This is a genomic window from Alkanindiges hydrocarboniclasticus (genome assembly GCF_001982605.1).
In the GTDB taxonomy this organism is placed as follows: domain Bacteria; phylum Pseudomonadota; class Gammaproteobacteria; order Pseudomonadales; family Moraxellaceae; genus Alkanindiges; species Alkanindiges hydrocarboniclasticus.
In genome coordinates, this window is record NZ_MLCN01000028.1 from 1 (window position 1) to 57,671 (window position 57,671).

Below are 57,671 nucleotides of genomic sequence, written 5' to 3' on the forward strand. Positions count from 1 at the left end.
TTCCAATAAATTAATCTCTGTTGCACTTCATTTGAGAATCTAAGATATCAATTTCATAATATGCACAGAGCAATAATAGTTTTTTTACCCCTAATTAAGTTAAAACGGTAAAGTGAATAACAAATCAACAGGATACTGCGATTATGTCAACTGTGAACAAGTCCGATATGGAATGGAAGCGCCAGTTAAGCGCAGATGAATACCGTATTACCCGTGAAAAAGGTACAGAACCGCCATTTACCGGAATTTACTGGGATAGCCATGCCAGTGGTGTTTACCGGTGTAAATGCTGTAACAAGCCGCTGTTTAGCTCGGAAACCAAATATGATTCCGGTAGTGGCTGGCCCAGTTTTTACAAAGCGATTGAAACAGGGGCAATTGATGAACACCGTGATATGTCGCATGGCATGATCCGCACCGAAATTACCTGCCATCATTGTGGTGCGCATTTAGGCCATGTATTTGAAGATGGGCCTGCACCTACAGGCCTGCGCTATTGTGTAAACTCAGCGTCACTTAAACTTGAAACTGATAATTACCAGCGTGAAGATAACTCACCATGGATGGATGAATACAACAATGAAGATCATTTATAATAGTTGACAATTTGTATTGTCAAATTTGAAAACTATTATTAAACTGAAATTTCTGATCGCAGTATGACAAAAGCAAGAGATGAGGATAAACCGATGACAACAATTTATGACTTTTCAGCCGAAAAACTGGAAGGGGGTACGCAAACATTAAGTGATTACGCTGGTAAGGTAGTGCTTATTGTCAACACAGCCAGCAAGTGCGGTTTTACCCCGCAATTTGAAGGCCTGGAAAAAGTCTATGAAAAATACAAGGATCAGGGCTTTGTAGTATTGGGTTTTCCCTGCAACCAGTTTGCTAGTCAGGATCCGGGCAGCAATACGGATATTGGTGAATTTTGTCAGCGCAATTATGGCGTTAGTTTTCCAATGTTTGCCAAAATTGATGTAAATGGTAGTGACGCGCATCCACTGTATAAGTACCTGACCAAGGAAGCAAAAGGCCTGCTGGGTACTGAGGCCGTAAAATGGAACTTTACCAAGTTTCTGGTGGGTCGCGATGGTAATGTTATTGACCGTTATGCAACGGCCACCAAGCCAGAAGCAATGGTCAAAGATATTGAAAAGGCGTTGGCCAAGTAAAAAATCCTCGCACCTTAACCAGTAACTTCCTGCTCGTTATCTTTAAAATAACGGGCAGGAGGTGTTAAATCTTAAAATAGGGCAAAGCTTTTTTTTATTAAGATAGTGTATAAGTCTTTTTTCATTGTCCAGCTACAGGCTGAGGGAATAGGCCGCATTTTGGTTGGTGTCCTTCGTCAAGCTTGGGAACCGCGCCGAACCATGGCAAAACCAGAATATTATAAGAAATCTATTTAATTACGAATTAATCGCCGGTAAGCCAGCGTGGCAAACACCACTGTAATCATTATCAGGATAAGTAAGTTCATGCCAATATCCGACAGGCTGGCATGCATCTGGTTGAGCTGAATAAACTGCCGCACGCCTGCGGTAGAGGGAATAATCCATGCACTTAAGGACATCCATTGGGGCATGGCTTCTAGTGGCCAAGAGGCCCCGGTTAAAAAGAAAAAGGGTACAGAGGTAAAGGTAAGCACTTGCGCCGGACGTTCTGGTCGGTCAAAAATACTGCCTAGCCACAGGCTTATACTGACTACGGCCATTACAAAAACAGGAGTCGCTAGCAATAGCGCCGGCAGGTTGGCATCCCGCGGATAGTCCTGATACCAGTATACAAAGCCAAAATAATACAGGCAGCTTAAAATGCCAATCAGGCTACAGGCCAGTGTAATACCAGTCAGGTTGGTGAGATTAAACCTAAACTGCTTTTGCTTAAGGCTGACAATTAAAAAACTAACCCCTAGCAGCAGGGTTTGCTGCACAATCAGGGCGGCGACGGCTGGAAAAATATAACTGCCATAACCACCCAGCGGGTTATATAGTGGATATTCATACAAGTTCAGGCTGGGTTCAATGTGTGTGGTCTGCAATAGCGGTTTGAGTTGCTCGGCAATGGATGCCTTGATGCTGCTGGCCAGTCCACTACCAATTTCCCGCGTGCGTATTAGGTAAGCCCCACTTAAATACAATGCCAGTCCGCTGTTTTGTCCGCGCAAAACATTGCTTTCCAGATGGGAGGGAATCAGGAAAATAGCATCGGCCTGTTGACGCTTGATCATTTGCTCGGCTTCTGCAAAGTTGCTGGTTTGCTGCACAATATTAACCGCACGGAGCAGGCTAATTTTGGCAATGATATTACGGCTAAGCGGGCTTTGATCCTGATCCACCACCACAATGGGTAATTGGCTGGCCACTTCACTGTGATAGGCAGCCGGATAGAAAAAGCCATACAGTACCACGGCCAGAATCAGCGTGCTGGCAATAGGCCGTGTGGTAAGAATGGTTCTTAAAGTGAAAATAAAAGCCTGTAATATGGTCATGCTTTAGCACTCATGACAGGCTGGCGCTTGAGAAGCAATAGGCTAAGCAGCAAAAATCCAGCCACAAAGCTAACCAGAATCAGCAGGGGCGTTAGGGAGGTTTGCCATGGTGAGCCAATAATCCATTGCTGGGTTTGTAGCTTGGCATAGGCCGTAAATGGCAAACTATTGCTCCAGATCCGGGTAAACAATGGTGCGCCAATGGTTGGCAGGGTAACCCCGGCATAACTTAAGGAAGAACCTGCATAAATAGCCACCATTGACAGGCCGGTATTAATATCCTTAGCCAGCAATACAATGGTGGTGGCAAATAGCGCATAAGCCGTAAACAGTAGCACTTGGCCTGCCAGCAATAGCAGCACATTGCCCTGAATGACCCAGCCACGGAATCCAGTCATCCAGACAGTCCACAAAAAACACCACAAGCTAAAAATGATGATATAGGGCAACAGTTTGCCAAAAAGTAAATTAAGGGCTGCCCCACTTTTTTTTGTACTAGAAAACTCTCTATCTGATCCTGTTATAAAGTCGCGCCCAATACTGGCAGCCACACAGCAGGCCAGCAACAAATGCAAAATGGCAGTAACTGCAAAAGGCTCTAAAAATAGCTCATAGCTCAGTTGTGGATTATACAGGGCAGTAACCTGAATGGTGGGCAGGTTAAATTCAATTGGTGGCACACCAAGCTGGCGTATCAAGGTATGTTGCTGTTCGCGGGTTGCTGCACTAACGGCACTGTTGACGCCACCAGCGACAGTGCTGGCAATGGAAAAAAACGCTTCATTAAAGTAGCTGGCAATCTCGGGGCTGCGGCCATGCAATACGTTGGCCTGTGCCTGTGCAGGAATATGAACGACTCCCCATGCCTTAAGCTGCTTTAAATGCTGTTCTGCCAATGGCATGGTTGGTTCATAGGCATAAACAGACAATGCTGGGGTGGCTTGCAGGTTGCGGATAATCTGGCGGCTATAAGCAGAGTGATCCTGATCTACCACCACAATGGGCAAATGACGTGGTGAACCCTGTGCCAGCATGCTGGCCAGAAAAATGATCACCAGTAGCGGGGCAAGCGTAACCAGCGCTAAATCCCAGTAGCTGTGCTTGAGAAAATTCAGTTCACGCCAGAAGGCTGCCCACATAATGGTCATCTGCTTTTTAATAATACATTAATGTGAACTGGCAATCTGGGATTGAACCTGATGCTGTGGCCAGTCAAATAGCACACTCATGCCCGGGCGTAAACCCGCCAGCGGTTGCAGGCTTTTTAACTTTACTTCAAAGGTGCGTACATCGTAGCCACTGGACTGACGCGTGGCTTTCCATGAGGCAAAGGTGCCTTGCGCTGCAATATGTATGACACGAAAAGCCACATTATGCTGGCTAAGAGCCGGGATATCACCATGCAAAATGCTGCCATGCTTAAGCTGGTTAAACTGGTCTTCACGCAGGTTGATACTGACCCACTGATTGCGCAGGTCAATCAGCGTATACAGAGGAATTCCGGCAGGGACCAGTTCACCCACATTGGCAAATTTCTGGCTGACTTCGCCGTCTTCCGGCGCTACAAGCTGCATCTCCTGATTCAGTGATTTGGCTTCAAACACAGCCGCTTCGGCAATTTTAACCTGTGCCTGTGCAGAGGATAGCTGCTCTGGCGTACTGCCCCGTTCGGCACGCAAATACTGTTGTCGCGCGGCTTCTGCGATTTGTGCCGATGAATTTTTGGCGGCCTGTGCTTCATCGCGGCGCTGGCGTGAGATAACACCCTCATTAAAGAGGTTCTGCGAGCGCTGATAAGTTACCCGTGCCAGTTCAGCTTGTGCCTGTGCGCTTTGCCAGTTGGCTTTTAGGCTGGCAATGTTTTCTTGTTGCGAACCTCTTACTGCGGTTTGCTCCAGCGCCCGGGCCGACTGTAATGCACCTTCTGCTTGCTGTTGTTTGGCCTGTAACTCTGGACTGGTGAGAACACCTAGAACCTGACCTTTTTTAACCTGATCACCTTCATCTGCGATGAGTTGCTCAACACGACTAGGCACCTTGGTAGATACATTAAGCGTGGTTGCTTCAACCATACCCTGAATTTGCTGGGGTGCGGGTTTATAGGCCAGCCACAGGCCCAGTGCAACCAGGGTAATTAAAAATACAATGATCAGGCTGTGAAGGATACGGGATTTTTTGGCAGTTGGATTATTGGTCGTTGTATCAGTTAGGGGATCAGGTTGTTTGCCCGTTATAGATTCCTGCTGCTCTATATCTCTAGCATTTTCGTCTCTAAGGTTTTCTTCATTAGGGTTTTCGTCATTAGGATTTTCTGACGTTTGACTATCTTGGGATGGGCGCTGATTATTGTTCATTTTTCATCCTGTGGCTTTGATCCAGCGGCAAGGTATTGCCAGTCGTATGATTCAATGCAGAAATTGGCTGGACTTGCTGTACCGAGGTATCGTTGGCCATAGCCGAAAACTGCGCTGCCTGACCGCTAGCTGTTAAGAGTGTCACCAGCGCCATATCATAACGATAAGCAGCAGTTGCCTGATCGGTATAGGCCAGCGTCAGGGCATTAACGGCATCATTAACAAAAGTTGCAGTGGTTTCGCCTTCCCGAAAAGATAGCTGCTGCACGCGCAGGTTTTCCTGTGCTGCAATAATACTGGTTTGCATGCTCATAAATGCCTTGCGCGCATGTTCAGCTTCATAATAGGCACGGCGTACCAGTTGTTGTATGTCCTGTTGTGCCTGTTTCTGCAATGCTTGAGTGGCCTCCTGACGTGCCTGTGCTGCATTAACCAGTTTCTTGCGGTCGGTATTTGCCAATAAGGTGTAGTGCGCCCCAACACCAACCAGCCAGTCATTTTTATTTAACGTTTGCTGGCCAAACACATAAGCACTGGGCAATAAACTGGCTTTGGCTAACTGTAGGGCTTCGGCGGCTAACTGCTGGTCTTTTTGCAATTGTGCCAGTTGCGGTGATTGCTGGCCTAACTGGGCCAGATAAAAGTCTAGTGGTTGCAGTGGGGCAGGCTGTACAAAAAGTGGGGTGGTTAAGCGCGGCAGTTCAGGCTGTTGCAACAATTGTTGCAGATACTGGCGTGACGCATTTTCATTGCTGCTGGCCTGGTCATATTGGCGCTGGGCGGCCTGCGTTGCCACTTCAACCTGCAAGCGCTGTGAACGGCTAATCATGCCTTGTTGTTCAAGCTGGCAGGCATTATACAGGTGCTGCTGGAGTGCCTTCAGGTTTTGTGCGCCTGCTTGTGCCAGATAGTTTGCCAGTTGCTGACCAAAATAGGCTTCGGCCAGCTTGAAGGTTTGCTGATCCTGTACCTGTTGATGATTAAGCTGTGCTTTTTCATAACCAATGCGGGCAATATTTTGTGCCGCCTGAATACTACCACCAGCATAAATTGGCATAACGGCTGAAATCGTTGGGCGAAACAGCTTGTCATTAATTACTACATTGCTTGAATTGGGAATCTGGTCAAACAGGCCCGACACTGTACTGGAAAAACGGTTGCTTAAAAAATTGCTGACATTATCCGGTAAAGGCACTGGCAGATTATTTAAGGATTGTGCAAAGGCCTGATTGGCTGCATTTTCACCGGTAGCCTTAATATCACTTAGCGGAATATCAACTTCAGTACGGTATTTAATGGCATTGGCATCAAGGCTAACCACTGGTCGCCATAACCGGGAATTAGCTTCGGCATGATTTTGTGCTGCAACCAGATTTGCAGTGCTGGCCTGCACGGTATAGGCATTTTGTTGAAGGAACTGTTCAGCCTGACTAAAACTTAATGCAGCACTGGATACACCTGCTGTAACAGAAACCGGCCATGTAAGTGCGGCAGCATTGTCTATGCCGGGGTCTGCCCACACTGTTAGCTGCAACTGACTGGCCATCAGCAGCGCAAGGATCACGGGGTGGCGTACCAAAAGGGTCGTTCTAGTAAATATAGGCATAATAATGCAATCTGTTTTAGGGCTTAAGTGAATGCTGGGTATTGCTTCACCATTTACTTAAGCACATGTTGCTTTTAAGAATTAAAGCCTATTTTAGCGACCAAACCATAGTGGTGGATTGTAAAAGTTAATCGAACGGGCGACTTGGCAGTCACCAATGAATTTTGCAAATCAGAGTGTTACTGCCAATGAGTCAGCCTGATCGTAAAAAATCCTGCGATTCAAGGCAGGATTTTCAATAGTTGGAAGAAATTTTAAAAGTTGTACTAAAAAAACAGTACATTGTCATTACAAAATATGTTTTAGGCGCTTAATGACCTGTTCACATTGGTTCATGTCTGCGACCAACGCCATGCGCACATGATTTTGCCCCGGATTGCCTTGTGCATGATCTTGTAAAACGTTCCGTGATAAATAACGGCCCGGCAATACAGTAATGTTGGCTTTTTCATATAAATGTCGGACAAAACGTTCATCGTCATCGACATTCAGCCAGAAGTAAAAGCCCGCATCCGGTTTTTGGAATGGCAGCAACTGGCCCAGTTCACTGAGAAACAGGTCAAATTTCTGGCGGTAAAGCTGGCGGTTTTGTTCCACATGTGCTTCATCCTGCCAAGCCACAATGGATGCAAGCTGATGCTGTACCGGCATGGCAGCACCATGATAAGTGCGATATTTTAAGTAACTGTCCAGAATTTTGGCATCACCCGCCACAAAACCGGAACGCAGGCCCGGCAGGTTGGAGCGTTTGGACAGTGAATGAAATACCACGCAATTTTTATAATCGTGGCGGCCCAGTTCAGCACAGGCTTGCAGTAGGCCGGTTGGCGCTTTATCAAAATACAGTTCGGAATAACATTCATCCGAAGCAATAATAAAATCATGCTGGTCAGACAGGGCAATCAGTTTTTTAAGCTGATGCATGGGAATAACGGCACCGGTTGGATTGCCCGGCGTGCATAAAAATAACAGCTGGGTTTGCTGCCATACGCTAGCCGGAATGTCATCCAGATTGCCCAGGTAATTATTTTCGGGGGTGCAGTTATAAAAATAAGGTGTCGCACCTGCCAGAATGCTGGCGCCTTCGTAAATCTGGTAAAACGGATTAGGCATCACCACATACGGATTTTGGTTGCGGTCAATGGTGGCTTGGACAAAGGAAAACAGGGCTTCACGCGTACCACTGACAGGCAAAACCTGCGTTTCTGTATCCACGGCCTGCAACTGAAAACGCTGCTTTAACCAGTTGGCAATACTGTTGCGCAACGCCGGCAACCCTTTACTGGTAGGATAGGTCGACAGATGTTGCAGTGATTCAATCAGCTTCTGGTTGACAAACTCAGGAGCCTGATGCTTTGGCTCCCCAATAGAAAGTGAAATATTGGGTAAGTCTGCGGGTTTAAGGTCTGCAAAAAGTTTGGCCAGCTTTTCAAAAGGATAGGGATGCAGGTGGTTAATGGCAGGATTCATCTGGCTGTTCTCTTTGCTGTGCTTAAAAATTCAAACAAAAATTTTAAAAATGGGCTGTTACACGACTAAACCATAGTGCCCATTCATCTGGGCACTATGGTTGGAAATCAGTAGTTTCCATGATTGAGACGGCTTATTGCACTACTGAAACCACTTGAGATGCTTCGTCCAGTGCCAGTTGTAACTTATGGGCAAAGGCCTTGGATTCGTCAGGGGTCATGGGTATACCGTCGCGTTTGGTGACATAAAAGCTGTCTTCAGCCCGTTCACCCAGTGTGGCAATGCGGGCCGAATGAATATCCAAACCCTGCATCATGAATAGGCCCCCAATCTTGGCCAGTAGTCCTGGCTGATCCAGTGTCATGATTTCTACAATATTTTGCTGCAAGGCCGTATTAAGGTGAATGCTGACTTCGGTTTGTACGGCAAAATGACGCAACTGGCGTGGAATGCGACGCTCCAGCAAGGTGGGGAATTCTTCTGGTCTGGATAAGGCATTGGTGAGTGCATAAATCACTTCGCCTTGCCGGTCAGTATCAGAAAGCAAGGTACCAAAACGATCCAGCACAATATAGGTATCCAGCGAAAAAGCCTTGGCTGCGGTAATAATGCGTGCATCCTGTACGTTGAGATCCATTTGGTCCAGTACGGCAACGCTGGCGGCAAACAGGTTGGGCAGGTCGCGGGTATACACAAAGATTTCAGCAGTGTCCTTGGCCAGCTTGCGGTGCTCGCGAATTAGCACCAGTGGATCAGGATTATCCCCATGTTCAATCATGGCCTGTGTATGCCAGACCACTTCATCTGCCCGTTCTTTCAAAAAGTAATCATCGCCCATTTCACACCAGATTTTTTCAATATCTTCATAGGCGTATTGATTGCTTAAGGTTTGCATGGCTTCAAACTTGGTGTCATCAATAATCAGTTGATGATCTACCGGACGATCCAGACCACTACGGATAATGTCACGCGCCTGCGTATACAACTGGCGCATCAGCGAAGCACGCCATGAATTCCACAGCTTGGGATTGGTGGCATTAATGTCGGCAACAGTCAGGCTATACAGGTAATCCAGATGCACCATATCGCCCATGTGGTCGGCAAAATCCTTAACTATATCCGGGTCGGAAATGTCTTTCTTTTGTGAGGTAATCGACATGACCAGATGATTACGCGTAAGCCATGCCACAATTTTGCCTTCACGTTCAGTCAGGCCATGATTGCGGCAAAATTCAATGGCATCTTCAGCACCCAGCTCACTATGGTCGCCGCCACGGCCTTTGGCAATATCATGGAAAATGGCTGCCAGATACACAATTTCCTTACGGTCAAGGCGCTGGAATACCGAGCTAACCACCGGGTAGTCCTTGGCAAATTCTGGTTTGCCAAAACGGCGCAGGTTGCGGATAAGCAGCAGGGTATGCGCATCCACGGTATAAATATGGAACAAGTCATACTGCATCAGGCCAATAATCTGGCCAAAAGCAGGAATGTACTTGCCCAGAACGCCATAGCGTTTCATTGCATGCAGGGTTTCATACAGGTTATGCGGCGCACGCAGGATGGCCATAAACATGGCCCGGTGCACCGGATTGGCCCGGAAATTATCATCAATGGTTTTGGCAGCCAGCATCAGCAGGCGCAAGGTCTTGGCGCGAATACCAGTAATTTCCGGCTGGCTTGCCATAATGTAAAATAGTTCCAGCAGTGCGCTGGGAGTCTGGGAAAAAACCCGGTGATGGGTGACGGCAATTTTGCCGCCAATCATGTCAAACCGTTCATTAATACTGCTTCTGTGCGGTTTTTCTTCATCGGTCAGGCGGGGTTCAATCACCGATTCAAAGAAATAGGCCAGCAGCATTTCATTTAAGGTGGAAACTTTCATGGCCACCCGGTAATAGGTTTTCATAAACTGCTCGACGGCATGATTTGGCGCATCGTCTTCCTGCTGGACATAGCCCAGCCGTGCGGCAACATCACGCTGATAATCGAACAGCAGCCGGTTTTCATCGCGGCCTGCAATACGGTGCAACTGGTAACGAACCTGCCATAAAAAGTCTTCAGCGTCTTCCAGTTCGCGCAGTTCAAACTCACTGATAAACCCGAGATGAACAAGGTCATAAACCCGCACTACCCGAAAATGCCGCTTGGCAATCCAGCCAATCTGGTTAAGGTCGCGCAGGCCGCCCGGCGCATTTTTAACATCCGGCTCAAGGTTACTTTCAGTATTGTTGTGCTGGGCATAACGGCGTTGCTGTTCCAGCATTTTTTCTTGGAAAAAAGTTTTATCAGTCCATGCGGTAGACACAATCTGGCGTGGTTTTTTGGCCAGTTGCTCATCACCTGCCACCAGCCGTGATTCTACCAGTGTAGTGGCAACAGTAATGTCCTGGGCAGCTTCCAGGCATTCGGTCAGGGAACGCACACTAATGCCCGGTTTAAAGCCGGTATCCCACAAGCTGGACACAAAGCCTGAAATTTTTTCACCCAGCTCGGGTTCAATGTCATGGCGGCTTAAAATCAGGATATCGACATCAGAATAGGGCAGCATTTCACTGCGGCCATAACCACCCACTGCCAGCAATGCCAGATTATGGTGAGGCAATTCATGCTGCTCCCAGAGTAGCCTGAGCATGTCGTCAATGGCCTGGGCACGGGCATGCACCACATCGCGAATCTTTTCCCCGCCTGCCAGTAGCTCATCAAGCTGCTGGTCCAGCGTTTTGCGCCATTCAATCAGGCCACGTGCCTGACTCTGTTCCTTGATGGAAGGTTGCTCAATAAACGCTTGCGGAGAAGTTGTTGCGAGCATATCAGATCCCTGTATTAAGCCAGAAAGGCCATTAAATTACACTGTAAAAACCAGTAGCAACAATCAAACAGCAAAAATCACGCCAGTACTAGCCTTGGCTGGATGCATCGCTATTGGCAACAGCAGGATTAGAAATAACAGTCACGCTAGAGGCCACTTCGCTGGCCAGTCTGCGGGCAGTGTCGGTATCTTCTGCATAAACGGTAGCAACCCCCATACGGCGGCGGGCAAAGCCTTCCGGTTTGCCAAACAGGCGCAAATCCGAACCTTTAATGCTCAGTGCTTTTTCAAGGTTACTAAAGGACAGGTTAGATTCATCACGGCCTGCATAAATCACGGCACTGGCGGCGGCACTATGGCGGGTAGTATCTACCGGCAAGCCCAAAATGGCGCGTGCATGCAGTTCAAATTCGCTTTGGCACTGACTGGCGAGTGTAACTAAACCGGTATCATGCGGGCGTGGCGATACTTCACTAAACCAGACCTTATCCCCTTTAATAAACAGCTCCACGCCAAAAAGCCCACAACCGCCCAGATTGCGGGTAACTGTGTCTGCAATATGACGGGCATTGCTGAGCGCTTTGTCAGTCATCAGTTGCGGCTGCCAGCTTTCTACATAATCACCAGCTTCCTGGCGATGGCCTATCGGGTCGCAAAAATGGGTTTCAATAGTACCAGTCTCGGCATTTTTGGCGCGTACTGTCAGCAGGGTAATTTCAAAGTCAAAATTAATTTGTCCTTCTACAATGACTTTGCCCTGATTTACGCGACCACCCTGCATGGCATATTCCCATGCTGCATCCACCTGATCATAACTGGTCACGCGCGACTGGCCCTTGCCACTGGAAGACATCACGGGCTTGACAAAGCACGGATAGCCAATGTCATCACAGGCAGCACGAAAGCTATCCAGACTATCGGCAAACCGGTAGGACGACGTTGGCAGGCCAAGAGTTTCGGCAGCAAGTCGGCGGATGCCTTCGCGGTTCATGGTCAGGTTGGCTGCCTTGGCTGAAGGAATAACCACGGCCTGACCTTTTTCCTCAACTTCCAGCAGCAGATCAGTGGCAATGGCTTCAATTTCCGGCACAATCAGGTGCGGTTTAACCTCGTCAATCAGGGCTTGCAGTTCATCCCGATCAGCCATATTCAGCACGCGGCTGTGGTGGGCAACCTGCATGGCTGGCGCATTGGCATAACGGTCGGCAGCAAATACTTCGACACCAAAGCGTTGCAGGGCAATGGCCACTTCTTTCCCAAGTTCACCAGAACCCAGCATTAACACACGAAACGCTGAAGATTGTAACGGGGTGCCAAGGGTAACAGTCATTGCATGCTCCAGAACAGCAGAAGAAATAAGAAGAAGATGATCAGGCAAAAATCATAGCATAGCAGATTAGCGTTAAAACCGTCTTTCACTGTAAAAAAAGTATTGGCGTTGATGCCAAAAAAATGCTTTCAATTCAATGTCTGCACAATACAACATAGAATCCTTTAAAGTTTTACTGGTTTTTTCGTACAATATGTCCAGTTCTTTTGGCAGTGCAGGCGACAAACACAGTGATTGAAAACAGCAAGGTGATAAAAAACAGGTTACAGGCTGGGCTAGCACTTACTTTAGCAGCTCTTTTAAACCTCACCCTGACAGCCTGTAACCAGTCTGGGCAGGACGGGCAGCACAAACGTGACATCAAGCCCGCCGTTAAGCTTTCAACCGATGCCTCGCATATTGCCCAGCAAACCTATCAGTTTCTAGTAAGCGCCGAGCCTTTACTAACGACCCAGCCAGTTAACCTGAACCAGCTAGAGCAGGAAATTTTTCAACCGGTACGCCAATTGCTCTTGCGCTGGAATACTGAAGTCAAGCAATCGGACAGCGTGGTGGGTGATCAATATACCATTTGCCGTGGCGCACTCATTTCACTAGATAGCTGGGCCAGAAGCATTCAAAAACAAATTCCCGGTCAGGCTGATAAGCAAGCCATTTTTGAGAAACAAAAAAACCTGTGCCAACATGTAATACACAATCCGGCACAGCAGTCTTAATACATGCGTTGTGCTATTTTTTGCAACATTATTGATAATTTTGGCGACATTGGTGTTTGCTGGCGACTGGCCCGGCAACTGGCCGCAGAATACCAACTGACTGTAAGCCTGTTTGTTGATGACCTCACTAGCTTTGCTATGCTTGCACCGCAACTGCAACCGGATTTACCCATTCAGCAGCTCGAGCAGATTACGGTGCATCATTGGCATGACACCATCTGTTTTGATCAGTCTTATGATTTAATCATTGAAGGTTTTGGTTGCCGGCTAGAGGCGCAACTAATTGAGCAAATGCAGCAACAGGCTCAGGCAGGAAAGCCTCCGGCATGGATTAATCTGGAATACATGAGCGCGGAAGATTGGGTAATGGATTGCCATGGCATGGTTTCCATTCATCCGGCAACGGGTTTAAAGCAGACCTTCTGGTTTCCTAGTACCACTGAACAAAGTGGTGGCCTGATTCGGGAGCAATATTTGCTTGCCCGGCGTGATCAGTTCCAGCAGGACAGCCAGCAGCAGGCCGAATTCTGGCAGAGTCTTGGTCTGCCGCATGCCATGCAGTTTTCCAGAAAAATATCTCTGTTTTCCTATGAGAATAACGCGATTGCAGACTTGATGACAGCACTGGCAGAAGATTCTACGGCAACCCTGCTGCTGGTGCCCTACAGTAAATCCATTCCCGATGTTGAGCTTTGGCTGCAACAACAGGCAGTCTTTCGGCAGGTTAGGCAACCACTACAGGTTGGCGATCAGGTGAATTACAACAAGCTCACAATTGCTGTGCTCCCATTTCTATCCCATAGGCAGTATGACCAGTTGCTCTGGGCCTGTAACCTTAATTTTATTCGGGGAGAGGACTCCTGCGTGCGGGCGCAATGGGCGGGCCGGCCTTTTATCTGGCATGTTTACCCACAGGACGATAATGCTCACCTGATCAAGTTGCAGGCGTGGATGGATCAGGTTGATCAGCATGGCACTATGGCATCGTCCTGGCATGTGGCTATGCAGGCATGGAATGACAATGCCTCTTCTAGCCCGGCAGTATGGCAGCAACTAATGGCTGACCTGACATTATGCACAACTCAACTGGCTGGCTGGCTTAACTATCTGGCAGATCAATCCGACCTCGCTGCACGCCTGATGCATTGGATGGCTCAAAACAAGCCGCACTAATCAGCGATGCAGCATTCAGTTTAGCCGGACAAGTTTTATATTTTCGTGTCCATTTCTGCCCAACCCGGAGAAAAGGCTGCAAGAGTTTGGCAAAACCAGACTGAAATCGGGTAGAATCTCGCACCAACACAAAAGCGCTTAAGTTAGGATACACTCCATGAAAACCGCACAAGAAGTTAAATCTGGCAACGTCATTATGGTTAACGGTCAACCAATGGTTGTTCTGAAAACTGAATTCAACAAATCTGGCCGTAACGCTGCCGTTGTTAAAATGAAAATGAAAAACCTGCTGAATGAGCAGGCGATGGAATCAGTGTTCAAGGCGGATGAAAAGTTTGACCAGATTATTCTGGAAACCCGCGAAGCGACTTATTCTTACTTTGCTGATCCAATGTATGTATTCATGGACACTGAATACAATCAGCTGGAAGTTGAAGAAGAAAATCTGGGCGACGTTAAAAACTTCATTGAAGACGGCATGACAGATGTTTGTGAAGTGACCCTGTACGAAGGTAAGCCTATTGCTGTTGAACTGCCAACCGTGATTGTCCGTGAAGTTGCGTATACCGAACCTGCGGCTAAAGGTGACACATCAGGTAAAGTCACCAAAGTTGCCAAGCTGAACAATGGTTATGAATTACAGGTTGCGTCTTTTATTGAAATTGGCGAGCGTATTGAAATTGATTCCCGTGATGGCTCTTTCCGTGCCCGTGCGAAAAACTAATACACAGTTTCAAGCCTGATAACTGTTGCATACTTAAGAGTCTCTATTGAGGCTCTTTTTATTTGAATTTTATAAAAATTAGTCGATGACTTTCCTATAAAAAAGCCCTGCCTGAACGCTTGGCACAGGCTTTGGAAAAGGTTCAAATACACGCTTGTGTTAAAATAACGGTTCTTTCTGCCTGCTGCTTTTATCTATGTCAACACCTGCTGTTCCAACAGCCCAGCCTATATCCAACCCTGCACCACAGATTTTTTTAATGATTCTGGCCTTAATGTGCATCGCCCTTAATTTAAGACCCATTATGGCAGCGGTAAGCCCGATTCTGCATTTGATTCAGGCAACGACGGGCCTGAGCGATGCCAATGTTTCATTGCTCACTACATTTCCTGTATTTGTTATGGGTTTATTTGCGCTGCTCGGTGCTTATATCCAGCGCATTATTAGTGAAAAAAACGGTATTTTATTGAGCGTGGGTTTGGTTATGCTGGCCTGCCTTAGTCGCTACTGGTTCCACTCGGGAGTTGCGCTGCTTTTAACTGCAGTGGTTGGCGGCATGGGCATTGCCCTTGCACAGGTTTTAATACCTGCTTTTATCAAAACCCATGCGCCGGAACGAGCAGGCACACTCATGGGCTTTTATACCACCGCAATTATGGCTGGTGCAGCAATGACGGCTGCGGTTTCATCGCCGCTGTCACATTTATGGGGCTGGCACAACTTTCTGGCCATGCTGGCTATCCCAGCATTTCTGGCAGCCCTATTGTGGTTCATGGCCACCCGAAAACTTTCAGGGATAAAGCCACAGCAAACAATCCGGTTACCGTTAAAATCGCCTCGCGCCTGGTTGCTGATGTTATTTTTTGGTATAGGTACTGCGGCTTATACTCTGGTGCTGGCCTGGTTGCCGCCTTATTTTAACCAATTGGGCTGGAATACCACGCAAAGTGGTTTATTGCTGAGTGCAGTCACAGTCTGTGAGGTATTAACCGGCCTGACTTTATCGTCAATCATTCATCGTTTTCCAGATCGGCGGCCTTTGTTGTGGTTCGTGCTGACTATACTGTTGATTGGCCTGTTTTTACTGATCTATATACCCAATCAGTTCATCATATTAACTATCATGATGCTGGGTATTGGCATTGGAGCGCTGTTTCCTTTAACACTTATTGTTGCCATGGATCATGTGCGCAATGCAGCACAGGCTGGGTCATTACTAGGCTTTGTGCAGGGTGGCGGCTACATGCTGGCCAGTTTTATGCCTTTACTGGCAGGGCTGGTCAGGCAGCACTCCAGTCAGTTAACACAGGCTTGGCAAATTATGTTGGTGGGGGTAGTGGTGTTATGGTTAATGACCTTTCGCTTAAAGCCCAATAGCCCGCTTTGATCTATTAGCCATATCACTTGTAATTTACTAAAACAGTTTCGTTTGAACATTAAAAAACCGGATAAAATTTTGCTTATCCGGTTTTATTTTTTAATCTAGCCGTTAGTCAATGCTATGATTTAAAAATAATATTTAAAAAGGGATTCGACCTAGACATTGAAGCGGAAGTGCATTACGTCACCATCCTGCACCACATAGGTTTTACCTTCCAGACGCCATTTACCCGCTTCCTTGGCGCCAGATTCACCATTGTATTGAATAAAGTCGTTGTAACCGACCACTTCAGCACGGATAAAGCCTTTTTCAAAATCAGTATGAATTACACCAGCCGCCTGTGGTGCGGTTGCACCGACTTTAACCGTCCACGCCCGTACTTCTTTTACACCAGCTGTAAAATAAGTTTGCAGGCCAAGCAGGGCATAACCGGCACGAATGACCTGATTTAACCCCGGTTCTTCCATGCCCATGGCTTCTAAAAACTCGGCGCGGTCTTCATCTTCCAGCAGGGAAATTTCAGCTTCAATCTGGTTGCACAGGGCCACCACTTGCGCATTTTCACTGGCGGCCAGTTGCTTGACAGCTTCCAGATGCGGATTATTGTCAAAGCCATCTTCAGCCACGTTAGCAATATACATGGTTGGTTTTAGCGTCATCAGGCCAAAACCACGAATCAGCTTGCGTTCATCATCAGACAGGTCAGCAGCACGGGCAGGGCGGCCTTCATTTAAAACGGGTTCAATTTTTTCCAGTACGGCTTTGGTCGCCAGCGCATCCTTGTCACCACCACGGGCTACCTTGGTCAGACGTAACAGTGCTTTTGCCACCGTATCAAGGTCAGCCAGTGCCAGCTCGGTATTAATGGTAGCAATATCATCTAATGGGTCAATTTTGCCATTCACATGAATCACATTTTCATCTTCAAAACAGCGTACTACATGAGCAATTGCATCGGTTTCACGGATATTGGCCAGAAACTGGTTACCCAGTCCTTCACCTTTGCTGGCACCTGCAACCAGACCAGCAATATCCACAAACTCCATGGTGGTGGGAATAACACGTTCCGGTTTTACAATGGCCGCCAGCTTGTCAAGACGCGTATCCGGCATGGGAACAATACCGGTATTAGGCTCAATGGTACAAAATGGAAAGTTCTCTGCTGCAATGGCGGCTTTGGTCAAGGCATTAAAAAGTGTTGATTTTCCAACATTGGGCAGGCCCACGATACCGCAATTAAAACCCATGAAAGTGCTCATCTATTTAATATAAAAACTGGCGCATATCTTAGCATGAGCGAGGAAGGCATAGCCACTTCGTCTTACAAAGCGTTGCTTCTCATCTGCCTAAGTGCAGGAAATGAGCACCAGCGTAGCGCAAGTATGATTGTTTAGAAGTTATGATCACCATTTTGCCTTGCCAAAAAATATTCCATTCCACATGCGCAAAGGAGAAACAGGCTAAGGCCGGATTAGTCTGCTATCATAGCTAAACACAAGCTTTTTATATTAATTTAAAACCTATAAATGGAGCAGGCATGCGTACCTTGTATCAATTTCCATTATCACATTATTGTGAAAAAGCCCGCTGGTTACTGGATCATAAAGAACTGGATTATGCAGCCAAAAACCTGATTCCGGGTTTGCATCGTCCTTTGGCGCGCTTTAAAACCAGTAAAAATACATTGCCGATGCTGCATGATGGTAAAAACTGGATTGCTGATTCCACAGAAATTGCTTTTTATCTGGATGGCATCTATCCCGAGCAGCCTTATTTGCGCCGTGAGCCGGAATTCCGGGCGCAGGCTATCGAGCTTGACCAGATTGCCAGCCAGATTGGCGTGCATGTGCGACGCTGGATGTACCTGTATCTGCTGGATGAGCCAGATACCATGGAAATCATGCTGGGTGAAAAAGGCTTTTTGCGCATGACTGAACGTTTTTCCAAGCCTTTTATTAAAAAAGGGGTAATTCGTCTATATGGCATTTATCCCAAAAAAGCCGAAGCATCCAAGCAAAAACTTGATGCACTGATCAATCAGGTTGAACAAAAACTCATTGCCAATGGTGGCCGCTATCTGGTAAGTGACCGTCTGGGCTTGGCAGACATCGCAGTCTGTGCCTTGTCTGCGCCGCTGTTTGGCCCTCAAGGAACGCCATGGGAAATTGATGAGCCGGCACGTTTACCTGAACCAATCCGTATCTATCGGCAGGAACTGCTGGATCGCCCGTTTGGCCAGTATGTGATGCGTATTTATCAAAATGAACGGCATGCAAGGGTAGACTGGCGCGGTATTTAAATTTTTCTCTATCAAGCCAGTATCACTTAATGCTGGCTTTTTAATAAAAAGAAACATGCTGTTAAAAAAGACTTGTAAAAATACACAGCATTGTCATTTGTCGGTCATATAAAACCCATTAAATTAATTGGCGCAGTAATTGCATCGCTGATTGTTTATATCAGCATATTTATATTAAGACAGCAGTGCTGATCGATAACATCAATTTGATGAATAAGGAGAATATGATGAAAAGCTTATTAATTTCTGTACATTCAGCGATTGAACTTGAATTCGACGAACAGGATTTTGAGTTTGAACTGGATGATGCAACCGAACTGTAAATTATGGCTTTGTTTTTTCGATGTAAAATGTGAGGGCTACTATACTGTTTAAGCATCTTGCTGTGATAGTATAAGTGCTTTATCGCATTTGCATTGAAACGAATATGTTCAGTTTGCACCCACAGCTGGCTCAGGATACATTCTGGGTAGGTGACTTTCCACTATCGACATGTCGTCTGATGAATGACATGCAGTTTCCCTGGTTAATTCTGGTTCCCCGTGTTCCTGGGGTAAGTGAGCTTTATGAGCTAAGCCAGGCTGATCAGGAACAATTTCTGCGTGAATCCAGTTGGCTATCCAGCCAATTGTCACGCGTATTCCGTGCCGATAAAATGAATGTTGCTGCATTGGGTAATATGGTGCCGCAGCTTCATTTCCATCATATTGTACGTTACCAGAATGATGCGATATGGCCAAAACCGGTATGGGGCACACCAGCAGCTCCCTATACCAGTGATGTACTGGCCCATATGCGCCAAACGCTGATGCTGGCCTTACGTGGCCAAGGCGAAATGCCTTTTGACTGGCGCATGGAATAATCGGGTTTTAACATCACGTTCTGCCAGACAGGACGTGATGGTTTCAATATGCCTGGTTATATATAGGCTAAAAGCTTTAGGGTTAGGGAATACGGGCCAGATACAGGGATTTGTGTGCTAAGCTTTGATATCTTAAATAAAGATCCTATGCAGTTTGCGCGATATCATCGTTATGTCGCCTACTTTCTAATACTGATTATTTTTCTGGCTGCCCTTTATAGCAATGCAGTGCATCCTGCTCATCCGTTCATTATTATTGCCATTATTTTTCTAATACCGTTTATTCAGAATTACAGTTCAAACCGCCTGATACGCCGCTTTGGCTATCCACTGGCCAAAAATATTATATTGCTGATTGATGCCCTGTTTGTGGCTTTCTGGCTGATCAGTATTGAATTTGCTGTTATTCCAAGTCTTTTGGTAATTATTGGCCTGATTTATGGCGCTATCTGGGTGCGTGTTAGCTGGCTAGGGCTGTTAACCATTGTGCTGTTTTCGGTCAGTATGTTGTACTTGCTCTGCTATTTGCTGGGTATCAATAATATTGATTTTAAAACCAGCCCTATGGTGGTTTCAGTAATTAGTATTATGTGCCTCACAATTTATCTGAGTGTAGGACTTATTTATTTCAATCATCGGTTGCACCATATTGAAACTGAAAAAAAACAAGTAGATGAGCAAGTTACCAAGTACTTGACACTGGCCAATAAACTGGCACGTTATGCACCTTCCCAAATCTGGCAGTCCATTATTCGGGGTGAGCATGAAGCCAAGATTGATAACAAACGCAAAAAACTAACCATTTTCTTTTCCGATATTCAGGGTTTTACCGAGCTTTCTGAAAAGCTGCTGCCTGATGATCTGGCGTTTATCCTCAATGATTATTTTGAACACATGACCGATATTGCCCGGCGGCATGGTGGTACTGTAGATAAATACATGGGTGATGCCATCCTGATTTTCTTTGGTGACCCGGAATCCAAAGGCTATAAGGAAGATGCCAAAGCCTGTATTTATATGGCAATGGCGATGCTTAATGAAATGAAGATACTGCGCGAACGCTGGAAGCGGCTAGGCTATAATGGCTTACATATCCGTATTGGCATTAATACTGGTTATTGCCACGTGGGTAATTTTGGCACCAGTTCACGCATGAGCTATACCATTGTAGGGCGGGATGCCAATTTGGCAGCACGTTTGCAAACTGCTGCTGAAATTGACCAGATTCTGATTTCTGAGTCGACCTATCAGCTGGTTAAGGACAGCTTTACCTGTCTGGAAAAAGGCGAACTCCAGCTTAAGGGTTTAAGTGAGCCAGTGCTGACTTGGCAAATTGTAGGGCGGCAGGACAGTGAAAAAGCAGCGACCAATCGCTGGATTGATTATGAGCTGCAAGGTTTTCATCTACAACTGGACTTGAATGAACTCAAACCCTATGAGGGTGCTAAAGCAATTCAAATACTGGAGCAAGTCACCAAGCGCCTAAAAATGGAAGAAACCCGTTATCAGCCACATGATAAATATAAGCGTTAACCAATAACTTAATTAGCAGTGCTTAATCAGCCACATTAAAATAAAGAAAAATTATCTTAGGATTTTCATATTTACTAGTCCAATTCCAAAACTAATTTTTTATCCTAGTGTAATTTTAATGAAAGAATAATCAAATTGTCTCAACTAAATTAAAAATCAAACAGTAACAGTTAAAACCACATTGCAAAATAGCGATTATCTAAACAGGGCACAATAAGAGGTTTTTTTATAAAAATGCTTGTCGAAAAGTATTTTCTACATTCAATGTGGATTCGACAAGCATAGAGCTGCTTAACTCAAACTAGCTATTTAACGATCATGACAAAAACTATAAACCAGCATCAGAAAAGAATTAGTGGCGTTCTGACGCATGGTTAATAGTATATTTTGGAATCTCAATTTCAAGGTCTTTATCTATAATCTGAACCTGACAGGATAGACGAGAATCCGGTTCCAGACCCCAAGCACGGTCTAGCAGGTCAGCTTCAACATCATCCATTTCATCCAGCGAGTTAAAACCCTGCCGTACTACCACATGACAGGTAGTACAGGCTGCTGACATATCACAGGCATGCTCAATGCAAACATTATTATCCAGCAGGCTTTGACATAAATTGGCATTGGGTTCAACCTCAAAGGTTTTACCTTCAGGGCAAAACTGTGGGTGAGGCAGTACAGTAATACGAGGCATGGTGATTCTCTGTGTGATTCTCTGTCTATCTAAAACTTGACTGGCTTAAGTGTTCAAACAACCCATTTAAGCCAGTTATTTTAAAACATCTGGATGAAGCCTAATGCTACGAGTTCCAGTCATTGAGGGTAGTGCCTTTCAAGGCGTCGTCAACATGCTGGTTCATGCGAATTGCTGCAAAGTTGTTGCTATGACCTTTCAAACGCGCAATGGCCATGTCAATCCGGTTGAGCTGGTTGGTTTCCAGTGCTTCGCGTACAGCCTGCATGGTACGCTTCAAGGCATCCAGATCAATCTCATCCACTAAATGGCCATCCACTGCAATCGCCTGATCCAGCGCTTCCAGCTCACGTTCAGCTTCCACCTTGGTTTCCTGTAGCTGACGCAAGTTTTTATCTTCTTCAGCAAACTGGAAGCCTTCGGTGAGCAGACGGGTAGTATCCTGTTCAGATAAACCATAAGAAGGCTTAATGTTAATCTGGCTATTTACACCGCTCGTGGCTTCACGTGCAGAAACTGATAAAAGGCCATCTGCATCAATCTGGAATTTTACTTCAATCCGGGCAGCACCCGCAGTCATGGGTGGAATACCCTGTAACTCAAACTTGCCCAGTGAGCGACAATGTTCTACCAGATCACGCTCACCCTGTACCACATGGATCAGCATGGCAGTCTGGCCATCTTTGTAGGTGGTAAATTCTTGCTGGCGTGCTACGGGAATAGGCGTATTACGGGGAATAACCCGTTCAACCAGTCCCCCCATAGTTTCCAGACCAAGCGACAACGGTGTTACATCCAGCAGCAATGCGCCATTGGCTTGATTACCCACCAGTTGATCCGCAGAAATGGCAGCACCAAGCGCGACTACCTGGTCAGGGTCTAAAGAGCAGAGTGGAGTTTGCTCAAAAAATGCAGCAACGCTGTCCTGAATTGCTGGCGAACGGGTGGAACCACCCACCAGTACCACAGCATCAATCTGATCTACTTTAATTTTGGCATCACGCAGCACACGCTTGCAAACGGCAAGGGTACGCTCAATAACTGGCGCAATCAGGCTGTTAAACTGGGAACGATCCAGCTGATAGGCCATTCCTTTAAACTCAAAGGTAAATGAATTCTGAGTGGTCAGCTGTTCTTTGACCTGACGTGCCAGCACTACTAATGACTGGGCATCCGCAGCAGAGAGAGAAAGCCCCGCTGTTTGCTCACGAACCCATCTGGCAATAATACGGTCAATATCATCACCGCCAAGTGCTGTATGTCCACCAGTGGCTAACACCTCAAACACCCCTTTACTGAGGCGTAATACAGAAACATCAAAAGTGCCACCACCCAGATCAAAAATTACCTGAATTTTTTCTTCTTCGCTTTCAATCCTGTCAAGACCATAGGCAATCGCAGCAGCGGTCGGCTCGTTGAGCAACCTTAATACATTCAGGCCCGCCAGTTGCGCAGCATCGCGTGTTGCCTGGCGCTGGGCTTCATCAAAATAAGCGGGCACGGTAATAACTGCGCCAGTTAATTCATCAGCCAGCGACTGTTCAGCCAGCTTTTTAAGACGAAATAAGATATCTGCGGAGATTTCAACTGGCGTTTTGCGGCCCTGACTGGTAACAAAAGCCGGCATCTGGTCACTATCACCTTCAAGGCTATAAGGGTGCTCAAAGCGGATATCATTACGGGAGCGGCCCATAAAACGTTTTACCGATACAATGGTATTATGCGGGTCTTGCTCAATATGATTGCGTGCTGCCTGACCCACTGTTGTGGTATCTGTACCGTAATGAACTACTGATGGCAGCAGTAATTTGCCATATTCATCAGCCAGCACCACTGGTTTACCAGAGCGGACGGTTGCTACCAGAGAATGAGTTGTGCCTAAATCAATGCCTACAGCAATCCGGTGTTGATGCGGAGCAGTGGACTGGCCGGGTTCAGCAATTTGCAGCAACGCCATACGACTAAAACCTTTTATAACTGTTAAAACTAAATATTAAAGCTCGTCATCAAATGCAGCATCCAGATCTTCTGATGCAAAATCATCAAAGCGATCTTCTGCTTTATCAATATCAAGGAGTACACGCTGAATAAAGCGCAGTTTGCGGGTAGTATCGCGGGCGTCAAGCCAGTCCTGTTCCTCAAGGTCAATCCGAAATTCACGGCTTAAGGATTGTAACCACTGAGTGACCTCAACACGCAGGGAGTCAAGCTGCTCCGTTGTTGTTGCTTCTTCAAGCTGTTCGCGCAGTTCAAGCGCATGCTGTAAAAAATCCATGTCACCAATAGAGTTTTCCAGACCGCCATCCTGCTTGTTTAATTTCAACAAGTAAGCTGCTCGGCTGTCTGCATGGATTAAAGTCTGGTACGCCTGATTAATCTGGCTGGATTGTTGGAGTGCTTGATTATTGTTTTGATCAAGTGGCTGATCAGCATTATGATCCGAGTGCTGCCGATCAGGATGATACTGTTGTTGCAGTTGCCGATATTTTGCCTTGAGGTGGGTTAAATCAACATCAAAACTGGGGCTTATATCAAAAAGCTCAAAATAAGTCACAGCATCACCTTTAGCACATCAAAAATAACATTATAAGAAAACTTTTACTTAAACAGTAAAAGACTCACCACAACCACATTCACCCTTTTGATTGGGATTGCTAAACTCAAACCCTTCATTCAAGCCATTCTTGACATAGTCCATTTCCAGACCATTCAAGTACACCAGACTTTTTGGATCAACAAACACTTTGACACCAAATTTTTCAAATGCGGTATCTACGGGATCAACCTGATCCACAAACTCCAGCACATAGGCCAAACCGGAACAACCTGAAGTTTTTACACCCACTTTAATTCCTTCACCTTTGCCACGATTTTGTAAAAAATCCTGAATATGGCGTGCGGCGCGTTCAGTTAAGTGAATCATTCGGGTTGCTCCTGTGACTGAATAAAACAGTGGGCTTATGCTTGGTCAGCAACTTTTTTGCTACGATAGTCTTCAATCGCCGCTTTAATGGCATCTTCTGCCAGTACCGAGCAATGGATTTTTACCGGTGGCAAAGCCAGTTCCTGCGCAATATCCTTATTTTTGATAGCTTGCGCCTGATCCAGCGTTTTGCCTTTAAGCCATTCGGTTACCAGTGAGCTCGAGGCAATTGCAGAACCACAGCCGTAGGTTTTAAAGCGTGCTTCTTCAATAACACCGGCATCGTTAACCTGAATTTGCAGGCGCATGACGTCACCACACGCAGGTGCACCCACCATGCCTGTACCAACATTGTCAGCATCCTTGTCCAGAACGCCAACATTACGTGGATTTTCGTAGTGATCAATTACTTTATTGCTGTATGCCATTTTGCTTCTCCAAACCTCGGGGTCAGCGAGTGATAATTAATATGGGGGTTACGCCCCACAATTTAAATACATGATTCTTAAAACAGGGCAGGGTTTAGTGTGCTGCCCATTGTACGCTAGACAGGTCAATGCCTTCCTTATACATATCCCACAGCGGCGATAATGCACGCAGCTTGTCAACCGCTGATTTGGTAAAGGCGAGTACCTGATCAATGTCGTCTTCAGTAGTATAACGACCGAAACTAAAGCGAATTGAACTATGTGCCAGTTCGTCAGGCAAACCCAAAGCACGCAGTACATACGATGGCTCTAGCGTGGCAGAGGTACATGCTGAACCGGAAGACACGGCAAGGTCTTTTAGTGCCATCATCAGTGACTCACCTTCAACGAAGTTAAAGCTGACATTGAGATAGTTGGCCACGCGATAATCAGGATCACCATTTAAGTGAACTTCTTCCAGATCTTGCATCCCATTCCACAGTTTAGTGCGCAATGCCTCCAGACGCTGTTGTTCGGCAGCCATTTCACGGCCTGCAATTTCAAAGGCTTCACCCATCGCTACAATCTGGTGAGTTGGCAGTGTGCCAGAGCGCATACCACGCTCATGTCCGCCACCATGAATCTGTGCTTTTAAGCGCACACGAGGACTACGACGAACGTACAGTGCACCAATACCTTTAGGCCCGTAAATCTTGTGGCCGGAAAAACTCATCAGGTCAACCTTCATGCGTGACAGGTCGATTTCGGTTTTACCAGCTGCCTGTGCTGCATCCACATGGAAATAAATACCGCGAGCACGGGTAATTTCACCAATGGCTTCAACGTCAGTAAGGTTACCTAATTCGTTATTTACCATCATTAGCGATACCAGAATGGTATCTTCACGCAATGCAGCTTGCAGCATTTGTGGCGTAATGCGGCCAGTACTGGGCTGAACATCCAGATAGGTGACTTCAAACCCTTCATCTTCCAGCTGGCGGCAGGTATCCAGCACCGCTTTATGTTCAATCTTGCTGGTAATAATGTGCTTGCCTTTTTTCTGGTAGAAATGAGCAACACCTTTTAACGCCAGGTTATTGGCTTCTGTAGCACCGGAAGTCCACACAATTTCGCGGGGATCAGCCTTAATCAGGTCAGCAACCTGTTGACGCGCGTGCTCAACAGCTTCTTCAGCCTGCCAGCCATAGCCATGCGAACGCGAGGCAGGATTACCAAATACGCCATCCATAGTCAAAAATTGCATCATGCGATCAGCTACACGCGGGTCAACTGGCGTGGTCGCGGCATAATCGAGATAAATAGGACGTTTCATAACAGGTTACCTGCAAGCGTTAAACGTGAAGGATCAATCGGAGAGGCGTTCTGGCGCATGACAACAGCCTGAACATTTTTGCGCTCAACAAGACTTGCAAGCGTAATACCCGCAAGATAATGTTCAATATGATGGGACAAATCCTGCCAGAGATCATGAGTCAGGCACATGGCACCATTTTGGCAATTGCCTTTATGGTCACAGCGTGTGGCATCAACCGATTCATTAACGGCTTCAATAATTTCAAGCACCGCAATATCATGGGCAGAACGTGCCAGCCGATAGCCACCATTGGCACCACGGACACTGGAAACCAGTCCCTGACGCTTTAATTTGGCAAACAGTTGCTCAAGGTAGGCTACCGAAATGGATTGCCTAGCAGCAATTTCGGCAAGCGTAATGGTTTGGTCAGCTGGCTGGAGTGCGAGGTCAAGCAGGGCAGTCACGGCATAGCGACCGCGAGTGGTCAGGCGCATAATCCGATGAACGCAAAAAATTGTGATGGGTTGATTTTAATGAATTCCGACTATTTTAGTCAAGTTTAATTCTTAAAAACTTTCAATAGTTAATATCAATTCTGGAAATATAAAGAGCAATAAATGAATAGCTGTTTATGGCCTCTAACTAAAGTACCACCAAGTATAAAGTAAACCTGTAATTAATAATATGATAACAGCCCCTAACATCACCAGCAGGGTCTGATAGCGTTTTTTCATCATTTTGAGTTCATAGGCCTGTTGCTTGGCCGTAATTGACATATTGCTCAGTTGCAGGCGCTGTTCATCAATACGACGTAATAAAGGCTTCATGCGCTGGGAAACCGGCGTAACATCGTTGGATTCGAAGGATTCAAAAGTAAACCAGTGCCGCCAGTCTGACACAATCTGTGGCAGGTTAAAGTATTCCATCAGGTGGCGTAAGTCTGTGGCGAGCTCTTGTTCACCCTTAATACTGATTTTTTCAAATGCAACGGGCCGTGCTGTAAAGAAAGCCCTGAGCAGGGTTAGGGTAGACGCAGTGACAGTGGCATCAATCTTGGCGTTTTGCGCTATTTCAAAATCAAATAGCACCCCTTGCGGTGCAAAAGTGACATAAAAGGTATCACTGGGAAGATGAGTCTTGACACAGATTAATGCACGGCGCTGGATTAACTGTTGCGCATGGTGGCGCGACATCCGGTCATGCTTGAGCAGGAATGTAAGCAGAGTTTCAATAAGAATAAGTAAAAACGACTGAAATAAATTCCGCTCTTGTGGCGCCTGTTGTGAAGGCATACAACATTTTTCCTTGGCAAGCAAAAGGTTAACTTAAGAAATAACTAGGTTCTATCTTGTAGACTTTCGCCATAAAGTCAATAGCTTGTTAGACAAAAATTTAAGAGTTAAATGTTCGCTATGATATATTCAAAGTAATTTACTGTTGAAGTTCAGTGTCACCTTCACTTAATTGTCAGTCATTATTTTATGGAGAAATTTATGACCAATAGCAGAAAAAATGAATTGGATTCTAAGGTTAGTGACGCAAATGATGCTTCCGAAATTGTAGAAGATAGAAATCACGACTTCAGTGCTGGTAATAGCCGTAAAAAAAATGTTCTGGATTTTCGCAAGTACACCAAACAAATCTGGCTAGCCGGCTTGGGTGCATTTTCTCGCGCTGAAGATGAAGGCACACGCCTGTTCGATTCTCTGGTAAAGGTTGGAGAAGAACTGGAATCCAAAACCAGCGATATTGCAGACAGTACAGTAGGTGTTGTGGGCGAGGTCAAGGATCGGGTTACCGGTCGGGTTAGCGATACCAAGGAGAAGGTTGAGCGTGCACTGGATGAGCGGGTTAGTTCTACGGTGTCACGTATTGGTTTTGCCTCGCATAAAGAAGTGGCGCAACTGGTTGAGGTAATTGAACGGCTGGAACAAAAGATTGACGATTTGACGAAAGAAGTCAGAGAAATACGTTCTGGAAAATAGTGCAAATTTTATACAACCACTTAAAAACATAATTTTTTCGATGAAAAACCTTAAAAAAGGCAGCCATTTTTGATCTTTATGGTCTGGATGTGCTTGCCTTGTACTCAACGCATTGATATAAAGTCCTATAAGTCGAGATAGCGATTAGTGATTTTTTTAACAAAGTGATTCAGAGGAAGTTGACTTCATGAATAAAGCAGAATTAATTGATGCCATTGCTACCCAAGGGGGTTTATCAAAAGCTCAGGCTGGCCAGGCATTGGATGCAACGATCGGTGCTATTAGCGATGCCCTGAAAGCTGGCGAAACTGTAACGCTGGTTGGTTTTGGAACTTTCAGTGTTAAAGAGCGTGCCGCACGTTCTGGCCGCAACCCAAAAACTGGCGAAACCATTAAAATTGCGGCAACCAAAGTGCCAGGCTTTAAAGCAGGTAAAGGTTTAAAAGACGCTGTTTCCTAATCAGTGTTCTGGTATCAACGCGCCTTATATGGCGCGTTTTTCATTTATTCAATGCGTTGAAATAGAGTAGATCAACGCTTGTAGCTCAAATAACTTGTATCTTGAATAATATAAGCTAACATGCTTGCGCATCGTTTTTTTGGTAGGGTTTATGGAAGCGTTTCGTCGTTTAATCAGAGGCTGGCTGGGTAAGGTTTTACTGGTCATTTTTTTAATTCCTTTTGCGCTGGTGGGTATTGAAGGCTATTTCAGCGGGAATTCAAATGATGAAACAGCCATTCAGGTCAATAAGGGAAAAATTAGCCAGACCGCCCTTAATACTGCTATTGAAAACCAGCGTAAGCAGTTGCTTGAGCAAGTACAGGGCGATGAGAGCAGGCTTGATGACACTGTAATCAAAAAGTCGGTTACCAATAATCTGGTTTATCGTGCCTTATTGCTGGACCAAGCCAAGAAACTCGGCTTTGAACTGAGCGACCAGCAAATTGGCCAGCTTATCCGTCAGGAGCCCAGCTTTCAGGAAAATGGCAAATACTCTGATGCCCTATTTCAGGCCTACCTGAGAAACTCTGGTACTTCGCTTTCCCAGCTTTTAAATGATGTGCGTGAGCAGGTTGCGATCCAGCAGCTAGCGGGTGGGATCAATGATACCGGCCTGGCCAGCAAGCTTGATATCGACCGACTGGCCATACTACAGACTGAAAAACGTAATGTGCATGTTGCTAGCTTGCCATTAAGTGGTTTTGCTGCTGATACACAGATTTCAGCCAAACAGGTTTCTGACTATTATAACAAGAACAAAGCGCAACTTGGGTTGCCAGAAAGTGTTGATGTGGATTATGTCCTGCTGGATAACAATACACTGGCATCACAGATACAGATCACAGAAGCGGATATTCAGGCGCAGTATAAGGCTATGCAGACCAAAAGTGCAGGTACTGAGGAGCGTCACGTCCAGCATATCCTGATTGAGGTTAATGATAAAACCCCAGAAGCAGCGGCCAAGCAGCAAATTGAAAAAATTGCCGCGCGCATTAAAGCTGGCGAAGATTTTGGTAAGGTGGCCAGTGAGGTATCACAGGATCCGGGTTCTGCTTCCAGCAATGGCGATCTGGGCTTCTTAAGCAAGGGTACTTTCCCTGGTGCATTCGATGATACCGCATTTAGTCTGCCGGTTAATCAAGTGTCAGCTCCAGTTCGTTCAGATGCGGGCTATCATTTAATTAAGGTAAGTGAAATCAAAAAGGATACAGTGGCCAGTCTGGAATCCCTGCGTCCACAATTAACTGCACAGGCACAACAAACCAAACTGGATGAGTTGTACAGTGAAACAGTAAACAGTTTAAATGATATGGCTGTTGATACAGACAACTTGCAGGAACTGGCCAAGGCACAAAAACTGATTATTAGCTCTGCCAAAAATGTGACTAAGCAATATGCTGCTGAACCTTTAAGTAATGCAGCGGTTAAACCAGCCTTGTTTAATGAGGATGTGGTACATGGTGACCGCAAAATTTCTACAGGGATTGAAATTGCACCCGGTAAAACAATCTGGGTTAAAGTCAATAACTATCATGCACCTCGTCCACAAACACTTGCTGAGGCAACACCACAGATTAAGCAAACCTTGCAAGCTCAGGCGCAGCGTGCCAAGGCAGAAGCCAAAGCCAAGGCTATTATTGAAGCCTTGAAGAAAAAGACACCTGCTCAGGTACAGCAGGAAAATAACATCACCCTGCAAAGCATTGGCGAAATTACTCGGATGAGTGGTGCACCATTAGCACTTGAGCGTGCAGCTTTTGCTGTTGCCAAACCTAAGGATGGTCAATGGTCGGCTGGTTATTATGTTCAGGATGATAATCTGATGATTGTGGCTGTATCCAGTGTAACCGCAGGTGATCCAGCCACAGTTAATCCGCAACAGCGTCAGCAACTGACTACGACTATGGCTACTTTACGTGGTCAGCAGGAGTTGGCTGATTATGTCCAGTACCTGAAATCAAAAGCCAAGATTAAGGATAATTCTATTGCAAAAGACAGTAAGTAATTATTCGTCTGTTAAAAAGCCATCCTCAGGATGGCTTTTTTTATGCATTAAACTCTTTTTTTGGTTCACTAAAATAATAGTGCAACTCATTGGTCGTTTCCGCCACAATATTACGGTCACTTTTTACAATGGTATCAGCACGCTTTTTACGCGGGTAGGGAAGCAGAGTGCTATCACCAAAGCGGGGAAGCTGATCCCCATACCCAACAATAAATAAAAACTCATTTAAGCTCATGACTTTTTTGGTGTGATTCGCAAAGCGCAGTGTTGCCCGATAAGAAAAACCGGACTGATAAAAGCGCTTGAGTAACTGTGAGCCGTCATTTTCATTTTTAAATTTTTTAATATATTCAATACTTTCGTTCAGTTGATTAATGTCATACAGCGCTTTCTGGTTTTCAATGAAAACAGGCATATTGTTGTGTATCATTTCCAGCTGATGTTCAAACCATTCAATCACTTCATCCGGTTCAACCGTAAGGATAGAAATAGCGGGATTCTTGGTAAAATTAACCGCAATTATATCTTCAATAATCAGTGGTGTTTCTAATAGTTTCGGAAATTTCTTAAGCTCAAAACGTTCTACAATAGCTTGTGCCTGTTGGGCGTAGTCTGCAATCAGTAGCCTAATTTCATCCAGATGATAAGGTGTAAGTAATACCAGACATTTTAGGCGTGGTTTGCCCAACAAAAGCGCTGAACCTTTGCCAAAACGTTCACCCTGACTTTTTACAAAGCTATGCAGCTCAAATGGAATATGCTGTGCTTCAGCACGAGTGCGCAATTGCATTAATGCATTGTGATAACTATCGAACCATTTTGAAATTTCCAGTCGAACCAGACTTTGCTGTTCGGCTTGTGTTAATCGTTCTGGTCTCATGATACACCTGAAATCAATAACTAGAATTTTATCATAGTGTAAATTTTGAGAGAAGACAATGAGTTCAAGTTAACTGTGAATACTCTAGTTTGCAATTTATTCGGAATAAAAATATTAGTTCTTTAATTAGAAGAAAATAGATTGATAAACAGATAATATTTCAAAACAGTTGATTATTTAATATCCAAATTATTAATGCCATAAAACAGGGAAAATTATTAATAAATCAACAGCAATTATTTATCTTTAAGAAGCAATATTTATATTTTATATTCATCTCATAATTTGAAGGAAGGTTATTGTACCTTTACTATATCTATTCACTCTAGCTAATGGTTTTTTATGTATTGGTATAAAAATAGGAGTGAGGAATTCTTTCACATTATCTCACTTAGTTTTAAGATAACAAGAAAACAGGTGCATATTTACTGAGTTATTAGGCACTAAATTTAGCATAATATGTTAAAATTTTTACCGATTTTTAAGCACTTTAAATTCTGGCAAGATGTAAAAAGTCAAATCAGCCTTTACAAAGACATTAAGTAAAGACCTATTATCAAATTTCGCCTCATTCTTTGCATTCAGTAAGTGATTAAATAAGATTTATTTAAGATTAATCGTGAATAATTCATTAAATTTTTGAGAACGTTATGCCGCACTTAGTATCGTCCATTCCTGCTGAGAAAAAATTTTCAGTCTGGTTTACGCAGGGTTTTTCAAGCCAGCGTGACCTGTTAGTTGCTTTAAAAAACTCTAGTTTACAGCCTTATCTCAAAATGATTGCTTCCCATCGACAATATCGTGATGAAATTTTATCCATGGCTGATTTTTCCATGCTTGAGCCTAGCGTTGATTATCATCATTTTGTGTTGGCTCAGGCCATTAAGAATGGTGTTCAACTGGTGATTGCCAGCCATAATCATGAAAAATATGAGGAACTGCGTCCGTTATTTGAGCAGCAGGGAATTATATTAATAACAGGCACGCAGGGGTTAAATAATCACTATATTCTCGAAAATAAATTTGAGTTTGGGAAAATGTGCAAGCAGGCCGGCATTCCGGTAGCAGATTCAATTCAGGTCAATACGACCGCGCAGTTAATTGCTGCAATTGAGTGCATCAAAGAGCAAAACAAACAGATACAGGTGTGTGTAAAGCCGGTAACCGGCGTGTTTGCCCAAGGCTTTTGGCAACTGAGGGATGATATAGAATATTTTCATAGCCTGTTTGACCCTACCAGTTATCAGGTTAATACGCAGCAATTTATTGAAGCCTATGATCAACTGCAATCCAAGCCGCCTTATCTGGTTATGCCATTTCTATCCGGTGATGAATGTTCGGTAGATATGTTCTGTGCTTCTGGCAAGCTGATGAACAAGGTGACACGGATCAAAAAAGAGCAATGGCAGGAAGTATTGCCAAAAGGTCCGTGTGATGAGATGGCACAGCAACTTGCACAGCTGTTTAAGCTTGATGGCATTGTTAATGCACAGTTCAGGCAGGATAGAGCCGGGAAGTGGCATGTACTGGAGATTAATACACGTCCTTCAGGAGGCATTGGAATTACTGTACATAGTCAGGTTAATCTGGTGGCAGAGTGCGTTGCCTATCATGCCCGGCTACCGCTCATTAAAGCTACACCCCGTCATGTTCTGGTGCGTCAGATCAATACCTCGGTTGAGGTTAAGCCCATTGATTATTCTGCCGAGCTAAATTATGCCTGATCAACAGTTGAATATTCCTTTATCACGGGGCAATTTAATATTGCGTCCCGTCGCAGCTCACCCTGAATGGCAGCTATCCCAGTTACTTGATTTTGCCGAACGCATTAATCCCAAGCGGTCTTTTTTGTTTGTGTCCAAAGTGCTGGGCAAGCATATTCCTGTTGAACCTAAAATCATGCAAAAAACCTATCAGGATCTGGCTAGCCTGATTCCTGAAGGATTGCCTCAGCCAGTGACTGTAATTGGAATGGCAGAAACCGCAATCTGTCTGGCTGCTGGCGTTCATCAGGCGCTGGCCACCCAATACCCTGGCAGTGTATTTATTACTACGACGCGCCACCCTGTGCAGGATCAGCCGCTTCTGGCAGAATTTCTGGAGGAGCATAGCCATGCCCAGAGCCAGTTATTGTATGGTTCGACAGATCCTGATATTCAATCGCATATTTTAAATAGTAAAACCTTAATTTTAATTGACGATGAAGCCAGTACCGGTAAAACCTTTGTCAATCTGGTGCAGGCCTTGCAAAAAAGCGGTTTGTCGCAGTTACAGCAAATTGTTACCACCACACTGGTGAACTGGTCAGAGCTACAGGATATTGCGCAAATCCCTTCTACCCACATTGCCTTGCTTAAGGGCAACTGGCAATGGCAGCCTGACTTGCAGGCAAAAATACCGCAGATGCCACAAGTTGATCAGGTTGCACATGGCAGGTATCCAGTTATTGCCCCACAAACATCAGGTCGCATTCCAATCAGAAAGCCCTGCAATACATGGATCAATTTAACTGCAAAATTCAAGGGTGAACGTATTTTAGTGATTGGCACCTGTGAGTATGTATGGCCGCCTTTTTTAGCCGCTTTAAGCCTTGAGAATCAGGGAGCCCTAGTAAAGTTTGCGTCCACAACCCGTAGTCCAATTCAACTGGGGCATAGTATACAGGCCAAGTTTAGTTTTAATGATAACTACGGACTGGGTATGCCAAATTTTATTTATAATATCCAGCCCGAAAGTTATGATCGCATTGTAATTATTGCTGAAACTTCCAGTGATAGCATTGATCCAGAATTCTTCAAACTACTACCAAATTCCGAGTTCATAACTTATGACCGACCTTGCAATTAAGCCTTATATTTTTGTTGACCTCGACGATACATTATTTCAAACCAATCGCCGTTGCAGCCCAGCTGATGATTTTACCATTGCCACCACGGACAAATCTGGCCAGCCATTATCATTTATGAAACCCAGACAGAAAATGTTTGTGGACTGGATGAACCATACCGGAAAACTGATTCCGGTTACTGCCCGTTCTGTTGAGGCGCTTTCAAGAGTCAAAATGAATTTTAGCCATGGGGCTGTTTGCTCGCATGGTGGCACTATATTAAATGCAGATGGCAGTGTAGATCAGCAATGGCATGCCCAGGTAGAAGCGGGTTTGCATAGCTATCAATCCTTGTTGGCCAACCTGCCAGAATTACTCCTAAAAGCTGCTGTGCCCTATGGCTCAATTCGCACATGGATTGTTGAAGAAAATGGTTTGGGGCTTTACGCTGTAGCCAAGCAAAATGAACCCGTTAGCCTGTTTTTAAAAGAGCTGGTCAACCACCTGCCACCAGAATATCGCAGCCAGTTTTATATCCACAGTAATGCTAACAATCTGGCTATTATCCCAAAAGCCATCAGCAAGGCACTGGCAGTACGTTATCTGATGGAAAACAAGTTGCATGATATTGATGATTCTTTCCTGCTGGGCTTTGGCGATAGCCTGTCGGACTTTGAGTTTTTAGCAGAGTGTGACTGGTTTGGCTTGCCCAAATCAAGCCAGACCCATCAGTGGGTTAATCATCATTTAAAACATGATTATGAGGCAAAAGGATACTTTGGTCATGACCATTAAGCCGAAGCACCCCGCCGAAAAATTAAAGGCGCTTGGTTTTAGTGGGTCATACCATCCGGATGATATTGTTTTTTTGCTGAAAAAATTGCATTTAAAGCCATTATCCAATGAAGAAAAGGAACGGCTGATTCAATCCGGTGAAAAACATTATTCACAAATGATCAGCAGTGAAAAAGCGCCTTCACCAGAGCATCTTTCACTATATCGTCAGGCACTGGCAAAAGGTGCCGAACGCTTTGCACGGGAAACCCAGCAGCTCGCCAATGCGCTCATTGCAAAAATTAATGAACCGGTTGTTCTGGTCAGTCTGGTTCGGGCCGGTGTACCTTTAGGCATATGCCTAAAGCGTGCCATTCAGGAGCAGGGACGTGAGTGCCATCATTATGGCATCAGCATCATTCGTGACCGTGGTATTGATAAGGCAGCGCTTGAGGCTATTATCCAGACCCATGGGGCGTCAGGAATTGTATTCGTAGATGGCTGGACTGGCAAAGGAGCAATTTCACGCGAGCTTAATTGCCAGATTTTGCCTGATAGCCGTTTTACATTAAGTTCAGACAATATGGCGCCGCTGGTAACCTTGGCTGATGTGGCTGGATGTGCATGGTTGGCTGCCAGTGGCGATGACTGGCTCATTCCTTCAGGAATTTTAGGTTCGGTAATTTCCGGCTTAATTTCCAGAAGTATTTTACAAGAAGATATTCCAGTGGCTGATGCTTTGGATGACTGCTTTAACCCGGCCAACTGGCATGGCTGCATTGCATATAATCATCTTTCGGATCATGATCTGTCGGGCGAGTTTGTAGATCACATTGATCAGATTCGCAAAACCCTGGTTAAGCAGGCTAAAGCGAGCTGGACAGAAGAACAGCGCAACCAGCAACATGCTCGGGTAATGTCAGTAATTCAGGATATTAAAATTAACCGGCACATCACAAATGATAACCGGATCAAAACTGGAATAGCTGAAGCTACCCGTGCGGTACTACGACGTGTCCCTGATTGCATCTTGCTTCAGGAGGCCGAGGCGACAGATACAGTCCTGTTGCGGCATCTTGCCCAGCAAACGGATACGCCTGTTGTGGTGGTTGGTGACGCTATTGCTCCCTATCATGCAATCACAATCATTAAAAAGCTTGGAAAATAAATGCAGACAGCCAGTCTAAAAGCCGAACAAAAACATACTCGGTGGATTACGTCACCTTATGCGCTTGGTGCCACCATTTATTGTCCGGCAACGCATCATGATTTATATGCGATTGCCTCTGGACAGAAATTCCCAAATTGCCGTTCAGTGGTAATTTGCCTGGAAGATGCTGTGGCAGAAAGTGATATTGAATCAGGCTTAAAAAACCTGTCAAAAGTGCTGACTATTTTTGCCCAGTTTGGCTTGCCGCAGGAAGCACCCTATTTATTCATCCGGCCACGGCATCTGGCAATGGCACAGCATCTGGTTGAGTGGAAAAATATTGAAGTGCTGAACGGATTTGTACTGCCAAAATTTTGTCTGGCAGATCTGGCAGGCTGGAAAAACACAATAACTGACCGCTTGCAGGTAATGCCCACGCTGGAAACGCTGGAGTTTTTTGATCCGGGCTATATTCAGGAGTTTCGCCAAGCTATGCAGCAGGAAATGCCATCCGTTCTGGCCTTGCGCATTGGTGGCAATGATTTGTTAAATTGCCTGAAAATGAGAAGGCCTCGTCATCTGACAATTTATGAGACGCCAGTTTTAACATTGATCAACCAGCTAATTGGCCAGCTCACGCCATTTGGCTTTAGGCTCACAGCCCCTGTTTTTGAATATTTTTCTGATCTGGCACTGTTACGGCAGGAGGTGGAGCGAGATGTGCTGCTGGGTCTCGTGGGCAAAACAGCGATTCATCCTAGCCAGATTGATGTGATTCATGAAGCGTTTCAGGTTAGCCAGCATGACTATCTGGATGCAGAGCGAATTTTACAACAAGATGCCAAAGCAGTATTTGGCAGCAATGGCAGTATGCTGGAACCGGCAACGCACAAGCAGTGGGCCATGCAAATCATTGAACGGGCAAAATACTATGGCGTGCAACCCGAGCACAACTATATACTCAGAAATGGATAGCAAAACTCCAGATAATAAAGGATAACATTCAAAATGACACAATTAGTGCCGGGTGCAAATATAGCATTACCTGCTTTTAATGTTGAGATTGTGGTGACCCAGCAGAATAGCCAAAATATCAATGCCGATATTTCAGCCTACTTGCTAAAGCAGTCCAGTTTAAAAGTCCGTGGTGATCAGGACATGATTTTTTATGGCCAGACCCAGACACCAAATGGCAGTGTTCGGCTTGACCAGATAGGCAACGCTAGCAAATTTCAACTACATCTTGAGAAAATTGATCAGGATATTGAAAAAATTGCTATTACTGCTTCTCTTGATGCTCCACACACCTTTGCCACTGCGGGCACCCTAATCATTGAAGTCAAAGCTGCTGGGCAACTGGTAGCCCGTGCAGAAATTGTGGGACAGCAGCGTACTGAAGCTGCATTAATTGTTGGTGAATTTTATCGCCGTAATCAGGAGTGGAAATTTCGGCTAATTGCGCAAGGGTTTAATGGTGGACTAAAGCCATTGGCTCAACATTTTGGCGTGGAGATCAGTGATGATCCTGCACCTGCACCTGCACCTGCACCTGCACCTGCACCTGCGGTAAGTTTGCGAAAAGTCATACTAGATAAAACCAACAACCGGGTGAACCTGACCAAAAAAGCGGGTGGTTTTGGTGAAATTCGGATTAACCTTAACTGGAATCAGCAGGCCAAGCCTGCATCAACGGGTTTTTTTGACAAACTTAAAGGCTTGAAGGAATCGCGGGTTGACCTTGATCTGGGCTGTTTTTTTGAATTAAAAGATGGTTCAAAAGGAGTCATTCAGGCCTTGGGCAATTGTTTTGGCAGTTTGCATGACTTTCCCTATATTCAGTTGGCGGCGGATGACCGCACAGGAACCAGAGCTGAGGGTGAATGGCTTAAAGTTAACGGTCAGCACTGGAATCAAATTCAGCGAATTGTTATTTTTGCTTTTATTTATGAAGGCGTAGCCAACTGGGCAGCCACAGATGGTGTGATTAGTTTACATGTTCCTGATCAGGGGCCTATAGAAATAAAACTACAGGAAGGCAATAACCAGTTAAGAATGTGTGGCATTGCCGAATTGCAAAATGTTCAGGATAACATTCAGGTTTCACGCAAAATGCATTATGTAGCGGGCCACCGTGAACTGGATCAACTGTTTGGTTTTGGCCTGAAATGGAAAGCGGGAAGCAAGGATTAATGCTTAACAGCATTATGTTTTAACAGATTGATTGGTTTAAAAAATTTAATAGGTTCAACAAGAGAAGTTTAAAACCGGAGAAATGAACATGGCTATTTCCCTGTCAAAAGGTGGCAATTTATCCCTGACAAAAACTGATCCGAATCTGGTGCGTATACTTATTGGTCTGGGCTGGGATGAACGCTCAACCGATGGCGCATCCTTTGATCTGGATGCCAGTGCGTTCTTACTGGGTGCAACTGGGAAAGTTCGTGGCGATCATGATTTTATCTTTTATAACCAGTTACGATCTACTGATGGCTCTGTTGAGCATACTGGTGATAATCGTAGTGGTGAAGGTGATGGCGATGATGAATCTTTACTGGTTGATTTATCCAAGGTTTCACCGGATATCGAAAAAATTGCCATTACCGTGACGATTCATGATGCACAGATGCGCGGACAAAACTTTGGCCAGATTGCCAATGCCTTTATTCGGGTCGTAAATCAGGATAATGGTGTTGAAATTGTGCGTTTTGATCTGGCCGAAGATTACAGCACAGAAACAGCCATGGTATTTGGTGAGCTTTACCGGCACGGGGGAGAATGGAAGTTTCGTGCTGTCGGTCAGGGCTATAGTGGCGGTCTGGCTGCCATGTGTCAGCAATACGGAATTACCGTAGCGTAAATAATCTGGTTTTTATAAGCCCTTTACCTCAAAAGGATAACAATGAAACATTTCCGTTTTTCAATTGTTTTTACAATTATTTGCCTTGCATTATCTGCGTGGTGGGGATTCACCCATGGCCCTGAAGCCGGGATAAAAACGATGCTGTCTGCATTGCTGATTACCGGCATTCTGGCAGTTATGGAAGTATCCCTGTCGTTTGATAATGCTGTCGTCAATGCTTCTGTACTGCGCAACTGGAACGAGTTCTGGAAAAAACTGTTTCTAACAGTAGGTATTCTGGTTGCCGTGTTTGGTATGCGCTTGCTTTTCCCATTGCTTATTGTCGGTGTTACTGCGGACATGGGCATGGTTGAGGTAGCCCAGCTGGCATTAAATAACCCCACTGAATATTCTGCCAAACTGATGCAGCATCATGCTGAAATCGCAGCTTTTGGTGGTATGTTCCTGTTATTGGTGTTTTTAAACTTCCTATTCGATGATGAAAAGGATACTCACTGGTTTCACTGGCTTGAAAGCAGACTGGCCAATCTGGCCAATATCCCCGCCATGTCAGTATTCATTGCCTTAATCGCGCTGCTTATCATGGTGAGTGCAGTTGAAGGTGATACTAAACTGGTCGTGACACTGGCAGGTATCTGGGGCATTGTCGTTTATGTGGGCGTTAAGGCTCTGGGTCACCTGCTGGAAGGCAATAGTGACGATGATGAAGAAACAGCCAAGCCTGGTGGGGCATCCGGTACTATCGTGAAAGCAGGTATTGGTGGATTCTTATACCTTGAGGTATTGGATGCATCCTTTAGCTTTGATGGCGTGATTGGTGCATTTGCCATTACCAGCGATGTGGTCATTATTATGCTGGGCCTTGCCATTGGTGCAATGTTCGTGCGTTCGATGACTATTTATCTGGTAGAAAAAGGCACACTGGAAGCTTATGTGTATCTGGAGCATGGTGCCCATTATGCCATTGGCGCACTGGCTGCCATTATGCTGTTTAGTGGAACTGGTGTTCATGTGCCGGAACTGCTTACCGGACTGATTGGGGTAGCCTTTATTGTCTGGGCAGTCATGTCGTCAATTGCCTATAGCAAGAGGCAGGCAACCTAAATTTTGCCCGTAACGATTTCATGCAAATTAAGACTTGCTGTAAAGTGTAATTCAGGGTAATTAATTACCCTGAATAAATTGAAAGTCTATGAAAGTTAACATTAATAGTTCATCAGGAGATCAAAGATCATGGCAATTAGCTTAACCAAGGGTGGCAATGTCAATTTAAGTAAAGAAGCCCCAGGCATTCAAAAAACTACAATCGGTTTGGGCTGGAATCCACGTGTCACAGATGGTCAGGCATTTGATCTGGATGCAATTGCTTTTTTAGTGGGTGAAAACGGAAAGGTCCGGGTTGATACCGATTTTATTTTCTTTAACAATTTAAAATCGGCTGATGGTTCGGTGGTGCATAACGGCGATAACCGGACTGGCGAAGGTGAAGGCGATGATGAAACCTTAAGTGTGGACCTGACCAAAGTGCCTGCTGATGTTTCTAAAGTCATTTTTGCTGTAACCATTTATGATGGTACTACCCGTAACCAGAACTTCGGTCAGGTCAGCAATGCCTATATTCGCGTAGTAAACGAAGCAGGCGGCAGTGAAATTGCCCGTTATGACTTGTCCGAAGACAGCAGTACCGAAACTGCAATGATCTTTGGCGAGCTTTATCGCAATGGCAGCGAATGGAAGTTCCGTGCTATTGGCCAGGGCTTTGCCGGTGGTTTAGGGCCTTTGGCAGGCTCTTATGGGGTTGCCGTTTAATTTTCGCCCCCACTACCGATGGGATGACAGCACTTGTCATCCCATTGCTTTAAAAATAAAAAATCAATGAACGATAAATCAGAGTATTGAATGACAAGCTTGATCCGTGGGCAAAAAATTAAATTATCCGATCTAGCCGATTTAACCCAGCCTGTTATTTTGGAAGTTCAGCTCGATGCACCGTTTAGTGTTGATACAGCAAGCTTTGGTCTGGATGGTCAGTACCGCTTAAGTGATGAGCGCTACATGACTTTTTATAACCAGCCTGTCACACCCTGCAATGCTGTACGGCTGGTTGCAAGTGAAGCCAACAATAGTCGCTTCCAGATCGAATTATCAAAAGCAAATCCCAAAATTGAACATTTTGTTTTTACCCTTGCCATTGACGGGCAGGGAACAATGGCACAATTAAAGCAGGCTAAAATCAGTCTGTTCAACGCACAAGGCAAGCAGATCGCCGATTTTGAAGTCACAGGCCGTATATTTCAGCAGGAACGTGCGTTGATGCTGCTGGAAATATATCGAAAAGATCATATCTGGCGTCTGGCAGCCGTTGCACAGGGATTTAATGAAGGGCTGGACGCATTAATCCGGCATTTTGGAGGAGAAGTTGCTGAAGACAATAGCTCTCCCACTGAGACAAAGCCCTCTCTACCACAATCTGCAACTCCAGCTCCAGCTTCCACAATTGATCTGAAAAAGAAAATCGCTCTGGAAAAAGCTGGAAAAACAGGTAGTCAGGCTATTGTGGATTTAACCAAAAAATCCATGATCCAACTTGAAAAAAACAACTTGCTGGCTGTACAGGCCCGGGTAGCACTGGTGCTTGATGCTTCAGGTTCCATGGATAACCAGTATAAACGTGGAGATGTACAAAAAGTTGTCGATCGCCTCATGCCGCTGGCCATTAATTTTGATAATGATGGCAGTTTTGAATGCTGGGCATTTGCGCAAAAGACCACCCAGCTTGATGATGTAACCCTGAATAATGCCAGCAATTTTATTAATACTGCCCAGCGCGGCTGGCGTAACTGGAGTGTAGGCGCCCGATATAATGAAGAAATTCCGGCCATTGAAGCCGTCATTCAGTATTACAGCCAGTTTAAGGATAACTTACCGGTCTATGTGCTATTTATTTCTGATGGCGGAGTAGGCAATGCCAAACAGATGCAGCGTATTCTGAGTAATGCTGCCAATCTACCGCTATTTTGGCAGTTTGTTGGCATTGGTGGGCGTAACTATGGGGTACTGGAAAAGCTTGATGACATGACCGGCCGGGTAGTGGACAACTGCAATTTCTTTGCACTTGACACCATCACCAGCATTCCGGATGAAAAGTTGTATGAGTTGTTACTGGAAGAGTTTCCAGACTGGTTAAAGCAGGCGAGCCTTAAAAATATTATAGGCCCGCGCTAGATATCTAGAGATAAGGAAGGATAAATATAAATGGCACAATTTAGCCTGATTGGTTCACCGGATCCATTTTTGCATGTCAGCATGCGCCGGGGTGACAAGATTTATTGTGAAAGTAATGCCATGGTAATGATGGAGGAAGCACTGGAGCTCAAAGGTAAGTTGCAGGGCGGTGTAGTGCAGTCTTTTTTACGCCGTTTTGCCAATGACGAGTCCTTGTTTCAGCAGCATATTGAAGCAGTCCATGGGGATGGTGATTGCCTGCTGTCATCTACCCTTGATGGAGATATGCAGATTCTGGAAGTTGGCACTGTACAATATACATTAGCCGACGGTGCTTTTGTGGCAGCCACAGATACAGTCAATATCAATGTAAAGTTGCAGGGACTGGGGGGTGCTATCTTTGGCCAGACTGGTGGCTTTCTGGTTATGCATACTAGCGGCCATGGCCAGGTGGTGGTGTCAGGATTCGGTACCCTGTTTGAAATTGATGTGCAACCGGGCAAGGATGTAATTATTGATAATGGTCATGTGGTGTGCTGGGATTCTCGCCTGACTTATAACTTATCAGTAAGTACCTCACGAAGTAGCGGATTGCTGGGTAATCTGGTGAGTAGTGTGACCAGCGGTGAAGGCATGGTATTACGTTTTTCTGGTCAGGGTAAAGTCGTGCTTTGTTCACGTAACCGCGGTAATTTCCTGCAATGGTTACTCTCCAAGCTGGGACCGAACCGGTCAGCTTAAACCCTTGCTAAGCAATTTATAGTTATCCTTTATCTAATTAGTAATCACAGCGTAAAACAGGAGTCAATGTATGGCAATTAATCTGGAAAAGGGACAAAAAATCAACCTGCAAAAATCTGATGGCAGCAGCCTGCAACAGGTTCTTCTAGGTGTAGGCTGGGATGTTGCCAAAAGCAAGGGATTTTTTGGTTTTGGCGGTGGCAGCGACAGCATTGATCTGGATGCGTCCTGCATCCTGTTTGATGAAAACAAGCAGGTGCTGGATGTGGTCTATTTTGGTCAGCTGCGTAGCAAGGATGGCAGTATTCAGCATTCAGGTGATAACCTGACTGGTGAAGGTGAAGGCGATGATGAACAAATTCGCGTTAATCTGGCAAACCTGCCAGTTCAAGTGAAATCACTGGTATTTACAGTAAGTAGTTTCCGTGGCCAAACCTTTGAGAAAGTGGAAAATGCATTTTGCCGTCTGGTAGATCAGAGTAGTAATCAGGAAATCGCAAAATACAAGCTTTCTAGTCAGGGTAGTCATACTGCGCTGATTATTGCCAAAATTTACCGTCACAATGGTGAGTGGAAAATGCATGCCATTGGAGAAAGTACTCAGGGGCGTACTTTTCAGGAAATTATTCCGCATGTGCTCCCGCTAATTTAAATTTTAGCCACTATTTATAAAATATCGCTATGAGTGCTGATGACAGATCCTGTCATTAATGATACTGATAGTTAAAGCTGCTAATCAGTTAACTGGTTAGCAGCACCATGTTTTCCCTGTTTGGCTGACTGGTCAGGCAAAATCCCAGCGTCATTTTAAAAATACATAAAACCATCAGCAAGGAGAAAAAACCATCATGCGACGCTTACCGGTGTACTTGTTGCTGGATACTTCAGGTTCCATGCATGGCGAAGCCATTGAAGCCGTTAAAAACGGGGTACAGCTTTTATTGTCAACCTTAAGGCAGGACCCTTATGCACTGGAAACAGCATATTTATCCATTATCAGTTTTGATAGCAGTGCCAAACAACTGGTGCCATTAACCGAACTGGCGGTATTTCAGGCGCCGGATCTTCAGGCAACCGGTACTACACAACTGGGTGAAGGGCTTGCCTTATTGGCCCGAAAAATTGAACAGGAAGTGGCCAAAACCACAATGGATACCAAAGGTGACTGGAAACCCTTAATTTTCATTATGACGGATGGGGCACCGACCGATGACTGGCAAAAGGGCCTGGCGCAGCTAAAACAGGTTAAAACCGGGATGATTGTTGCCTGTGCGGCTGGTCATAATGCAGATACGGGAATCTTAAAACAGATTACAGAAGTGGTGGTGGAGTTGGCCACCACTGATTCAAATGCTATCCGGGCATTTTTTAAATGGGTTTCTGCCAGTGTCTCTACGGGTAGCCAGAAAGTGGATGCGGGTCAAAAAGAAGTCACGGGGCTAAGTGATTTACCGCCACCGCCGCCTGAGGTAAATGTGGTGTTATAAGTTTGATCGTAGCATTAAAACATCTGAATAATTTTAAACTTAAAAAAGGATTAACAACATGGCCGTGAGTCTTAGTAAAGGGCAAGGCATTAGCCTTAAGAAAACTGAAAATAATTTATCCCGGGTTACCATTGGTCTGGGCTGGGATATTCAGGAACAAAAGAAAAGTTTTTTAGGCGGTTTACTGGGCAATAAAAGTACCGAGCATGATCTGGATGTGGTGGCTTTTTTATGTGATGCCAATGGTAAGGTCAAAAATCTGGGACGTGATGCTCAAGGCAATGCCACCCTGAAAAATAGTGATGTCATTTTTTTTAATAACCAGCGGCATTCCTCAGGTCATATCTGGCTAACTGGGGATAACCGTACAGGTGCAGGCGACGGGGATGATGAGCAAATTATCGTAAAGCTCAATGATCTGGATACACAATATCAACGTGTGGTTTTTGTGGTACAAATCTATAAGGGAACTGAAAACAACCAGCATTTCGGCCAGATCAAGAATGCATTTATTCGCGCAGTCGATGCATCTGGCAAGGAAATGGTTCGCTATGATTTATCTGGTGTTGGCCAGTATGAAAACCAGCGCTCCTTATTATTTGCCGAGTTGCAGCGTGAGTCTGCGGGCTGGAAATTTAATGCTATTGGTACAGGTTCGCCATCTGATTCATTTGTGGAATGGCTTAAGCAGTACGCGTGAAACTGATGGTCTACTATTACGTAAACACTGATTTTAAAAACTAAGGTGATGAGTATGCGGCGCTTACCTGTCTATATTTTGCTGGATACCTCAGGCTCCATGCGGGGAGAACCCATTCATTCGGTCAATGTTGGCCTGCAGTCCATGCTAAGTGGTTTAAGGCAAGACCCGTATGCACTGGAAAGTGTGCATTTGAGTATTATTACCTTTGATATTGAAGCGCGTGAATATTTACCCCTAACACCTCTGGAGCAGGTACAACTGGCACAGGTCGAGGTACCCAGTGCCGGTGCAACTTTTATGGGAGCTGCCCTTGAGTTGCTGATTGAACGGGTTGATGCCGATGTGCGTAAAAGTACGATGGACGCCAAGGGAGACTGGCGTCCCTTATTGTTTATTATGACAGATGGCTCACCTTCTGATATGTATGCCTACCAGCAAGCTATTCCTCAGGTGCAACAGCGCAATTTTGCCAGCATTGTCGCCTGTGCTGCCGGTCCTAAAGCCAAGCAGGAACATTTGTTACAACTGACTGATCGGGTAGTGGTGCTGGATTCCATGGATGCAGCCTCGTTTGCCAGTTTCTTTAAATGGGTATCCGCCAGTGTAGTGGCAGGCAGCAGTAGTGCCGGACTCACAGAAGATATCTCATTGCCGCCCCCGCCGCCAGAAGTGCAGTTGGTGCTGTAGGCTGACTTCGTGTCTGGTTTGAAACTGGCAAAATACTTTCGCGATAATTACTTAAAGGAATAACATGCGTCGTTTACCGGTGTTTTTCGTACTTGACTGCTCTGAATCCATGGTCGGGGATAACCTGCAACATATGCAGCAAGGCATGCAGTCTGTAATGCAGCATTTGCGCCAGGATCCTTATGCCCTGGAAACTGTGCATGTCTCTGTGATTGCCTTTGCGGGAATTGTAAGAACACTGGTACCGCTGATAGAAGTTTTTGCATTTTATCCGGTCAATTTACCATTGGGTGGCGGTACCAATCTGGGTAAGGCGCTTGAACATGTCATGAATGAAATTGACCGGCATGTGATTAAAACCACCAGCGAGGCCAAAGGGGACTGGAAGCCGCTGGTCTATTTATTTACTGATGGACGACCTACTGATCGCTGTGAAGATGCAATTTATCGCTGGAATAAGCGCTATGCACGCCGGGCTACTTTAGTGGCATTGGGCATGGGCAAAGCCGTTGATTTTAGTCTATTAAAACGCATGACTGAACACACCATTGCATTTGAACAGCTAGGCCCCGATGATTTTAAAAAATTCTTCCAGTGGATCAGTGCGTCTGTCATGGCACAAAGTAAAAGTATTGGCAGTGGCGTTGACCAAAGCGTATTGCCCCCGCTAGATGAGCGCTTTATGCATCTGGCCAAGGATTTTAAAGCCGATACACAGGTTGATGAGCAATGCGTGACGCTGGTGGGACGCTGCCAAAAACTTGGTAAGCCGTACATCATCAAGTATGACCGTGAATTACAGTATCAGTCTCCAGAAGACCTGGGAATTAATCTGTATCATTTTCGTCTGGATAACTGCTACCCGCTTAGTGAGGACTATTTTAGCTGGTCAGACCATGCAGCGCATCAGCAACAGGTCAATACCACACTACTGCAGGGTGCGCCAGCTTGTCCACACTGCTATGCCGATACTGCATTTGCCATGTGTGGTTGTGGAAAACTGATGTGTTATGACGGTTTTAGCGAAGTGGTCAGTTGTCCATGGTGCCGCCGGCAGGTTAGTTTTGGCTATGCCGGCAACGAGGGCTTCGATGTACAGCGAGGCAAAGGCTAAATGGGATCACATGATCAGTTGAGTAGGCATTCTGAACTGGGCACTACACTTGACTATCTGTTACCTCAATTACTGGGCTATCAACCAGAACCTGATTTGGTAAGGCAGTTGTTGCAGGATCGACAGGTACTTAATGCATTGTTTGATCTGTCTGAAAAAATTTATGAGAACCATAAATCCTTGTTAATTGATTTACCCCGGTTCGAGCAATCAGGACTGGCCAGAATTTTAAAGCAGGGACGAATTGTCCAGCCGTATTTTAATGCTCCAGCTACTTATCCGGTTCAGGACTGTAAAGCCCATACATTCGCGCAAGCATGCAATGATATTGAGAATTTAGCCAATGGCCAAGCGGTTTTGGTGACTCAACCAGAGTCATCTTTGCCTATTGATCAGTCTGTATTGCCACAACCTATACCCGTTGCAGCGCAGTTCACCGCTAGCCCGCATGCGCTTTATCCGATTGTATTCAAGCACCATATCCAGCCTCCTGATCCTTCACCGCAGGCCAATGATGAGCAGCATCTAACGCATCTGGCAGTTCATACATCAGAACCAACACAAACAGTAAAGCCCAGCACTGATCAATCGGCAACCCATACAACTAAAACAGCTCAGGTGATAAAAATGCCGCATTTCCAGATTCCCAATGCACGTGTAGGACAAGCTTATCAGGCCCAAATTCAAAAACAGGCAAATACATCTGAACCTGTACATCTGGATGTAGGTAGTATCCAGATTCCACAGGGCATTGGTTTGGCTTATGACGAGGTACAGCATCAATTTGCCGGGATTCCGCTGCTTGCAGGAGAATTTGAGATTGTATTTAAATATAAACCTGAGGATGGTGCATGGCGTGATGGCAAATGCACCCTGATTATTACAGCCGATCCGCGTAGCTTATGGCAGGTCAATGAGCCAGCCGCCAGTCAGCCTTATCCTAAAGCCCATACTGCGCAACAACTGATTAATACCGCACAGTTCAGGCTGGCCGCCGCCAGTCGCCGGGGCCGTTCCCATGAACATGCGGGTAGTTTTAGGGATGATGATTACTTTATCGCCAATATTGAAAACACAGCATGGAGCGTCATGATTGTGGCAGATGGGGCGGGAAGTGCTTCGTATTCTCGTGAAGGCTCACGTCTTGCCGTGCAAACTACAGGACAGGTGCTTGCTGATTATATTGTCAATCAGCACTTGCAACTGGATCAGCAGCTCTCCCAGTGGCAGATTGGTTCACAGGATGAACAGACTAAAGCTGCCTCACAGTTGCTGAGTAACTGTTTTCACGAACTTTTCTATAAGGCAGCACAACAGTCCATTCAGCAAATTGAGCAGCTTGCCCAGTCTCAAAATGTATCCAGTAAGTTTTTTGCAACCACTTTGCTGGCAGCGGTGATCAAGCAGGAAGACCATAAAACCTTTGTCAGCACCTTCTGGACCGGGGATGGGGCCATAGCTGTTTATAGTCCTACCAAGCTACGCCTTATGGGTGTTCCTGATGGTGGGGAGTTTGCCGGCCAAACCCGCTTTCTGGACAAATCCATGGTGGCCACCTTTAATGAACGGGTCAATATTGGTTATTTTGAACAGGTCGAGGCCGTGATTTTAATGACTGATGGCATATCTGACCCCAAATTTGAAACCGATGCTGGCCTGCAAAACCAGCAAAAATGGGATGCCTTGTGGCAGGAATTACAACCCGGTTTACAACAGCAAGACCCGGATCAGTTTTTGCTGGACTGGATGCATTTTTTCAGTGCCGGTCATCATGATGATCGCACAATTGCCCTGTTATGGCCTGTTACTTCTCATCATATGTCAGATACGACAACATTAGACATCAAGCAGGAAGGGCAAGCATGACAAGTAAAAATGTGATTCGCTGCCAAACCCTTGATGGCAGGCCAATTGAGTATGTCGATGAAGTAATGGCATGCCAACAGCATGATTGCGCCTAATGAACGGTTATCACCACAGCAAACCAGACGGGTTGGTTATTTTGTGTTTCATCAGGACAGATGGTGGCTGGTTAATGAAAGCCTGCCTGACTTAATGGATGTCAGCAGCAAAGCCCAGATTGCTATTGGTTCTAAAATTGAGCTTGCAGATGGCAAGCAAATTTTGCTGTCACGTGAAGAAGGGGGGCGCTTGCTGGTAGTGCAAATGGTTGAGTGCACGTAACACTCCTTCTTATGAAGCTAAACTAAGAAAAATTGATAAAATATTAATCAGATCAATTCCATGGTTAAGGCTAACCCTACCTTAAAAAGAGTGAGTAAGTAGGTAGCAAGGAAATGAAGCTTTTACCCTGATATTTTATAAAGTTGCACCGCCGGCGTTAATCACTCTGGTTTCAGAATGCATCTGAAATTAATAACTAGCATTTTATCATAGTGTAAGTTTTCACTTTAATGAAGCATAACTTGCTAAAAATAATTTATTTTCATCCAACACAATTTCTTTAATAACTAAAATAATAGTCAGTAGATTAAAGAGTTTTATAACTTATTAGCAGCATTTTATTGTGTCCAAACCCAATATAACAGGGTAGACCATAAAAAATATTGCAGACCGGTTTTTCTTAATTAACCCAATTTTCCACTTGAAGGGCTGGGACGCGGTTAAATTCCTTGGTGTTGTTAGTCACGATAATCAGCCCTTTACTTCGTGCATGCGCTGCAATATGGAGATCATTGTCACTAATTAATTGTCCCAGCTTTTTTAAATAAGCTTTGATATTGCCATACTGAATGGCGGCATCAGTACCATAATCCAGCACTTGTAGACGGGATAAAAAATTTTCAACTACCATCAAATTATGTTCTGGCTGAGCGCTGTTTTCAGCGCCATAAACCAATTCTGCAACAGTAATACTACTCACACAAATCTGGGAGAAAACACTATTAAAGCGCTCTCTAACTTCCGCAGGCTTATGTTTGATGACATAAATTACAATATTGGTATCCAGCATGTATTTCAGCATTAAAATTGCTCTCGAATACTTTGCACTTGATCGCCACGCTCAAAATCATCAGTAACAGTCAGATTTGGGTCATCAAAAAAGCTATCCCAGGTTTGACCCACAGGGCTAATAACACGATCCACGCCAACCTGCCGGACATAAACCTGCTGGACAGTCGGTGAAAATCGAACACTACTTGGTAATCTGACGGCCTGTGAGCGATTATTGGTGAATACACTAGTAACAATCATTATTAACTCCTGAAGTTGCCATAGGCTTAAGTATATAGCAACTAATTTTGTATTTATAGCTGGTTTTCAGTCAGTTTGTTTGTGAGTTATAAAAGCAAGAAAACTAATGCTGTAATGTGCTAAAGCAGATAAAAAATAGCTTTTGAAATGCTAACAGCGAGTTGAGCATAGTAAAAATAATGCTATATCTAATTGAGTAGATTTCATTTAACATAATATACATTATACGACGTAATTTATCTTACTTAAATCTTAATGTTTAAAAGCTGGACTACTTTGAGAATCATATAATATCTGGCCATATCTAATTTATTTTATTGGCAAGCTAGGTATTTAACTTTTAGCCGTAGATAATACTCGTGGTTATTTGTTAAGTATTTCTCAAGGATACTGCTGTGAAAAAATCCTGGTTTCCCCAATGGCAGCCTTATAAGGCACAGATGAATCAATCTACTGATTCACAATCCGTTGCAACTTATGAATATTTGCCTATTGGCCAAAGCATTATTTTAGGTTTACAGCATGTTTTTGCCATGTTTGGGGCTACTGTACTGGCACCATTGTTGATGGGCTTTGATCCTAATCTAGCCATTTTACTTTCTGGCATTAGTACCTTGCTATTTTTTGTATTAACAGGTGGTCGTATTCCCAGTTATCTGGGTTCAAGTTTTGCGTTTATTGGCGTAGTCATTGCAGCGACTGGTTATACTGGAACCGGACTTAATCCTAATCTGGCAACAGCCATGAGTGGAATTATTGCCTGTGGTCTGATTTACGCGCTAATTGGTGGTATTGTTCTTTTTACCGGCACTCACTGGATTGAAAAAATGATGCCGCCTGTAGTAACTGGTGCCATTGTTATGATTATTGGTTTAAATTTGGCACCAGCGACTGTAAGTAGTGTTGTCAAAACCCAATTTGAAATGCTGATGGCTTTATTTACCATTGTGTCAATTGGTACAGTGGCAGTGTTTACTTCTGGGTTACTTCAGCGTTTACTGCTGCTTATTGGCCTGATTGTGTCGTTTTTAGTCTACGTATTTTTAGCCAATGGTTTGGGCTATGGTGTACCTGTAGATTTTAGCCGGGTTAGTCAGGCTGCATGGTTTGGCTTACCACAGTTTCATCAACCGCAGTTTGATAGCACTTCCATTTTGCTAATTGCACCTATTGCGCTGATTCTGGTCGCTGAAAATCTTGGCCATATTAAAGCAGTAAGCGGTATGACTGGGGAACATCTAACCCCATATCTGGGCCGTGCCTTTATTGCCGACGGAATCTGTACCAGCTTATCCGGCAGTGTTGGTGGCCCTGGAATGACCACTTATGCAGAAAATATTGGTGTCATGGCAGCAACCCGCATCTACTCTACCCTTATTTTTGTGATAGCAGCAGCTATTGCTATCGTACTGGGTTTATCTCCAAAATTTGGGGCAATTATAAGTATTATTCCGGGCGCGATTTTAGGTGGCGCTTCTATTGTGGTTTTTGGCCTGATTACTGTTGCTGGTGCAAAAATATGGATTAATCATCAGGTTGATTTTAACAATAATAAAAATCTGATTATTGCAGCAGCCACCCTAATTCTGGGAGCCGGTAATTTTGCCTTTCATATAGGTACTTTTGATCTAGGCGGTATTGGCACGGCCACATTTGCAGCAATACTACTTAATGCGTTTTTCAATCTTAAAAAATGATTTAAAAATAAAGGATTAATTTATAAACCTTTTCCTAAAGACGTATTGTTAATGAAGACATGCGTCTTCTATTTTAAAATCCAAAAATCTTTTCAACACTTTTAGCGTAAGGCCTTCTGTTGTCAGTATTGCTATGATCAAGGTGCTTATCAATTAGGCTATGCCATTACCTTAATAACATAGCCTGCCTTTATTGGTTTTTACTTTAAAATTACCTATAAAACTGCTCACTTCAATCAGGAATAGCAGGAAACTGGGAAATCTTTGCTAATATATACTCATTGTTTTTTGGAATTAAGGTGACTTTATCATGGCAAAAAATGCCTTGCAGGCGCAACTTTTAAAAGCAGGGTTGGTAGATAATAAAAAGGCCCAGCAAATTAATAAACAAAATCAGCATGCAAAGCGGACTGGTGAACAAACAGATGCTGAAGTAAAGCAAGCGCTGGCAGAAGCTCAGGCCAGAAAACTGGAAAAAGACCAGCAGTTAAATCAGGAAAAACAGCGCTTACTGGAAGAGAAAACCTTAAAAGCCAATATTTTACAAATGATCAAGCAGCATCAGCTAAGAGATACTTCAGGTGATATTAGCTACCAGTTTATTGATCAGTCAAAAGTTAAAAAGATTTATATCACACAAAAAATTTATGATCAGGTCGTGGCTGGCCATATTGCAATTGGTCGCCTGGAGGACAGTTATGCCCTGCTGCCACGACCATTGGCTGACCGCATTGATGAAAAAATGACAGGTTTTATTGTGGTTGCTAATACTAAAGGTGAACAGCAGATTGATGAGGAAGACCCTTATGCTGCTTATGTTATTCCTGATGATTTAATGTGGTAATTTTTGAATGAAATAAAAATTTGAATTTTCAGGTTTATATTATGAATATTTATAATTAATATTACACTAGGATATTATAGTAGTTATTTAAAACCGCTGCTCTTAAATAAGCAGCGGTTTTAATTTGTCTGCAAAACTTTATTAAATAGACTGATAAATGTCGAGTAGTTGTTGCTGAGGATTATCGGCCTTGGTAATAGGACGACCAATTACCATATAATCCACGCCATCCTGAATTGCCTGTTGTGGTGTTACAATCCGTTTTTGATCATCGCTTGCACTGTCAGCAGGACGAATTCCCGGTGTAACCAATAAAAAATCTGGCCCTAATTGTGCCCTGAGCATTTTTGCTTCCTGCGCAGAACACACTACGCCCCCCACCCCACATGATTGAGCTAATGTAGCCAATCTAATCACCTGCTCTGCTGCAGTGGCCTGAATCCCTAGCTCACCCAGTTCATCATCGCTCATAGATGTTAGCACAGTGACTGCAATTAAATGGGTTGCGTAATTACCCTGCTTAAGGCGCGCTACAGTCGTTTCCATCATTTCACGGCCACCACTTGCATGCACATTAACCATCCATACCCCTAAGTCAGCCGCTGCCAGAACAGCCTGCGCCGTAGTATTTGGAATATCATGGAATTTAAGATCAAGAAAAACTTCAAACTGGCGCTGATGCAATTCCTGAATAATCTGCGGACCAAGCCGGGTGAATAATTCCTTCCCTACCTTTAGGCGGCATAATTTGGGATCCATCTGATCTGCCAGATTTAAGGCATCACGCTGGTTATTGAAATCAAGGGCAACAATAATACTCAAAATCGTATCCAAACATCAGGCAATAAAAAAGCCCATTATAATGGGCTTTTGTGTTGAGCGGGAGTCACATTGACTACCGTTTTTTCATGCTGGGCTGCGATTGCAGCAGCACTTGCAGCCTGAATTTGTTGCTGCCTTAGTATCTCAATTTCACGGGTTAACCGCTGGACTTCCCAGTTTCGCTGAAATACCTTGAACACAACAACACCCAGTAGCAAACCAATGATGATACCTAATACCAAGGTAAGCAGTAATAGCAATCCTGCACCCATCGTAGGTACTTGAGTAAATAACAAATCCACTGGCAGTTCGGTGCTATTTTGTAATACTAACGCAAGCGCATAGCCAAAAATAATGATGAGCAATACTATTAAAACATAGCGCATTGCGTTCTCCAGTTTAAGAATTATGTTTATTTGGAATTTAAGGCGTCATTTACGGCATCGCGCAAGGCTTTACCCGGTTTAAAATGAGGTACTGCTTTGGCAGCTACTTTTACCGAATCACCAGTCTTTGGATTACGACCAACTCGCGGATCTCGATGATGCAGGGCAAAACTGCCAAATCCACGAATTTCAATACGGTTATTGGTTGCCAGTGTGCCGATCATTTGATCAAGCATAGTCTTAACGGCTTCTTCAACAACAGCTTCGGAAATGTTGGTTTGCTTAACAGCAATCCGTTCTATGAGGTCAGATTTATTTAAGGCATTAGTTGTCATGATTAATCTCTTAGAAATTCAGATAGTTAATCATAACAGTTTTTTATAATAGTTCGGTAGCACGAGTTTTATCACTGTGCTACCGAATGCAACTTTTTATTAAAAGTAAGTGTTAAATTTCACTTACTTGTTCTGAGCAGCCTTGATCAGGTCACCCAGAGTTTTAGGACCTGCGTCCTGATTAGTAGCAGCTGGGGTGGTTGTGCGCAGATTATTGATTGCTTCACGCTCTTCCGCTTCATCTTTTGCCTTAATAGACAAGTTGATAGAACGGGATTTGCGGTCAACATTGATAATCTTGGCTTCGATTTCCTGGCCAACGCTTAAATGCTTGGTTGCATCTTCAACACGGTCACGATTGATTTCAGAAGCTTTCAAGGTTGCTTCGATATCATCAGCCAGCTTCACGGTAGCACCGCGGGCATCAACTTCAGTAATCGTACCTTTAACCAGCGCACCGCGCTCATTCTTGGACAGATAGTCATTGAATGGGTCGTTGTTCAGTTGCTTCACGCCAAGGCTGATACGGTTACCTTCTGCATCAACAGACAGGATAACGGCTTCAACAGTGTCACCTTTCTTGTAACGACGGATGGCTTCTTCACCAGCTTCGTTCCAGGAAATGTCAGACAGATGTACCAGACCATCAATGCCACCTGGCAGACCAATGAAGATACCAAAGTCAGTGATTGACTTGATCGTACCAGACACTTTTTCGCCTTTTTCGTGGTTCTTGGCAAACTCTTCCCATGGGTTAGCACGGGTTTGTTTGATACCCAGAGAAATACGACGACGCTCTTCGTCAACTTCCAGAACCATTACATCAACTTCATCACCAATCTGAACCACTTTGGATGGATGAATGTTTTTGTTGGTATGATCCATTTCAGAAACGTGTACCAGACCTTCAACGCCTTCAGCGATTTCTGCAAAACAGCCATAGTCGGTCAGGTTGGTTACGCGTGCCTTAACGATAGAGCCTTTTGGATAACGGCTCATGATTTCTAACCATGGATCAGAACCTAATTGTTTCAGGCCCAAGGATACACGGTTGCGCTCGCGGTCAAATTTCAGGACTTTAACAGTCACTTCCTGGCCAACTTCTACCACTTCAGACGGATGCTTGATACGTTTCCAAGCCATGTCAGTGATATGCAACAGGCCATCAATACCACCCAGATCAACGAATGCACCGTAATCTGTCAGGTTTTTGATTACGCCAGTAACAACCTGACCTTCTTCCAGCTGACCCAGCAGTGCTTCACGCTCTGCAGAGCTTTCGGCTTCCATAACCGCACGACGGCTTACCACAACGTTATTGCGTTTGGCGTCAAGCTTGATGACCTTGAATTCCAGGTCCTTGCCTTCCAGATGAGTGGTGTCACGGATAGGACGAGTGTCTACCAGAGAACCTGGCAGGAACGCACGAACTGGACCGATGTCCACAGTGAAGCCGCCTTTAACCTTACCAGAAATAACGCCGGTAACGATTTCGCCATCTTCAAAGATTTTCTCAAGTTTGGTCCAGGTTTCAGCACGCTTGGCTTTTTCGCGAGACAGTACAGTTTGACCCATACCGTTGTCTAACGCTTCAACCACTACGTCAACGGTGTCGCCAACAGCAACTTCCAGTTCACGCTGATCGTTTAGAAACTCTGAACGAGGCACTACACCTTCAGACTTAAGACCGGTATCAACTGTTACCCAGTCGCTGTCGATGTTTACTACGGTGCCTTGGATCACTGCGCCTTTTTCGACGTCAAGATTTAATTGGCTTTCTTCAAATAAGGCGGCAAAAGATTCCGTCATGGTATACCTTGTTGGTTAGTGAAGTCGTCCTGGATCAGTCAGGTACGGGATTAAGTGAGATAACCTGCAATGACTCTAAATCTGATCACTCATTGCGGCTATCATAAAAAAGATGTTACAAAAACGGTCTAAACTGATTTTCCCAGCAGGCTTAGGGCAAACTGTTAGCACATGGATTAGTGTTTGCTGTCAATATAATCAATCAGTGTTTTTAGCACTTGATCAATCGATAAATCTGAGCTATCAATAACCAAAGCATCATGCGCCGGCTTTAGCGGAGCGACGGTTCGCTCCATGTCACGCTTATCGCGCGCCTGCAGGTCAGCTAAAATGGCATCAATTTTAGCATCAACACCCATGCCCTGCAACTGTTTTACACGGCGTGTTGCCCTTGCCTCTGCACTGGCAGTCAGATAAATTTTGGCTGGGGCTTCCGGAAAAACCACAGTTCCCATATCACGACCATCAGCCACTAGTCCGGGCGCTTTGGCAAAATCACGCTGTCGCTTGAATAATGCCTCACGCAAGCTGGGAATCACAGCCACTTTAGATGCCATACTTCCTACTTCTTCGGTACGGATCTGGTCGGTAACATCCTGCCCATTGAGCAAAATCTGTGGCCCCTGACCATCCTGTACCCTGAACTGTATATCCAGTGAAGCTGCAAGCTGCTCTAGCGCGGGTAAATTTAAAGGCTCTTGCAGCAAGCTGGCCTGACCAGCCGCCAGACCCAGTAAGCGATATAACGCGCCTGAATCCAGAAAGTGATAGCCATAATGCTGAGCCAGCTTACCGGCAAGTGTTCCCTTGCCTGAGCCACTTGGCCCATCAATGGTAATGACAAAAACAGACATTCATAATCGCCTTATTAATCAAAGCTGCCTTATAGCTGACGGGCAATTTTTGCAAGGCCAACACCAATGGCAACTTTTAGACCAGCCAGAATAGGCAGGGACATGAGTGGCAGTTTGCCCGTAAGCTCAATTTCATACGTCAGCAAAGTCCCACCATCAACTGATGTAAACTTAAGGCGGCCAACATGATGCTTGATCAATGGATTACCGATCAGCTTATATTCAATTAACTGGTTTGGTTCAAGCGTAGTAATCTGCTCTTTAATCGGTTTAACCGGTCCAAAACCCATTTGACGTACTGAACCCAGTCCGTCCGGATTATGCGGGTCAGCAGCATCCTTAATGCGTTCAACCTGTACTGGCCAGAAAGCATCGTTATAAATACTATGCTTGGAAAATGCTTCAAAAACCTGTTCAGGTGATTGTTTAAATTTTTGTTGGACGGTAATTTTCGCCATAGCAGATGTCTGTCGTAAAAAATTGCCCTAGACTAGCATAATTTTTTTATTCTGCTGGCTTTTTCAATAATTGTTAACAATCAGCAAGTTGTTTTTAAGGTTATTTTTGGCGGCGTGCTGCAAAAAATTGCTTTAGTATTATTTGCGATTGTTCAGCCAGAACACCACCTTCAAAACTGAAAAAATGATTATAAAAACCACTTTGCATAAGCTGGCGCGC

57 protein-coding genes and 1 pseudogene (1 of these 58 running past the window's edge) are annotated in these 57,671 nt (G+C 44.8%); 32 read left to right on the forward strand and 26 right to left on the reverse strand.

Annotation, left to right across the window (positions count from 1 at the left end):
- The first annotated feature begins 143 nt into the window (after window positions 1-143).
- Window positions 144-596: a peptide-methionine (R)-S-oxide reductase MsrB gene (gene msrB, locus BKE30_RS10525; RefSeq protein WP_083698536.1), complete on the forward strand. Its 453-nt coding sequence runs from the start codon at window positions 144-146 to the stop codon at window positions 594-596.
- A 93-nt stretch (window positions 597-689) separates the two neighbouring features.
- Window positions 690-1,175, forward strand: coding sequence for a glutathione peroxidase (locus BKE30_RS10530; RefSeq protein WP_076878553.1), 486 nt, complete (start codon window positions 690-692; stop codon window positions 1,173-1,175).
- A gap of 233 nt (window positions 1,176-1,408) precedes the next feature.
- Here the strand turns inward: BKE30_RS10530 and BKE30_RS10535 are convergent, their stop codons facing one another.
- The 7 genes from BKE30_RS10535 to purT form a co-directional block, all read right to left on the reverse strand.
- Entirely contained in the window at window positions 1,409-2,494 is a 1,086-nt protein-coding gene (locus BKE30_RS10535; RefSeq protein WP_076878554.1) for an ABC transporter permease, read from the reverse strand.
- Window positions 2,491-3,633: an ABC transporter permease gene (locus BKE30_RS10540; RefSeq protein WP_076878636.1), complete on the reverse strand. Its 1,143-nt coding sequence runs from the start codon at window positions 3,631-3,633 to the stop codon at window positions 2,491-2,493. Before BKE30_RS10540 ends, BKE30_RS10535 begins: the two co-directional genes overlap by 4 nt.
- Window positions 3,634-3,660: 27 nt before the next feature.
- On the reverse strand, window positions 3,661-4,848 hold the full coding sequence (locus BKE30_RS10545; RefSeq protein ID WP_143253709.1) for an HlyD family secretion protein: 1,188 nt from the start codon (window positions 4,846-4,848) through the stop codon (window positions 3,661-3,663).
- Window positions 4,838-6,412 carry a TolC family protein gene (locus tag BKE30_RS10550; protein ID WP_076878555.1) on the reverse strand — a complete coding sequence of 525 codons (1,575 nt, stop codon included), beginning with the start codon at window positions 6,410-6,412 and terminating at the stop codon, window positions 4,838-4,840. The genes BKE30_RS10545 and BKE30_RS10550 overlap by 11 nt, the downstream gene beginning before the upstream one ends.
- A gap of 330 nt (window positions 6,413-6,742) precedes the next feature.
- On the reverse strand, window positions 6,743-7,924 hold the full coding sequence (gene dapC / locus BKE30_RS10555) for a succinyldiaminopimelate transaminase (protein WP_076878556.1): 1,182 nt from the start codon (window positions 7,922-7,924) through the stop codon (window positions 6,743-6,745).
- Window positions 7,925-8,057: 133 nt separating this feature from the next.
- Window positions 8,058-10,736, reverse strand: coding sequence for a [protein-PII] uridylyltransferase (gene glnD / locus BKE30_RS10560; protein WP_083698539.1), 2,679 nt, complete (start codon window positions 10,734-10,736; stop codon window positions 8,058-8,060).
- Between the two features lie 88 nt (window positions 10,737-10,824).
- Window positions 10,825-12,066, reverse strand: a complete 1,242-nt coding sequence (gene purT, locus BKE30_RS10565) for a formate-dependent phosphoribosylglycinamide formyltransferase (protein WP_076878557.1) — start codon at window positions 12,064-12,066, stop codon at window positions 10,825-10,827.
- Window positions 12,067-12,296: 230 nt separating this feature from the next.
- Between purT and BKE30_RS10570 the strand changes: the two genes are divergently transcribed.
- The 4 genes from BKE30_RS10570 (at window position 12,297) to BKE30_RS10585 (ending at window position 16,066) form a co-directional block, all read left to right on the forward strand.
- Window positions 12,297-12,782: a hypothetical protein gene (locus BKE30_RS10570; RefSeq protein WP_076878558.1), complete on the forward strand. Its 486-nt coding sequence runs from the start codon at window positions 12,297-12,299 to the stop codon at window positions 12,780-12,782.
- Between the two features lie 3 nt (window positions 12,783-12,785).
- A complete protein-coding gene (earP, locus tag BKE30_RS10575; protein ID WP_076878559.1) occupies window positions 12,786-13,955 on the forward strand; it encodes an elongation factor P maturation arginine rhamnosyltransferase EarP in 1,170 nt (389 codons plus the stop codon).
- A 157-nt stretch (window positions 13,956-14,112) separates the two neighbouring features.
- The gene (gene efp / locus BKE30_RS10580) at window positions 14,113-14,679 is read left to right on the forward strand and encodes an elongation factor P (protein ID WP_076878560.1); all 567 of its coding nucleotides are present in this window, start codon (window positions 14,113-14,115) and stop codon (window positions 14,677-14,679) included.
- 196 nt (window positions 14,680-14,875) lie between these two features.
- Window positions 14,876-16,066: an MFS transporter gene (locus tag BKE30_RS10585; RefSeq protein WP_227518390.1), complete on the forward strand. Its 1,191-nt coding sequence runs from the start codon at window positions 14,876-14,878 to the stop codon at window positions 16,064-16,066.
- 149 nt (window positions 16,067-16,215) lie between these two features.
- Here BKE30_RS10585 and ychF read toward each other — a convergent pair whose 3' ends face one another.
- On the reverse strand, window positions 16,216-17,307 hold the full coding sequence (gene ychF / locus BKE30_RS10590; RefSeq protein WP_076878561.1) for a redox-regulated ATPase YchF: 1,092 nt from the start codon (window positions 17,305-17,307) through the stop codon (window positions 16,216-16,218).
- 290 nt (window positions 17,308-17,597) lie between these two features.
- On the opposite strand from ychF, the gene BKE30_RS10595 reads away from it, so the two are divergent.
- The 3 genes from BKE30_RS10595 (at window position 17,598) to BKE30_RS10605 (ending at window position 20,754) form a co-directional block, all read left to right on the forward strand.
- Window positions 17,598-18,359 (forward strand): glutathione S-transferase family protein, encoded by a 762-nt coding sequence (locus BKE30_RS10595; protein ID WP_076878562.1) that lies wholly within the window; start codon window positions 17,598-17,600, stop codon window positions 18,357-18,359.
- Window positions 18,360-18,786: 427 nt separating this feature from the next.
- Entirely contained in the window at window positions 18,787-19,221 is a 435-nt protein-coding gene (locus BKE30_RS10600; protein ID WP_076878563.1) for an HIT domain-containing protein, read from the forward strand.
- A 147-nt stretch (window positions 19,222-19,368) separates the two neighbouring features.
- Window positions 19,369-20,754 (forward strand): adenylate/guanylate cyclase domain-containing protein, encoded by a 1,386-nt coding sequence (locus BKE30_RS10605; protein ID WP_076878640.1) that lies wholly within the window; start codon window positions 19,369-19,371, stop codon window positions 20,752-20,754.
- Between the two features lie 352 nt (window positions 20,755-21,106).
- Here BKE30_RS10605 and fdx read toward each other — a convergent pair whose 3' ends face one another.
- The 8 genes from fdx to BKE30_RS10645 all read right to left on the reverse strand — a co-directional run bounded on the left by fdx (window position 21,107) and on the right by BKE30_RS10645 (window position 27,382).
- Entirely contained in the window at window positions 21,107-21,445 is a 339-nt protein-coding gene (gene fdx / locus BKE30_RS10610; RefSeq protein WP_076878564.1) for an ISC system 2Fe-2S type ferredoxin, read from the reverse strand.
- Window positions 21,446-21,551: 106 nt separating this feature from the next.
- Complete coding sequence (gene hscA, locus BKE30_RS10615; protein ID WP_076878565.1) at window positions 21,552-23,402, reverse strand: Fe-S protein assembly chaperone HscA; 1,851 nt, start codon at window positions 23,400-23,402, stop codon at window positions 21,552-21,554.
- Between the two features lie 36 nt (window positions 23,403-23,438).
- Window positions 23,439-23,999, reverse strand: coding sequence for a Fe-S protein assembly co-chaperone HscB (hscB, locus tag BKE30_RS10620; protein WP_076878566.1), 561 nt, complete (start codon window positions 23,997-23,999; stop codon window positions 23,439-23,441).
- Window positions 24,000-24,047: 48 nt separating this feature from the next.
- Window positions 24,048-24,368 (reverse strand): iron-sulfur cluster assembly protein IscA, encoded by a 321-nt coding sequence (iscA, locus tag BKE30_RS10625; protein ID WP_076878567.1) that lies wholly within the window; start codon window positions 24,366-24,368, stop codon window positions 24,048-24,050.
- 35 nt (window positions 24,369-24,403) lie between these two features.
- Window positions 24,404-24,796, reverse strand: a complete 393-nt coding sequence (gene iscU / locus BKE30_RS10630) for a Fe-S cluster assembly scaffold IscU (RefSeq protein ID WP_076878568.1) — start codon at window positions 24,794-24,796, stop codon at window positions 24,404-24,406.
- A gap of 94 nt (window positions 24,797-24,890) precedes the next feature.
- A complete protein-coding gene (locus BKE30_RS10635) occupies window positions 24,891-26,108 on the reverse strand; it encodes an IscS subfamily cysteine desulfurase (protein ID WP_076878569.1) in 1,218 nt (405 codons plus the stop codon).
- On the reverse strand, window positions 26,105-26,584 hold the full coding sequence (locus BKE30_RS10640) for an Rrf2 family transcriptional regulator (protein ID WP_076878570.1): 480 nt from the start codon (window positions 26,582-26,584) through the stop codon (window positions 26,105-26,107). The genes BKE30_RS10635 and BKE30_RS10640 overlap by 4 nt, the downstream gene beginning before the upstream one ends.
- 144 nt (window positions 26,585-26,728) lie before the next feature.
- Window positions 26,729-27,382: a hypothetical protein gene (locus BKE30_RS10645; RefSeq protein ID WP_076878571.1), complete on the reverse strand. Its 654-nt coding sequence runs from the start codon at window positions 27,380-27,382 to the stop codon at window positions 26,729-26,731.
- A gap of 201 nt (window positions 27,383-27,583) precedes the next feature.
- Here BKE30_RS10645 and BKE30_RS10650 point away from each other — a divergent pair, with 201 nt between their 5' ends.
- The 3 genes from BKE30_RS10650 to BKE30_RS10660 all read left to right on the forward strand — a co-directional run bounded on the left by BKE30_RS10650 (window position 27,584) and on the right by BKE30_RS10660 (window position 30,582).
- On the forward strand, window positions 27,584-28,075 hold the full coding sequence (locus BKE30_RS10650; protein ID WP_143253710.1) for a phasin family protein: 492 nt from the start codon (window positions 27,584-27,586) through the stop codon (window positions 28,073-28,075).
- A 187-nt stretch (window positions 28,076-28,262) separates the two neighbouring features.
- Window positions 28,263-28,535 carry an HU family DNA-binding protein gene (locus tag BKE30_RS10655; protein WP_026470569.1) on the forward strand — a complete coding sequence of 91 codons (273 nt, stop codon included), beginning with the start codon at window positions 28,263-28,265 and terminating at the stop codon, window positions 28,533-28,535.
- 151 nt (window positions 28,536-28,686) lie between these two features.
- Window positions 28,687-30,582: a SurA N-terminal domain-containing protein gene (locus BKE30_RS10660; RefSeq protein WP_076878573.1), complete on the forward strand. Its 1,896-nt coding sequence runs from the start codon at window positions 28,687-28,689 to the stop codon at window positions 30,580-30,582.
- A gap of 40 nt (window positions 30,583-30,622) precedes the next feature.
- Here the strand turns inward: BKE30_RS10660 and BKE30_RS10665 are convergent, their stop codons facing one another.
- Window positions 30,623-31,462 carry a hypothetical protein gene (locus tag BKE30_RS10665; protein ID WP_076878574.1) on the reverse strand — a complete coding sequence of 280 codons (840 nt, stop codon included), beginning with the start codon at window positions 31,460-31,462 and terminating at the stop codon, window positions 30,623-30,625.
- Between the two features lie 650 nt (window positions 31,463-32,112).
- On the opposite strand from BKE30_RS10665, the gene BKE30_RS10670 reads away from it, so the two are divergent.
- From BKE30_RS10670 to BKE30_RS10755, 18 genes and pseudogenes are all read left to right on the forward strand, one after another.
- Entirely contained in the window at window positions 32,113-33,186 is a 1,074-nt protein-coding gene (locus BKE30_RS10670) for an ATP-grasp domain-containing protein (protein ID WP_076878575.1), read from the forward strand.
- Complete coding sequence (locus BKE30_RS10675) at window positions 33,179-34,309, forward strand: phosphoribosyltransferase domain-containing protein (RefSeq protein WP_076878576.1); 1,131 nt, start codon at window positions 33,179-33,181, stop codon at window positions 34,307-34,309. The genes BKE30_RS10670 and BKE30_RS10675 overlap by 8 nt, the downstream gene beginning before the upstream one ends.
- Window positions 34,290-35,084 carry an HAD hydrolase family protein gene (locus BKE30_RS10680; protein WP_076878577.1) on the forward strand — a complete coding sequence of 265 codons (795 nt, stop codon included), beginning with the start codon at window positions 34,290-34,292 and terminating at the stop codon, window positions 35,082-35,084. Before BKE30_RS10675 ends, BKE30_RS10680 begins: the two co-directional genes overlap by 20 nt.
- Window positions 35,074-36,231 carry a cysteine protease StiP domain-containing protein gene (locus tag BKE30_RS10685; RefSeq protein ID WP_076878578.1) on the forward strand — a complete coding sequence of 386 codons (1,158 nt, stop codon included), beginning with the start codon at window positions 35,074-35,076 and terminating at the stop codon, window positions 36,229-36,231. Before BKE30_RS10680 ends, BKE30_RS10685 begins: the two co-directional genes overlap by 11 nt.
- A complete protein-coding gene (locus BKE30_RS10690) occupies window positions 36,232-37,188 on the forward strand; it encodes an HpcH/HpaI aldolase/citrate lyase family protein (RefSeq protein ID WP_227518391.1) in 957 nt (318 codons plus the stop codon).
- Between the two features lie 33 nt (window positions 37,189-37,221).
- Window positions 37,222-38,403: a TerD family protein gene (locus BKE30_RS10695; RefSeq protein ID WP_076878579.1), complete on the forward strand. Its 1,182-nt coding sequence runs from the start codon at window positions 37,222-37,224 to the stop codon at window positions 38,401-38,403.
- A gap of 88 nt (window positions 38,404-38,491) precedes the next feature.
- Window positions 38,492-39,070 (forward strand): TerD family protein, encoded by a 579-nt coding sequence (locus BKE30_RS10700; RefSeq protein WP_076878642.1) that lies wholly within the window; start codon window positions 38,492-38,494, stop codon window positions 39,068-39,070.
- A 42-nt stretch (window positions 39,071-39,112) separates the two neighbouring features.
- Complete coding sequence (locus tag BKE30_RS10705) at window positions 39,113-40,177, forward strand: DUF475 domain-containing protein (protein WP_076878580.1); 1,065 nt, start codon at window positions 39,113-39,115, stop codon at window positions 40,175-40,177.
- A gap of 129 nt (window positions 40,178-40,306) precedes the next feature.
- The gene (locus tag BKE30_RS10710) at window positions 40,307-40,882 is read left to right on the forward strand and encodes a TerD family protein (protein WP_076878581.1); all 576 of its coding nucleotides are present in this window, start codon (window positions 40,307-40,309) and stop codon (window positions 40,880-40,882) included.
- A gap of 90 nt (window positions 40,883-40,972) precedes the next feature.
- The gene (locus tag BKE30_RS10715; RefSeq protein WP_076878582.1) at window positions 40,973-42,298 is read left to right on the forward strand and encodes a vWA domain-containing protein; all 1,326 of its coding nucleotides are present in this window, start codon (window positions 40,973-40,975) and stop codon (window positions 42,296-42,298) included.
- Window positions 42,299-42,328: 30 nt separating this feature from the next.
- On the forward strand, window positions 42,329-43,039 hold the full coding sequence (locus BKE30_RS10720) for a TIGR00266 family protein (RefSeq protein ID WP_076878583.1): 711 nt from the start codon (window positions 42,329-42,331) through the stop codon (window positions 43,037-43,039).
- Between the two features lie 70 nt (window positions 43,040-43,109).
- Window positions 43,110-43,691: a TerD family protein gene (locus BKE30_RS10725; protein WP_076878584.1), complete on the forward strand. Its 582-nt coding sequence runs from the start codon at window positions 43,110-43,112 to the stop codon at window positions 43,689-43,691.
- A 196-nt stretch (window positions 43,692-43,887) separates the two neighbouring features.
- On the forward strand, window positions 43,888-44,526 hold the full coding sequence (locus tag BKE30_RS10730; RefSeq protein WP_076878585.1) for a vWA domain-containing protein: 639 nt from the start codon (window positions 43,888-43,890) through the stop codon (window positions 44,524-44,526).
- 58 nt (window positions 44,527-44,584) lie between these two features.
- Complete coding sequence (locus BKE30_RS10735) at window positions 44,585-45,226, forward strand: TerD family protein (RefSeq protein WP_076878586.1); 642 nt, start codon at window positions 44,585-44,587, stop codon at window positions 45,224-45,226.
- A 54-nt stretch (window positions 45,227-45,280) separates the two neighbouring features.
- Complete coding sequence (locus BKE30_RS10740) at window positions 45,281-45,916, forward strand: VWA domain-containing protein (protein ID WP_076878587.1); 636 nt, start codon at window positions 45,281-45,283, stop codon at window positions 45,914-45,916.
- Between the two features lie 64 nt (window positions 45,917-45,980).
- Window positions 45,981-47,030, forward strand: coding sequence for a TerY-C metal binding domain-containing protein (locus BKE30_RS10745; RefSeq protein ID WP_076878588.1), 1,050 nt, complete (start codon window positions 45,981-45,983; stop codon window positions 47,028-47,030).
- Window positions 47,031-48,896: a PP2C family serine/threonine-protein phosphatase gene (locus BKE30_RS10750; RefSeq protein ID WP_076878589.1), complete on the forward strand. Its 1,866-nt coding sequence runs from the start codon at window positions 47,031-47,033 to the stop codon at window positions 48,894-48,896.
- Window positions 48,897-48,962: 66 nt separating this feature from the next.
- Window positions 48,963-49,214 (forward strand): annotated as a pseudogene (locus BKE30_RS10755) (kinase); the annotation flags it as partial.
- A gap of 400 nt (window positions 49,215-49,614) precedes the next feature.
- Here BKE30_RS10755 and vapC read toward each other — a convergent pair.
- Window positions 49,615-50,004, reverse strand: a complete 390-nt coding sequence (gene vapC / locus BKE30_RS10760) for a type II toxin-antitoxin system tRNA(fMet)-specific endonuclease VapC (RefSeq protein ID WP_406564681.1) — start codon at window positions 50,002-50,004, stop codon at window positions 49,615-49,617.
- Window positions 50,005-50,015: 11 nt separating this feature from the next.
- Window positions 50,016-50,246, reverse strand: a complete 231-nt coding sequence (vapB, locus tag BKE30_RS10765; protein WP_076878591.1) for a type II toxin-antitoxin system VapB family antitoxin — start codon at window positions 50,244-50,246, stop codon at window positions 50,016-50,018.
- A 440-nt stretch (window positions 50,247-50,686) separates the two neighbouring features.
- Here vapB and BKE30_RS10770 point away from each other — a divergent pair, with 440 nt between their 5' ends.
- The gene (locus tag BKE30_RS10770; protein WP_076878643.1) at window positions 50,687-51,943 is read left to right on the forward strand and encodes a solute carrier family 23 protein; all 1,257 of its coding nucleotides are present in this window, start codon (window positions 50,687-50,689) and stop codon (window positions 51,941-51,943) included.
- A gap of 310 nt (window positions 51,944-52,253) precedes the next feature.
- Window positions 52,254-52,787, forward strand: coding sequence for a DUF2058 domain-containing protein (locus tag BKE30_RS10775; RefSeq protein ID WP_076878592.1), 534 nt, complete (start codon window positions 52,254-52,256; stop codon window positions 52,785-52,787).
- A 141-nt stretch (window positions 52,788-52,928) separates the two neighbouring features.
- Here the strand turns inward: BKE30_RS10775 and pyrF are convergent, their stop codons facing one another.
- The 7 genes from pyrF to tadA all read right to left on the reverse strand — a co-directional run.
- Window positions 52,929-53,609, reverse strand: coding sequence for an orotidine-5'-phosphate decarboxylase (gene pyrF / locus BKE30_RS10780; protein WP_076878593.1), 681 nt, complete (start codon window positions 53,607-53,609; stop codon window positions 52,929-52,931).
- A 35-nt stretch (window positions 53,610-53,644) separates the two neighbouring features.
- Window positions 53,645-53,995, reverse strand: coding sequence for a lipopolysaccharide assembly protein LapA domain-containing protein (locus BKE30_RS10785; protein ID WP_076878594.1), 351 nt, complete (start codon window positions 53,993-53,995; stop codon window positions 53,645-53,647).
- Window positions 53,996-54,021: 26 nt separating this feature from the next.
- Entirely contained in the window at window positions 54,022-54,330 is a 309-nt protein-coding gene (gene ihfB, locus BKE30_RS10790) for an integration host factor subunit beta (protein WP_076878595.1), read from the reverse strand.
- A 123-nt stretch (window positions 54,331-54,453) separates the two neighbouring features.
- A complete protein-coding gene (rpsA, locus tag BKE30_RS10795) occupies window positions 54,454-56,139 on the reverse strand; it encodes a 30S ribosomal protein S1 (protein WP_026470579.1) in 1,686 nt (561 codons plus the stop codon).
- A 176-nt stretch (window positions 56,140-56,315) separates the two neighbouring features.
- Entirely contained in the window at window positions 56,316-56,993 is a 678-nt protein-coding gene (gene cmk / locus BKE30_RS10800; RefSeq protein ID WP_076878596.1) for a (d)CMP kinase, read from the reverse strand.
- Between the two features lie 29 nt (window positions 56,994-57,022).
- Window positions 57,023-57,451: an SRPBCC family protein gene (locus BKE30_RS10805; RefSeq protein WP_076878597.1), complete on the reverse strand. Its 429-nt coding sequence runs from the start codon at window positions 57,449-57,451 to the stop codon at window positions 57,023-57,025.
- A 100-nt stretch (window positions 57,452-57,551) separates the two neighbouring features.
- On the reverse strand, window positions 57,552-57,671 hold the 3' portion of the coding sequence (gene tadA / locus BKE30_RS10810; protein WP_264754305.1) for a tRNA adenosine(34) deaminase TadA. Its footprint extends 369 nt past the window's final position; only the last 120 of its 489 coding nucleotides appear in the window; its start codon lies beyond the right edge, outside the window; it ends in the stop codon at window positions 57,552-57,554.

Coding starts and splice junctions, on each gene's coding strand:
- BKE30_RS10750 (WP_076878589.1), top strand. CDS start 47,031: ATGGGATCACATGATCAGTTGAGTAGGCATTCTGAACTGGGCACTACA.
- ychF (WP_076878561.1), bottom strand. CDS start 17,307: ATGGGTTTTAATTGCGGTATCGTGGGCCTGCCCAATGTTGGAAAATCA.
- fdx (WP_076878564.1), bottom strand. CDS start 21,445: ATGCCTCGTATTACTGTACTGCCTCACCCACAGTTTTGCCCTGAAGGT.
- BKE30_RS10720 (WP_076878583.1), top strand. CDS start 42,329: ATGGCACAATTTAGCCTGATTGGTTCACCGGATCCATTTTTGCATGTC.
- cmk (WP_076878596.1), bottom strand. CDS start 56,993: ATGTCTGTTTTTGTCATTACCATTGATGGGCCAAGTGGCTCAGGCAAG.
- BKE30_RS10740 (WP_076878587.1), top strand. CDS start 45,281: ATGCGGCGCTTACCTGTCTATATTTTGCTGGATACCTCAGGCTCCATG.
- efp (WP_076878560.1), top strand. CDS start 14,113: ATGAAAACCGCACAAGAAGTTAAATCTGGCAACGTCATTATGGTTAAC.
- BKE30_RS10690 (WP_227518391.1), top strand. CDS start 36,232: ATGCAGACAGCCAGTCTAAAAGCCGAACAAAAACATACTCGGTGGATT.
- BKE30_RS10700 (WP_076878642.1), top strand. CDS start 38,492: ATGGCTATTTCCCTGTCAAAAGGTGGCAATTTATCCCTGACAAAAACT.
- BKE30_RS10595 (WP_076878562.1), top strand. CDS start 17,598: ATGCGTACCTTGTATCAATTTCCATTATCACATTATTGTGAAAAAGCC.
- BKE30_RS10585 (WP_227518390.1), top strand. CDS start 14,876: ATGTCAACACCTGCTGTTCCAACAGCCCAGCCTATATCCAACCCTGCA.
- BKE30_RS10605 (WP_076878640.1), top strand. CDS start 19,369: ATGCAGTTTGCGCGATATCATCGTTATGTCGCCTACTTTCTAATACTG.
- rpsA (WP_026470579.1), bottom strand. CDS start 56,139: ATGACGGAATCTTTTGCCGCCTTATTTGAAGAAAGCCAATTAAATCTT.
- BKE30_RS10670 (WP_076878575.1), top strand. CDS start 32,113: ATGCCGCACTTAGTATCGTCCATTCCTGCTGAGAAAAAATTTTCAGTC.
- BKE30_RS10665 (WP_076878574.1), bottom strand. CDS start 31,462: ATGAGACCAGAACGATTAACACAAGCCGAACAGCAAAGTCTGGTTCGA.
- BKE30_RS10685 (WP_076878578.1), top strand. CDS start 35,074: ATGACCATTAAGCCGAAGCACCCCGCCGAAAAATTAAAGGCGCTTGGT.
- BKE30_RS10530 (WP_076878553.1), top strand. CDS start 690: ATGACAACAATTTATGACTTTTCAGCCGAAAAACTGGAAGGGGGTACG.
- BKE30_RS10635 (WP_076878569.1), bottom strand. CDS start 26,108: ATGAAACGTCCTATTTATCTCGATTATGCCGCGACCACGCCAGTTGAC.
- glnD (WP_083698539.1), bottom strand. CDS start 10,736: ATGCTCGCAACAACTTCTCCGCAAGCGTTTATTGAGCAACCTTCCATC.
- BKE30_RS10535 (WP_076878554.1), bottom strand. CDS start 2,494: ATGACCATATTACAGGCTTTTATTTTCACTTTAAGAACCATTCTTACC.
- BKE30_RS10715 (WP_076878582.1), top strand. CDS start 40,973: ATGACAAGCTTGATCCGTGGGCAAAAAATTAAATTATCCGATCTAGCC.
- BKE30_RS10675 (WP_076878576.1), top strand. CDS start 33,179: ATGCCTGATCAACAGTTGAATATTCCTTTATCACGGGGCAATTTAATA.
- BKE30_RS10725 (WP_076878584.1), top strand. CDS start 43,110: ATGGCAATTAATCTGGAAAAGGGACAAAAAATCAACCTGCAAAAATCT.
- BKE30_RS10785 (WP_076878594.1), bottom strand. CDS start 53,995: ATGCGCTATGTTTTAATAGTATTGCTCATCATTATTTTTGGCTATGCG.
- BKE30_RS10655 (WP_026470569.1), top strand. CDS start 28,263: ATGAATAAAGCAGAATTAATTGATGCCATTGCTACCCAAGGGGGTTTA.
- BKE30_RS10540 (WP_076878636.1), bottom strand. CDS start 3,633: ATGTGGGCAGCCTTCTGGCGTGAACTGAATTTTCTCAAGCACAGCTAC.
- BKE30_RS10695 (WP_076878579.1), top strand. CDS start 37,222: ATGACACAATTAGTGCCGGGTGCAAATATAGCATTACCTGCTTTTAAT.
- BKE30_RS10600 (WP_076878563.1), top strand. CDS start 18,787: ATGTTCAGTTTGCACCCACAGCTGGCTCAGGATACATTCTGGGTAGGT.
- hscA (WP_076878565.1), bottom strand. CDS start 23,402: ATGGCGTTGCTGCAAATTGCTGAACCCGGCCAGTCCACTGCTCCGCAT.
- vapB (WP_076878591.1), bottom strand. CDS start 50,246: ATGATTGTTACTAGTGTATTCACCAATAATCGCTCACAGGCCGTCAGA.
- dapC (WP_076878556.1), bottom strand. CDS start 7,924: ATGAATCCTGCCATTAACCACCTGCATCCCTATCCTTTTGAAAAGCTG.
- BKE30_RS10645 (WP_076878571.1), bottom strand. CDS start 27,382: ATGCCTTCACAACAGGCGCCACAAGAGCGGAATTTATTTCAGTCGTTT.
- BKE30_RS10745 (WP_076878588.1), top strand. CDS start 45,981: ATGCGTCGTTTACCGGTGTTTTTCGTACTTGACTGCTCTGAATCCATG.
- BKE30_RS10660 (WP_076878573.1), top strand. CDS start 28,687: ATGGAAGCGTTTCGTCGTTTAATCAGAGGCTGGCTGGGTAAGGTTTTA.
- iscA (WP_076878567.1), bottom strand. CDS start 24,368: ATGATTCACTTAACTGAACGCGCCGCACGCCATATTCAGGATTTTTTA.
- BKE30_RS10650 (WP_143253710.1), top strand. CDS start 27,584: ATGACCAATAGCAGAAAAAATGAATTGGATTCTAAGGTTAGTGACGCA.
- BKE30_RS10805 (WP_076878597.1), bottom strand. CDS start 57,451: ATGGCGAAAATTACCGTCCAACAAAAATTTAAACAATCACCTGAACAG.
- purT (WP_076878557.1), bottom strand. CDS start 12,066: ATGACTGTTACCCTTGGCACCCCGTTACAATCTTCAGCGTTTCGTGTG.
- iscU (WP_076878568.1), bottom strand. CDS start 24,796: ATGGCATACAGCAATAAAGTAATTGATCACTACGAAAATCCACGTAAT.
- BKE30_RS10775 (WP_076878592.1), top strand. CDS start 52,254: ATGGCAAAAAATGCCTTGCAGGCGCAACTTTTAAAAGCAGGGTTGGTA.
- BKE30_RS10710 (WP_076878581.1), top strand. CDS start 40,307: ATGGCAATTAGCTTAACCAAGGGTGGCAATGTCAATTTAAGTAAAGAA.
- BKE30_RS10705 (WP_076878580.1), top strand. CDS start 39,113: ATGAAACATTTCCGTTTTTCAATTGTTTTTACAATTATTTGCCTTGCA.
- BKE30_RS10735 (WP_076878586.1), top strand. CDS start 44,585: ATGGCCGTGAGTCTTAGTAAAGGGCAAGGCATTAGCCTTAAGAAAACT.
- ihfB (WP_076878595.1), bottom strand. CDS start 54,330: ATGACAACTAATGCCTTAAATAAATCTGACCTCATAGAACGGATTGCT.
- vapC (WP_406564681.1), bottom strand. CDS start 50,004: ATGCTGGATACCAATATTGTAATTTATGTCATCAAACATAAGCCTGCG.
- earP (WP_076878559.1), top strand. CDS start 12,786: ATGCGTTGTGCTATTTTTTGCAACATTATTGATAATTTTGGCGACATT.
- BKE30_RS10680 (WP_076878577.1), top strand. CDS start 34,290: ATGACCGACCTTGCAATTAAGCCTTATATTTTTGTTGACCTCGACGAT.
- BKE30_RS10640 (WP_076878570.1), bottom strand. CDS start 26,584: ATGCGCCTGACCACTCGCGGTCGCTATGCCGTGACTGCCCTGCTTGAC.
- BKE30_RS10545 (WP_143253709.1), bottom strand. CDS start 4,848: ATGAACAATAATCAGCGCCCATCCCAAGATAGTCAAACGTCAGAAAAT.
- BKE30_RS10770 (WP_076878643.1), top strand. CDS start 50,687: ATGAATCAATCTACTGATTCACAATCCGTTGCAACTTATGAATATTTG.
- BKE30_RS10730 (WP_076878585.1), top strand. CDS start 43,888: ATGCGACGCTTACCGGTGTACTTGTTGCTGGATACTTCAGGTTCCATG.
- msrB (WP_083698536.1), top strand. CDS start 144: ATGTCAACTGTGAACAAGTCCGATATGGAATGGAAGCGCCAGTTAAGC.